We start from the raw sequence: 57,446 nt of genomic DNA on the forward strand, positions 1-57,446 counted from the left end.
GCGAAGCTCACGCACACCACTTCGACGAGGAACGGCCAGGCCGTCCCCGCGGCGAAGAGGAACGCGCCGAGCGGCGGCCCGGCGAACTGGTTCGCGACCAGGTACCCGGCCTGCAGCCGTGCGTTCCCCAGCCCGAGATCGCCCGGCTCCACGAGCATCGGCAGCAGGGTGCTGCCCGCCGTGTCGACGAAGACCTCGGCCGTGCCGTAGAGGAACGCGACCGCGAGGACGATCCAGATGTTCGCGGTGCCGGTGACGAGGAACACGCAGAGGCCGGCGAGCACGACGGCGCGGGCGCCGTTGGCGAACATCACCAGGCGACGGCGATCGAACCGGTCGGCGACGGCGCCCGCGTGCAGACCGAAGAGCAGCCAGGGCAGGAACTGCAGAATGGCGCCGGCGGCCACCAGGATCGGCGACGAGGTCATCGACGCGATCAGCAGGGGCGCGGCCGCGAGCGCGACGCCGTCTCCGACGTTGCTCGTCCAGGAGGAGGCGAGCAGCCAGCGGAAATCACGGCCCATGCGGCGGGGCGCGATGAGTTCGCCGAGGGAGGGCATCCCGAAAGACTACTGAGGGTGGGGGACAATGGACGGATGACCATCACGCTGCTCGGCGCCACCGAGATCCGCCGCCTCGCCGCCGAGCTCGACGTGACCCCGACGAAGAAGCTCGGACAGAACTTCGTCGTCGATGCCAACACGGTGCGCAAGATCGTGCAGGCCGCTCGCGTCCAGCCGGGGGAGCGGGTGGTCGAGGTCGGGCCCGGACTCGGCTCCCTCACCCTCGCGATCCTCGAGACCGGGGCATCCGTGACCGCGGTCGAGATCGATCACCGCCTGGCGGCCCGACTGGCCCAGACGGCCGCCGAGCACGGCGTCGAGCCGGACCGGCTCACGGTGGTCGACGCCGACGCCCTCCGCATCACCGAGCTGCCCGGTGAACCCACCGTGCTCGTCGCCAACCTGCCGTACAACGTCTCTGTGCCGGTGCTCCTGCACTTCCTCGAGCACTTCGACTACCTGAAGCGCGGCGTCGTCATGGTGCAGGCCGAGGTCGCCGAGCGGCTGGCGGCCAAGCCCGGCTCGAAGATCTACGGCTCGCCGAGCGTCAAGGCCGCCTGGTACGGCGACTGGAAGCTCTCCGGGACCGTGTCGCGCCAGGTGTTCTGGCCCGTGCCGAACGTCGACAGCCTGCTCGTGGGATTCGACCGATCCGAGGGCGAGCGCGGCACCGAGGACGAGCGTCGTCGCACCTTCCAGATCGTGGATGCCGCCTTCAACCAGCGCCGCAAGATGCTCCGGCAGGCGCTCTCCGGCGTGCTCGGCAGCTCCGCCGCGGCATCCGAGGTCCTGATCGCCGCCGGCGTCGCGCCGACGGCACGCGGGGAGGACCTCACGGTCGACGACTATCAGCGCATCGCGCAGCACGCGGCGTCGATGAACGAGGCGGCCGTCAGGGACTAATCTGGCACGGTGACCGACTCCCCGCGCTTCCGCCCCGACGTTCCCGAGCTGCACCGTCCGTACACCGCCGACGAGAGCCGCTATCAGCAGTTCGACTACCGTCAGGTCGGCACATCGGGTCTCTACCTCCCGCCGATCTCGCTCGGCCTGTGGTGGAACTTCGGCGACAACATCCCGCTCGACAACCAGCGCGCGCTGCTGCGCCACGCCTTCGACCGCGGCATCACGCACTTCGATCTGGCGAACAACTACGGCCCGCCCTACGGTTCGGCCGAGAAGAACTTCGGCCGCATCTTCGCGGAGGACTTCCGTCCGTACCGCGACGAGCTGATCATCTCGTCCAAGGCCGGCTGGGACATGTGGCCGGGACCGTACGGAGATTTCGCCAGCCGCAAGTACATCCTCGCGAGCGCCGAGCAGTCCCTGACCCGGATGGGCCTGGACCATGTCGACATCTTCTACTCGCACCGGGCCGACCCGGTCACGCCGATCGCCGAGACGATCGGCGCGCTCGACACCCTCGTGCGCCAGGGCAAGGCGCTCTACGTCGGCATCTCGTCCTACAGCGCAGAGCGGACCGCCGAGGCCGTCGCGATCGCGCAGGAGCTCGGTACGCCCCTGGTCATCCACCAGCCCGCGTACTCGATCCTGAACCGCTGGGTCGAGGACGGTCTCACCGAGACCCTGGAGCAGTCCGGACTCGGCGCCATCGCGTTCACGCCGCTGGCCCAGGGTCTGCTCACCGACAAGTACCTCGGCGACGGCACGGCGGATCGTGCGCAGAAGCGCGGATCCCTTCCGGACGGCCCCCTCGGCGACGAGGCCGTGCAGACGCTGAGGGCGCTCAACGAGATCGCGAAGGGCCGCGGCCAGTCGCTCGCGCAGCTGGCCCTGCAGTGGACTCTGCGCAGCCCCGTCGTCGCCTCGGCGCTGATCGGCGCCTCCCGCCCCGAACAGCTCGACGAGAACATCGCCGCGGTCAACGGCCCGGCGCTCACCGCGGAGGAGCTCGCGCGCATCGACGAGCTCGCCGGTTCCATCGACGTGGATCTCTGGGCGACCTCGACGGAGCTGTGACCGGATCATGAGCGTCGCCGCGTCCGCCGGATCCGTGCACGTGCGCGCGCCGGGGAAGATCAACGTCTACCTCGGTGTCGGCGGGCGTCATGACGACGGCTACCACGCCCTCGCGACGGTGTTCCAGGCGGTCTCCCTCTATGAGGACGTGATCGCGCGGCACGCGGACGACTTCTCCCTCACGGTCACCGGCGTCGAGGACGTGGATTCGGTGCCGCTCGACGACAGGAATCTCGCGATGCGAGCGGCCAAGCTGCTCGCGACCGCCACGGAGTACACCGGCGGTGTGGCGCTGGAGATCCGCAAGAGCGTCCCGGTCGCCGGCGGCATGGGCGGCGGCTCGGCGGATGCCGCGGCTGCGCTGGTCGCGTGCGACGCGCTCTGGGGCACCGGACTCTCGCCGGCGCGGATGCACGACCTCGCCGCCCGTCTCGGCGCCGACGTGCCGTTCGCGCTCCACGGCGGCACCGCGGTCGGCACCGGACGCGGCGACCAGCTCAACCCCGCGCTCGCGCGCGGCCGCTTCGACTGGGTCCTGGTCACGAGCGAGCAGGGGCTGTCGACGCCGGTCGTCTACGAGCGGCTCGACATCCTGCGCGACGAGGAGGGAGCCCTGGCGGACGATCCTCCGCTGTCGCTCGACGTCCCGATCCCGGTGCTGCAGGCGCTGCGCTCGGGCGACGCCGCGCAGCTCGCCGAAGGCCTGTTCAACGACCTCCAGGCCGCGGCCGTCTACGAGCGTCCCGACCTCGAGGACGTGATCCGCCAGGGAGTCGAGGCCGGCGCCCTGCAGGGGCTCGTCTCCGGATCGGGCCCCACCGTCGCGCTGCTCTGCCCCGACCCCGAGACCGCGCAGGACGTGCAGACGACGCTGCGTGGTGCGGGCCTCGATCCCCTGCACGTGCACGGGCCCGTGGCGGGTGCACGGATTCTGTGATCGGTAGTCTCGGCGCCTGAATAGTCTCGGATCACGACCTCGGAGAAGGAGTGGATCATGGGACTGTTCAGAGTCACCCGCAAGTCGCAGCAGGAGCGCCAGGAGGAAGGTCTCCAGATGGCCGACGACATCGCCGCCGGCCGGGGGTTCCTCGGCAAGATGACCAAGGCCTTCCTGGGGAGCGAGTTCACCGAGGCGATGCAGCAGGCGACGTCGTCGATCCACCAGGCCGAGCACGTGGCGGCGCTGCGGGCGGCCGGCGTGCCCACGCAGCCGGCGACGGTGCTCGCGATGCAGGACACCGGCCAGACGATCAACGACAACCCGCGGGTCGTGCTCACGCTGCAGCTCGGCGTACAGGCCGTGGCCGTCCACGCGCTCATCTCGCGTCTGGAGATCCCCCGGGTGGGGGAGTCGGTTCTCGTGATGACAGATCCCCAGACCGGGGAGCTGCTCTACGCCGGGCTCGCTCCTCGAGCCTGACGCGGCTCAGCGGGCGCCGGGGGCGAGCAGTCGGAGCTGCACCATCGCCGAGAACCGCGCGTCGGGATCGGCGAGGTCGAGCCCGCTGATCTCCGCGAGCCGGCGCAGCCGATAGCGGAAGGTGTTCGGGTGGGTGTACACCCGGGCGGCGGCGACGGTGACATCGCCGAAGGCGTCCAGCCACGCGGCCAGCGTCTCGACGAGGTGCGTGCCCCGTTCCCGATCGTTCTCGATCAGCAGCGCCACCGGGCCGGTGGGCTGATCGCCCCGAGCGCGGACGAGATCGCCGAGCTCCACCAGCAGGGCTTCCATCTGCACGGCGGAGAACAGGGCGACGGCATCCTTCCCCGACGACTTCTGCAGCACGCGCAGGGCGCGGTCGGCGTTGACGCGCGACAGCGGGATGCTCGATGTGTCCTCCGCGAGCGTGCCGATGCCGACGCGGATGTCGGAGGCGGCGCCGAGTCTGCCGAGGAAGTCGGTGGCGACCGAGGCGGCGCGCAGATCCGTGTCGGCCTGGTCGGGGCGCACACCGACGACCGCGTAGACGACGTTGCCGATGACGGCGACGGCGGAGCGCAGGTAGACGGCACCCAGATGCACGGCGAACGCGTCGGCGATGCGGTGCCGCTCCGCCGTGGTCCTGGCATCCGGCGCCAGAACGTCGCTCTGCTCGTCTGCCGCGGAGAGCGCCATCACGACGCAGCGATGATCGTTCAGGCGCAGCCGGGCGGCGGCGTCGACGGCGCCGACACCGCCCTCCAGGATCGTCGAGAGCAGATCGGCGCGGAGTCGTCGTTCCACGTCGGCACCGGCACGGAGGCGCAGCAGGTGCAGCGCCACGAGACCCGCGGAGTCCTTGAGGGCGCGGACGCGGTCGCTGGTGAGCGGAGCCTGCACGGCGGCCCAGATGGAGCCGAGGATCTCATCGCCGGCGCGCACGGCCAGGGCGACCCGGGGGAACGAGGGTGCCCCGTCCGTCGTGCCGACGGGGTCGACGTCGATCGGGTCCTCACTGCGGTACAGCTCCTGGAAGACGCCGCGCTCCTCGAGCTGACGTGTGAACCGCTCCGGAACCTGGCGCCCCAGCACCGTCTCGATACGCGCAGGGTCGGCCTCGTCCTGCCGACCCGAGAAGGCGACGACCCGGGAGTTCCGGTCCTCGATCGTCACCGGCGCGTTCAGTAGCGTCGCGATCGCGTTGGCGAGCGCGAACAGGTCGCCCGCCGGCATCCCGCCGAGCATCTGCGCCCCCTGATCGCCGACGTCTCCCTCCGCGATCAGGGATCGCAGCATGGCCGTGAGCTGCGCCCAGGACGCCCCTCGGGTGAGCGCGAGGACGGGGATGCCGGTCTCCTCCGAGGCGCGGAGCACACCCTCGTCGGCGCGCACGGGAGCGCGGAGGACCAGTGCCGTCGCCTGCTGCGCCGCGAGCGAGTGCAGGAGCGCGGCGATATCCGCCGGGTCGCTGAGGCCGACACCGAGGACCAGCGCGCGCCGCATGGGCATCGCGTCGTCGAGCACGTCATGGATGACCACGGTCTCGATCTCGGTGTCCTGATCGGCGTTGCCGCTCACCACTTCGAGCAGCGTGGTTCCGAGATCTTCGATCACACGGCCGAGGCTGGCACGGGGCCGTGTCGTCAGTGACATGAGCACGAGGCCCAGGTTAGGCGTCGACGGGGGGAGACGAGGCTGTGGGGCACGACGAAATCGTATCCGGATTTCGTCGTGCCCCACAGATTCTGCGTCCGGATCGGCCTCAGAACGTGATCCACTCGGTCCGGGTCGTGACGGCCTCGAGCGCATCGGCGTGCGGCGTCACACCGATGCCGGGACCGGTCGGCACCGTCAGGGTGCCGTTCTCGACGACGAACGGGTCGGTGATGTCGCTCGTGTAGTAGCGGTTCGAGCCCGAGGTGTCGCCCGGCAGCGTGAATCCGGGGAGCGCGGCGAGGGCGACGTTGGCGGCCCGGCCGATCCCGGTCTCGAGCATCCCGCCGGCCCAGACGGGGATCTCGTTGGCGCGGCAGACGTCGTGGATGCGTCGAGCCTCGAGGTATCCGCCGACGCGTCCCGGCTTGATGTTCACGATCGAGCAGGCGCCGATCGCGATGGCGTCGGCGGCCGCGCGGGCCGAGACGATCGACTCGTCGAGGCAGATCGGCGTCTGCACGAGCGCGGCGAGCTGCGCGTGGCCGAGGAGATCCTCCTCGTCGAGCGGCTGTTCGATCAGGAGCAGGTCGAACGGGTCGAGCTTGGCCAGGTGCCGGGCGTCGCCGCGCCGGTACGCCGTGTTCGCGTCGACCTGGAGCAGGATGTCGTCGCCGAACCTCTCGCGCACCGCACGGACGGGCTCGATGTCCCAGCCGGGCTCGATCTTGAGCTTGATGCGCACGTACCCCTCGTCGAGGTACCCGCCTACCGCGTCGAGCAGTTCGGGGATCGAGTCCATGATGCCGACGGAGACGCCGCAGTCGACCGTGTCGCGGACGGCGCCGAGCTCACGCGAGAGTGGGACGCCGCTGGCGCGCAGCTCCGCGTCGAGGATGGCGAGCTCGAGGCCCGCCTTCGACATCCGGTGTCCCTTGAACTTCGCCAGGGCGGGGGCGATCTTCGAGGCGTCCAGGTCGGGGACCTGGGCCAGGGCCGGGAGCAGGAAGCGCTTGATGACGTCGAGGCTCGCCTCGACGTACTCGGAGGAGTACAGCGGGTCGCTCATCGCCACGCACTCGCCCCAGCCCTCCGCCTCGTCGGTGACGGCCCGCACCAGGATCGCCTCGCGGACGGTCTCGACCCCGAACGAGGTGCGGAACGGGGCCACCAGGGGCATCTCGATGACGCGGAGCTCGATTCCGGTGAGCTTCATGGGTTTTCTCCTCTGTCGATGGTGTACGTGCCCGTGCGGTCGAAGGACACGACCTCGGCGCCCTGCTCGAGCAGGGAGCCGAGGGTGTCGCGCACGGCGAGCCGCCACCGCGTCGCCCGTTCGGGATCGGTCGTGCGGAGCGTCTCGATGTCGCGTGGCAGCGACACCCGCACGAGCCGCGCCGCGGTCTCGTGCCGCGCGGGCCCGAGATCGGCGTCGACCGTGAGCAGATCGGCGCCCGCGGGCGCCTCGACGGCGGATGCTGTGCCACGGCAGGCGTCGGCCACGCGCGGATCGTGCACGTACCAGGTCACGAGCATCCGGTCGGTGTCGTCGCCGCCGTTGAGCGTGTCCGTCATCTGCCCGTAGAAGTTGCTGTGGTACGCCACCGGGGTCGCCGCGAGCTTGACCAGGTTGAAGTAGGCGTTGCGGCTGATGAGGGGGTCGAACGTCCAGGAGATCTCGTCGAGCTCCTGATCGATCGCCCAGGAGCGCTGATGGACCTTCAGGGCGAAGCCGACGCTGCGGCCCCGCATCCGCTCGGAGACGCCGGCGATGTGGCTGTGCAGGGCTCGTCGTCCCGGTGCTGCGAAGAAGCCGAAGCAGGCTCCGACGAGATCATCGCCTTCATAGGCCCCGCCGACGTAGCTGCCGGCTTTGGAGATCGCCCGGAGGGTCTCGACGTTCACGGGCGACTGGCTGCCGTCGGAGGCCCAGATGCTCTGGAACAGCCGGGCGACGTCGGCGAACTCGGCGACGGTGGAGAGGAGACGGATCTCCACTCCCGCGTCGGACGCGGCCGCCCTCGCGGCGTCCGCCGCGTCCTGGGCGGCGCTCTGCGGCACGGTGTGCATGGTGCTCATTCCTGTTCTCCCGCCAGGACGTCGGCGATGAGCGCCGTCAGGAGGGTCGTGCGTTCCGGGATCATCGAGACGACCACGTGCTCGTCGTCGGCGTGCGCCCCGCCGCCCACGGCCCCGAGGCCGTCGAGTGTGGGGATGCCGAGACCGGCGGTGAAGTTGCCGTCGGACGCGCCTCCGACCTCGACGCCGTCGAACGGCGTCAGGCCGGCATCGGCCGCGAGCCGGGTCGCCCGCGCGAACAGGGTGGCGGAGGTACCGGGCTCCATCGGGCGGCGGTTCGCACCGCCCTCGATCCGCACGACGGCGCCGTCGACGCTCGGTCCGATCGCACGGATCGCCTGATCGACCCTGTGCTGCTCCGCGGTCGTGCGCACCCGCACGTCGACGGCGAACGCCGCGTCGGACGGGACGGTGTTGGTCGTGTGCCCCGCATGCAGCAGCGTGGGGGTCACCGTCGTTCCGCGTTCCGCATCGCCGAGTCCGGCGACCGCCAGGATGAGGTGCGCCGCCTCGACCGCGGCGTTCACGCCGCGCTCCGGCTCGAGTCCGGCGTGTGCGGCACGGCCGGTCACCACGACGCGGTAGAGCGAGACGCCCTTGCGTGCGACCTTGAGCGCTCCGCCGTCGGCCGAGGCCTCCAGCACGAACACCGCGTCGCAGTCTCGCGCCTCCTCCTCGATCAGCGTCCGAGAGCTGGGCGAACCCAGCTCCTCGTCGCCGGTGATGAGGATGCTGATCCCGTCGCGGTCCGCAAGCGCCGCGGCGGCGTGCAGCGCCATCACGACCCCGGTCTTCATGTCGAAGCATCCGGGCCCGCGGAGGACCCCGTCCTGCACCTCGAACGGATGCGTCTGCAGCGATCCGAGCGGCCACACCGTGTCGTGATGACCGAGCAGCAGCACCCTCGGTGCGCCGAAGCGCCACCGCAGGTGGGTGCGCCCGTCGAGCACGATCCGCTCCGGCGCGACGCCGAGGATCCGCTCGCCCAGCTCTGCCGTCACGTCCGCGCTGCGGGCCACGGCGTCGAGGTCGGTCGACGGCGACTCGCAGGTCACGAGCGTCTCGATGTCCGCGACGAGCGTGTCGACGAGGAGCGCCTCCTGCGTGATCATCACGACACCTTCGGCGCTGCACGCACGCCGTAGTGCACGTACTTCTCACCCGTAGCGAGCGTATAGAAGACCAGGGCCTGCCACGCCTGCGTGCCCTCGGGGCGGATCACGAACTCGTTCTCGCGCACCGGGATCAGGTCATGCTCTTCGATGGGGTCGGGCAGGAGCGACGCGAGCGGTCCCGTGACGACCGTGCGCAGCCGCAGACCGCTGTCTTCGTCGAAGATCTCCATGCGCACGCCGGCGCGGTCGTAGACGCCGACGATGTCGGAGAAGTCGGCCTCGAACGGCTCGGCCGGCGGCGTCAGGTCGTCGGGCAGGTGCACATCGGCGAGCTCGGAGAAGATCTCGTCGAAGAGCTCGTCGTACAGGTCGCGCGTGTTCCCGCCGTTCGAGAGCAGCGTGACGGCGAGCCCTTCCTCGGGGAGGATGCGCAGGAACGACGACTGCCCGATCGTGTTGCCGTCGTGGCCGATGAGCTTCTTGCCGTCCCAGTCGAACAGGATCCACCCGACGCCCCAGGCGTCGCCGATCGAATACGGGTTGGGAACGGCGACCTGGCGCTCCTGCATCCGGGCGACGCTGTCCTCCGAGAGCACCCGGGTGCCGTCGGCCGACAGGCCACCGGTGAGGTGCAGGCGGGCGAACTCCAGGACGTCTGCCGTCGTGGAGTTGATCAGCCCTGCGGGACCCATCGAGCGCGGCAGCATCCATGCCGGGGCGAGCTCAGGCCGCCCGTCGTCGCCGATCGTGGTGTGCCCGCTGGCCGCGCGGAACATGATCGCCTCCTCCGGGAGGGTCGACGAATGCGTGAGCCCGAGCGGCGTGAACACGAGGTCGCGCATCGCCTGGTCCCAGGTCGTGCCCGTGAGCTTCTCGATGACCCGCCCCGCCAGCACGAAACCGGAGTTGCAGTAAGACATCGTCGCTCCGAGCGGATGGTTCTGCGCGACGCCGTCGAGGATCTCGACGTACTTCTCGAGGGTGTCGTCGCCGCGTCCGGTGTCGGTGAAGACGTCGCCGTCGATGCCGCTCGTGTGGCTGAGCAGGTGGCGCATCGTGACCGTGCGGGTGACCTCGGGGTCGGACGCCCGGAACTCCGGAAGGTACTGCACCACCGGAGCGTCGAGGTCGAGCAGGCCGTCGTCGACGAGCTTCATGGCCGCCGTCGCCGTCCAGACCTTGCCCATCGACCCGATCTGGAAGACGGAGTCGTCGGTCGTCTCGATGCCCGTGCGGACGTTGAGGATGCCGTGGTGCGCGAACACCGGCTCCTCGCCGAGGCGCAGGATGCCGAGCGTGGCGCCGGGGACGTGGTGCGCCTCGGCCAGGGTGCTGAGCCGCTGCTGCCAGCGGGTCGCGTCCAGCCGCGGACGGATGCGCGTTCCGGCAGGCGGGGCGTACTGCTCCACCCAGTCGACGATCCGCTGCGAGAAGTCGGCGCGGTGCGACGGCGGACCCGACAGCGGGAACAGGTGCGCACCACCGGGGTACAGCACGAGACGCGCCGGAACGTCGCGTTCGCGCAGCGCGGCGAACCACTGCTCGGCCTGCCCGACGGGGCAGCGATCGTCGGCGGCGCCGTGCAGGATCAGCGTCGGCGTGGTGACGCGATCGACCTGGGTGAAGGGCGACTGGGCCGCCAGCTTCTCCTGGTCGCGCCACGGAAGGCCGCCGTTCTCCTTGGCCGAGAGGTAGTGACCGACGTCCGACGTGCCGCCGACGCTGGAGAGGTCGCTGACCACGCCACCGGCCACGGCAGCGGCGAAGCGGTCGTCGCGTGACGTCAGGTAGCAGGTCATGAAGCCGCCGTAGCTGTAGCCCGTGACGCCCAGACGCGCCGGGTCGGCGATGCCCTCGGCCACGAGCTGGTCGATCGGCTCCAGGAAGTCGTTCGCGTCGTTGACGCCCCACCCTCCCGAGACGGCGCGGAAGAAGGCGTCGCCGTAGCCGTCGCTGCCTCGAGGGTTGATCGTGAGGATCGCCCATCCGCGGTTCGCGAGCAGCTGGTGGTACGGATGGGTGAGGTCGGCGGCGCCGTTCCAGGCGTTGTGCGGTCCGCCGTGGATGTCGAGCAGCAGGGGCAGAGGTCCCTGGGCATCGGGGTCGCGGCGCAGCCAGCCGGTGACGACGGTGCCGTCGGCGATCGTGAAGCGACGCTCCTCAGCCGGGGCGAGCGGGACGTCGACGGACCCGTACTCGGTGAGCGGGCGCAGGGTTCCGTCCGCGAGGTCGACCAGGCCCACTTCGCCGAAGGAGTCCGGGGTGGCCACGACGACCGCGGCCCGCGAGCCCGACACCGAGAGGCCGGAGACGTTGGTGGTCCCGGCGACGAGAGCCCGCGCCGCCGTCCCGTCGGCGGCGACCGAGTACAGGTGCGAATAGCCGTTGTCGCGCAGGCAGAACACCAGGCGCCCCGCATCGTCCTGCTGGGGCATGCCGCCGGGGTAGCCGGGACCGCCCGGCATCACGTTGCGGTCGAGCGCGGCGGCGAGGTCGACCGGCGCACCGCCATCGACCGGGAAGAGCAGCAGACCGGCGATGCCGATCGCGGTGTCGGTGCGTCCCGCCGCCACGACGTGCGCGCCATCGGCGGTCCACCCCGTGACCGAGGCCTGCGTGTCGGCGGATCCGAGTCGCACGGGTGCGGCGTTGGCATCCGTCGACGACGTGACGAAGACCTGGATCCGCATCGTCAGGTCGGCGTCATCGTCGGGCGCCGAGGAGAACGCGAGACGGGTGCCGTCGGGCGACCAGAAGGGATCGGTCGTGTGCGCGGTGCCGCGCGTGAGCACGGTGACGGCGCCGTCGTCCACGGCGACGACGTGGATCTGCTGGACGAGCGTGCCCAGGTTGCCGGCGCCGTCCGCCTTGTAGCCGAGACGGTCGGCGACCGCCGGCGCCGACCGACGCGCGAGGATCTTCGCCGTGTCGTCGCCGGGCAGCGCCGCGCTGTCGACGGGGGCGGCGAACGCGATGCGGGTGCCGTCGGGGCTCCACTGCGGGGATCCGGCGCCGAGCGGCAGCGACGTGAGTGCGCGCGGCTCACCGCCGTTCGCGGGGAGCAGCCAGAGCTGGGCGCCGCTGTCTCCGGCGCGGAGGAACGCGAGCCGGGTGCCGTCGGGGCTCCACACGGGAGACGAGTCCGCCGTGCCGTGCGTGAGGCGCACCGGAGCGCCACCCGCCGTCGGCACCTGCCAGAGGGAGCGCTGGTCCTTGTCGCCGTCGCGGTCGGTCGTCCGCAGCGCGTACACGATGCGCGAACCGTCGGGGGAGAGGGCCGGCTGCTCCGGCGAGGTGATCGCGAGGAAGTCGTCGATGGTCACGCGGCGGTTCATGGATGCTCCAATCGGATGGTCAGTTCACTGTGTCTGGTGCGAGGGGCAGCAGTGTTGTGTCGTCGGCCGAAAGGATCGCCGCCCTTTGGGAGTTCGGCACAGTGGTGTTCGGTGCAGTGGTGTTCGGTGCAGTGGTGTTCGGCGGCGTCCCGACCGGGAGGTCCGCTCCCGTGCCGGCGAAGTGGCAGGCGGCGCCCGCGCTCCCCGAGGGCTGCAAGGGCTCGGAGATGACGCAGAGCTGTCGATCCGGTCGCGCGGCGGGCCCGATCGGGCACCGCGGGTGGAAGCGGCATCCGCTGGGTGGCGCGTGCGGGTCGGGCGGCTCCACGGCGACGGGCGCGAGCGGATCGATGTCCAGCAGGCTGCCGTGGCGCGTGGGCGCAGAGGCGAGCAGCTCCTTCGTATAGGGATGCTGGGGATCGGCGAGCACCTGATCGGTCGGACCGACCTCGACGATCTTGCCGAGATACATCACCGCGATGTGGTCGCTGAGGTACCGCACCACCGCCAGGTTGTGCGAGATGAAGAGCATGGTCAGGTCGAGCTCGGCGCGCAGCGAGCGGACCAGGTTCAGGACGGAGCCCTGCACCGACACGTCGAGCGCCGAGGTGATCTCGTCGGCGATGATGACCTCGGGGCGCGCGGCGAGGGCGCGGGCCAGGGCGATGCGCTGACGCTGACCGCCGGACAGGGCCCCGGGCAGCGATGCCGCGCGCTCGGGATCGAGGCTCACGAGCTCGAGCAGCCGGGCGACCTCCGCACGTCGGGCTGCGGGCCTGCGGATGTCGCGGGGAAGCGCCTCGGCGATCGACTCGCCGATCGTCATCCTCGGGTCGAGTGAGGAGAACGGGTCCTGGAACACCATCTGGATGGGACGGTTCCGGCGGAAGCGGCGCACATCGACGCCGTCGAGGGTGATGGTGCCCTCGCTGATCGGAGAGAGGCCGATGGCGGCCCTGGCGAGCGTGGACTTGCCGGACCCGGACTCGCCGACCAGACCGACGACCGAGCCGGAGGGAACGACGAGGCTCACGCCGTCCACGGCCGTGAGTCCGGAACGGTGGGTTCCGAACCGCACGCTCACGGTGTCGAAGCGCAGTTCGCTCATCGGACGGCTCCTTCGTGCTGGGCGATCGGCAGGGCCGACGTGACCGCGGGGATCGCGGCGTCTGCGGCGGGGGCATCGCCGTCCACCGGATGCCAGCACGCGACGCGGTGGCCGCCGGCGTCGACGACGAGTTCGGGGTCGCTCTCGCGGCAGAGGTCGGTCGCGAGCGGGCAGCGATCGGCGAAGGCGCAGCCGACGGGGAACGCTCCCGGTGCGGGCGGGCGCCCGGGGATCATCTTGAGCGGCACCGAGCGGTCGGTGTCGAGCTCGGGCACCACGTCGAGCAGCGCGCGGGTGTACGGGTGCCTGGCCTCGGTGTGCAGCTGCGCGGCGGGCAGGTCCTCCACGATGCGTCCCGCGTACATCACGAGCACGCGGTCGCAGGTCTGCGCGATCACGGCGATGTCATGACTGATCAGCAGGATCGCCGCATCGGTGTCGCGTCGCACGCCCGCCAGCAGCTGCAGGACCTGGCGCTGGACCGTCACGTCGAGCGCCGTCGTCGGCTCGTCGGCGATGATCAGCTTCGGGTGGTTCATCAGTCCCATCGCGATCATGGCGCGTTGGCGCATGCCGCCGGAGAACTCGTGCGGGTACTGACGTGCGCGCCGAGCCGCCGCGGGAACGCGAACGGCCTGGAGGCGATCGACGGCGCGGGCCATCGCCTGGCTGCGGGTGACCTCCTGGTGCTCGGAGGCGGCTTCCGCGAGCTGCGACCCGATCCGCCTGGTCGGGTTGAACGAGGTCATCGGGTCCTGGAACACCATGGCCAGAGAGGTGCCGAGCAGGCTGCGCACCGAGCGCTCCGGCGCGTCGAGCAGCGGCGTGCCGCAGAACGCGAGCTGCGCCGCCGTGACCTGACCGGGACGCTCGATGAGCTGCGCTGCGGCGAGTGCGGTCAGGCTCTTGCCCGAGCCGGACTCTCCGACCACGCCGATCGCCTCGCCGCGCGAGACGGTGAAGCTCACTCCGCGCACGGGGGTGAGCCAGCCGTCGGGTCCGGGAAAGGACACGCGCAGGTCGTCGACGAGGAGCACCACGTCGTCGCCGCCGACCTGCGCGTGAACGGGGTCGCCCGTGCGGGCGGTGCGGGGAAGCCTGCGGCGACGGCGGGACGAGCGCCCGCCGATCACGGACGCGGCCGTCTCGCCGAGGAGGTTGAACGCGAGGCCGGCGACGATGACCGCGACGGCGGGTCCGATCGCCGCTGCCGGGTTCAGGTAGATGCGGTTCAGTCCCTCGCCGAGCAGGCGGCCCCAGTCGTAGGCGGGCACCTGCACGCCGAGGCCGAGGAACGACAGGCCGGCGAAGGCGAGCAGAGCCGATCCGGCGCTGACGGTCGCGTTGACGACGAGGGGCTCGCCGATGTTGGGCAGGACGTGCCGGATGAGCACGCGGACGCGGGAGACCCCGGCGACGCGTGCGGCCGAGATGAAGTCGCGGCCGGCGATCGAGGCGGAGAGGGTCTGGGTCAGGCGGGCGAACTGGGGCGCCATGGCGAAGCCGATCGCCAGGACCGCGCCGGTCGTGCCGACGCCGAAGATCACGGCGAGGAACAGGGCGAGCAGCAGGCCGGGGAACGCCACGGCGATGTTCACGGTCCCGGCGATGAAGCGTCCTGCCCAGCGCGGGAGCACCGACGGCGCCGTCCCGAGGAGGGTCCCGGCGGTGACGCCGATGAGGACGGCCAGCACCGCCAGCACGATCGACAGCTGCGTGGCGACCATGACCCTGGCCAGCACGTCGCGACCGAGGGAGTCGGTGCCGAGCAGGTGCGCGGCGCTGGGCCCCTGCATGATGGCCGTCGGATCGACCTGCTCGGCCTGCGGACCCCAGATGAGCGGGGCGAAGACGGCGGTCAGGGCGACGAGGATCACCAGCCCGAGCGCGGTGGCCCCGAGCGGGGAGCGGACGACGTCGAGCCATTTCGACTGCGCGGACATCAGGCCTCCCGGATCGTGGAGCGAGGATCGAGGAGTGCGAGCACCACGTCGATGATGAGGTTCACCAGGAGCACGCCGATGCCGTAGACGAGGACGATGCCCTGCACGACCGAGTAGTCCTTGGTGAGGATGGATTGCACGATCATCGTGCCGAGTCCCGGCCATGCGAAGACGTTCTCGACGAGCACGGTGCCGGCGACCATGCCGGTCAGCAGCAGCCCGGTGAGGGTCAGAGTCGCCGTCATGGCGTTGGGCAGCGCGTGACGCGAGTAGATGCGGCGTGGGGCGAGGCGCTTGGCGCGGGCGGTGCGGATGAAGTCCTGGCCGAGCACCGCGAGCACCTCCACGCGGATGATCCGGGAGAACACCGCGATCGGGCCGATGGCCAGGGCCAGCACGGGGAGGACGAGCGAGAGCGGTGCGGTGTTCCCCGCCACCGGGAACCAGCCGAGCGAGACGGCGAAGATGTACACGAGACCGACCGCGAGCAGGAACTCGGGGATCGCGGCCAGCACCACGCTCGTCGTCGCGAAGCCGAGCTCGAGTCCGCGCCGTCGTCCGCCGCGCGTGGCGACGGCCATCGTGACCCCGAGCGGCACCGCCACGAGGAGGACGAGCAGCACCGCCAGCAGAGCCAGCTGCAGGGTGGCAGGGAGCCGGGTCGCGATGATCTCGCTGACCGGCTGGCTCGTCAGCATCGACGTGCCCATGTCTCCGGTGAAGAGTCCGGTGATGTAGCGCACATACTGCACGGGGAGCGGCTGGTCGAGGCCGAGCGCCGCACGACGGGCCTCGACCAGCTCGGCGGGGGCGTTCATCCCGAGGGCGGCGCGGACCGGATCGCCCGGCACCAGGTGGATCATGAGGAAGGCAGCCGTGACCAGCACCCACACCGCGAGGACGAACTGCCCCCCGCGACGGACCAGGAAGGACAACCAGGGGTTGTCCGACCGTGCGGATCTGATCAATATCGCCTGCGTGGCGGTGGTGCTGGCCATCGGCTGCCTTCCGGTCTCACTCGTACATGCGGATCGACGCGGGGTCGATGCCGTCGTTCTCGATGAAGGTCGCCTTCTGCGCGTACGTCGAACGATCCTGGTTCGCGAACGGGATGACGCTCGTGGTGGCGTAGAGCGCCTGCTCCGCCTTGCCCCAGTCGTCGCATCCCTCGTCGCCGGCCTTGTTCGACGCGGCCGTGACCGCGGCCGTGTAGTCGGCGTTCTCGATCGACGCGAAGTTCGTGCCGTTCGGCGGCGTCGGGCCCGAGTAGAACGGCACGAGCATGCTGGGCAGGGACACCGTGATGGGTGCCGCGGAGACATCCCAGTCGCCGGTGACGAAGAGCGTCTCGCTGAGCGTGGGGGAGTCGGCCGACTTCACGGTGAGATCCACGCCCAGCTCCTTCCAGGTCGCCTGGATGAGCTCGGCACCGGCGTTGCCGGCGTCGCCCTGCAGCGAGGAGTAGATCATCCCCAGCTCGAGCCGCTTCCCGTCCTTCTCGCGGATGCCGTCCGAGCCGGCGATCCAGCCGGCGTCATCGAGCGCCTTCGCCGCCGCCTTCGCGTCGACCTCGGGGAGGAACCCGTCGACGACGTCGGCACGGCACGGGTTCGGCGAGATGGTGACGAGCCCGGTGGGCACCGTCCCGACTCCGCCGGTGAGCACCTGCCGCAGCTGGGGGAGATCCAGCGCCTGCATCAGGGCCTCGCGCACCTCTTGATCGGCGGTGGGGCGTCCCTCCGCCTGGTTGAAGATCATCTGGCCCACGGCGACGGGGAGCGCGGTCTTGAACAACCCGGCATCCTCCAGCCGCTTCGCGTCCGGTCCGATCACCAGGGCGGCGTTGACCTCGCCGGAGAGCAGCAGGTTGGTGGCCGTCGTCTCGTTGGGGACGACGCGGAACACCACCTTCTCGGGGAGCCCTGCCTGTTCCGGGTCCCAGTCGCCGGGGCCCCAGGTGAAGTCCTCGCGGCGGGTGAGGGTGTACTGGCTGTTGGGGATGATCTCGGTCATCGTGAACATGCCGGTCGCGCCCTCGCCCTTGGCGAGCGCGTCCGGGTCGTCGAGCACGGTGCCGCAGACGATCGCGATGCTGCCGATGTTCTGGAGCAGGAACGAGTCGGGACGGCCGCTCGTGACGGTGACGGTCCCGGCGTCGTCGTCGCCCACGGCCGACGTGCCCGGCTGCACCTGAAGGCCGACGAGCGGGGAGCCGTTCGCCGGGTCTCCGATGTGGCTGATGTTCGCCGCCACGTCGGTCGCGGTCAGTGGCGTCCCGTCCTCGCAGGTGACGCCGTCGCGCAGGGTGAACGTCGCCGTCGTGGTGTCCGCCTCCCACTCCGAGGCGAGGCCGGACACCACGCTCCCGTCGTCCTGCACCTCGACGAGGCGCGAGTACAGGAAGCGGTCGATCGACCTGGCCACGGACATGACCGTGATCAGCGGATCGAGGCTGCCCGGATCGGTGGAAATGACGGTGGTGAAGGTCTTCCCCTCCGCGAGGGCGCCCGTGTCACCGCCCCCGCCCGGCGAGGCGCCGGACGCGGCGCACGAGGTGAGAGCGAGCGCGGCAGCGCCCATGAGAGCGACCAGCGAGGTACGAGAACGCATCTGTTGCCTCCAGCAGGGGTGGGTGGTGCTTCGGGTGGGATCGGGTCTTTCAGAGGGTGAGCGAGCGGATGTGCTCGACGGCGACGCACGCGGCTCGGCCGATCGACGCGTCGACGGCAGGCAGGCGCTCGGCGAGCGAGTCGGCGCGGGTGAACACCGCGACCGCGTACTGCCGTCCGTCGGGATAGGTGACGACGCCGGCTTCGTTGCGCCACGCGGGGACCGTTCCGGTCTTCGCCGCGATCTTCACCTCGGAGGGGAAACCGGAGGAGAGCCGATGCGGCCAGATCTGCTGCGCCATGATCTCGCGGGCGGCGGCGGATGCCGCGGCGGGCGCTGCCGTGTCCGTCCACAGGGCGTTCAGCAGCGTCGTCACCTCGCGCGGCGTGGATGCCGACGTGCGTGCGGGCTCCAGGACGCCCAGGCTCCAGATCTGCTCGGGGGTCGCGCCGGCCAGCAGCTCGTCGAGATCGCTCCCCGGCGAGCCGCCGAGGTCGGCGATCACCGAGTCGAACAGCTCCTCGCAGCATCCGACGAGATGCGTGCCCTCGAGCCCGAGGTCGGTGATCACCTGCCGGACGGCCTCGGCGCCGACCCGGTGGTAGATGACGTCGGTCGCCGCGTTGTCGCTCATCGACATCATGTTGAGTGCCAGGTCGCGCCAGCTCGCCTCGACGTCGTCGGCGAACCCGGCGGTGCCGACCCCGCCGATCCGGTAGCGCGACGTCACGGTGGTGCGCCCGACGGGATCGAGCTCTCTCGACTCCACGGCCCGCACGTAGGCGGTGAGCACGAGGATCTTGAACACCGAGGCGAGCACGACCGGCTCATCGGCGCGCACGCTCACCTCCGGCCCGTCCACGACGCCGATCTCGGCGGCGTGGAGGAAGCCGACGGCGCCGGCCTGCGTGAAGATCTCGGCGATGTCCGTGGTCTCGACGGTCGGCGCGCTCATGCGTCGACCCGACGGTCGGCGCGACCCGTGTGCAGGTAGAGCGCGCGGCCGGACCCGTCGTCTCCGACGAAGGCGTGCGGCATGTGCATTCCCCGTTCGGGGACGGCGGGAACGAGGCTGTCGCCGTTCCACCCCACCAGCTCGACGGGCTCAGGCGCCGGGCCGAGCTCGGCGAAGATGCCCTTCATCGTCCGCTCGAGCCAGATCCGGCCTTCCTCGTCCTGTCGCACGACGGAGTCGGAGACCGAGGACGAGTACGTGCCGAGGATGCGCTCCAGGTCGACATCGACCGGCGAATCCGGCGGCACGGGGAGGGCGGGCATCGTGACGCCGGCGATCTCACCGAGGATCTTGGTCATCAGGGTCGCGTAGAGCGAGACGGGCGATCCGCCGTTGGTGAGGATCACGACGGCGACGCCGGTGCCAGGGACGATGCGGAGGAACGCGCTCTGGCCGATCGTGCCGCCGTCGTGCCCGACGACCGGGCCGCCCTCCCAGTCGAAGATCTCCCAGCCCAAGCCCCAGGCGTTGCCCATCAGGCCGAGGTCGGGGAGCTCCACCTGGCGCTCCTGCATGGCCCGGACGCTCTCCGCCGACAGCACCTGCGTGCCGTCGGGGCCCGTGCCGCCGTCGATGTGCATGCGGGCGAAGCCGAGGAGGTCACGTGCCGTCATCGCGAGCATCGATCCCGCCGGGGCGTTGGAGCGCACCAGACTCCAGACCGGAGCCGGCTCCGGCACATCGCTGCCTTCGACCGGGATGTGGCCGAGAGCCGCACGGAACATGATCGCCTGCGAGGCGTCGGTCGCGACGTGGGTGAGCTTCAGCGGTCCGGCCAGGTGCTCGTGGAGCGCACGGTCGAACGGCGTGTCCCTGAGCACCTCGATGATCCGGCCGAGCACCACGAACGCGGCGTTGTTGTAGGAGAAGCGCTCGCCGGGGGCGAAGAGCTGCGGTGCATCGGCGATCGCCGCGAGGTACTTCTCGACGCAGTCGTCGCCGACGCCGGTGTCGATGAAGAGGTCGCCCTCGAAGCCGCTCACGTGGCTGAGCAGCTGACGCGTCGTGATCGCGCTCGCGGCGGCGTCGTCGGCGATCGTGAACGCCGGGACGGTGTCGCGCACGGGTGCGTCGAGGTCGAGGAGTCCCTCGTCGACGAGCTGCATGATCAGGGTCGTGGTCCAGGTCTTGGTGATCGAGCCGATCTGGAAGACCGAGTCGACGTCGGCCTCGACGCCGGTGTTCTTGTTCAGGATTCCCGCGGCGGCGGTGAAGACCTCCCCGCCGGCGAGGATGCCGACGGATGCGGCGGGGACGTTGTCTGCGGCGATGAGCTCCGCGAGGTTCTCCTGCACCCAGGTGCCGATCTCGGACAGCGTGGACATGTGCGCTCCTCTGCAAGGAAGGGATCAGCGGCCGGGAGACCGTCGACGATGGGCCCGAGACTATGCGTCCCTCGGATTCGGGCGTTTGTTCGGGGGGACGAGACTTCGTGGTGTGTTCGTACGCAGCGACCAAAGCCGCGGAGCGTCCCTATTCGTACATCCGGATCGACGCCGGATCGATGCCGTCGTTCTCGACGAAGGTCGCCTTGTAGCCGTAGGTCCCGGTGAGCTGATCGGCGTAGGGCACGACGGTGGTCGAGGAGAGCAGCGCCTTCTCGGCGGTGTTCCAGTCGTCGCAGCCTGCCGCACCCGTCTTGTCGGATGCCGCCGTCACCGCGGCCGTGTACCCGGCGTCCTCGATCGACGCGAAGTTCGTCCCGTTCGGCGGTGTCGGCCCGGAGTAGAACGGGATGAGCATGTTCGGCAGCGAGACCGAGATCGGCACGGCGGAGACATCCCAGTCGCCGGTGGCGAAGAGGGTCTCGCTGATCGCGGGGATATCGCCGCCCTTCATGCTGAGGTCGACGCCGAGCTCCTTCCAGGTCGCCTGGATCAGCTCGGCCGCGGCGCTGCCCGCGTCGCCCTGCAACGAGGAGAACAGCAGGTGCAGCGCGAGCCGCTCGCCGTCCTTCTCGCGGATGCCGTCGGAGCCGACGACCCACCCGGCATCGTCGAGCGCATCGGCCGCAGCATCCGGGTCGGCCTTCGGCAGGAACCCGTCGACCAGATCGGCGCGGCACGGGTTCGGCGAGATGGTGACGAGACTCTTCGACGCGGTCCCCTCCCCGCCGGTGAGGATCTGGCGGAGCTGATCGAGATCGAGAGCCTGAACGAGCGCCTCGCGCACCGCCTGATCGGCCGTGGGGCGTCCCTCTGCCTGGTTGAAGATCACCTGCCCGGCGGCGACGGGAAGGTCGGTGCGGAACATCCCGGCATCGTCGAGGCGCCTCTTGTCCGGGCCCAGGACCACGGCGGCATTGGCTTCCCCGGCGAGGATCAGGTTGGTCGCGGTGGTCTCGTTCGGCACGATGCGGAACACGACCTTCTCCGGGAGTCCTGCCTGCTCCGGGTCCCAGTCGCCGGGTCCCCAGGTGAAGTCCTCGCGTCGGGTGAGCGTGTACTGGCTGTTCGGGATGATCTCGGTCATGGTGAACATCCCGGTCGCGCCCTCGCCCTTCGCGAGGGCGTCCGGATCGTCGAGCACGTCACCACACACGATGGCGATGCTGCCGACGTTCTCGAGCAGGAAGGCATCCGGACGCCCGCTTGAGACCGTGACGGTGCGTGCGTCGTCATCGCCGACGGCGACCGTCCCCGCCTGCACCTGCTGTCCGACCATGGGCGAGCCGTTCGCCTCATCGCCGATGTACGAGATGTTGGCGGCGACGTCGGTCGCGGTGAGCGATGTCCCGTCCTCGCACGTGAGTCCCTCGCGCAGAGTGAAGGTCGCCGATGTGGTGTCGGACTCCCACTTCTCGGCGAGACCGGCGACGATGCTGCCGTCGGTCTGCATCTCGATCAGCCGCGAGTAGAGGAACCGATCGATGTTCCGCGCGTACGACATCACGGTGACCAGCGGATCGAGGCTCCCCGGATCGGTGGGGATGATGCTGACGAACGTCCTGCCCTCGGCGAGCGCGCCCGTGCCGCCCTGATTCGACGCCCGCGGTCCCGCGCAGGAGGTGAGGACGAGAGCGGTGACGCCGGCGACGGCGACCATGACGGCGCGGGAACGCATCCGGGCGATCATGCGTCGACCCTCCGTCCGACCCGGCCGGTATGCAGATAGAGCGCTCGCCCGGTGCCGTCGTCGCCGACGAAGGCGTGGGGCACGTGCATACCGAGTTCGGGGACCCGAGCGATCAGGCTGTCGCCGCGCCAGCCGACGAGCTCGGTCGGCTCGGGCGCCGGGTCGAACTCCGCGAAGACGCCCTTCATGGTCCGTTCGAGCCAGATCCGACCGTCGTCGTCGAGGCGGACGGTCGAATCGGAGACCGAGGAGGAGTAGGTGCCGAGGATGCGGTCGAGATCGACGTCGACCGGAGCCTCGGAAGGCACCGGGAGCGGCGGCACCTCGACGCCTGCGACCGCGCCGAGGATCTTCGTCATGAGGGTCTGGTAGAGCGCGGCGGAGGCGCCGCCGTTGGTGAGGATCGCGACCGCGACCCCGCTGCCCGGGACGATCCGCAGGAACGCCGTCTGGCCGATCGTGCCCCCGTCGTGCCCGATCACCGGCCCGCCCGCCCAGTCGAAGATCTCCCAGCCGAGGCCCCAGGCGTCACCCATCAGGCCCAGCTCGGGAACATCCACCTGGCGCTCCTGCATCGCGCGGACGCTCGCAGCGGAGAGGATGCGGCTGCCGTCGGGCGCGAGCCCTTCATCGAGGTGCAGACGCGCGAAGCCCAGCAGGTCGCGCGGTGTCATCGCGAGCATCGCGCCGGCGGGCGCATTGGAGCGCACCAGGCTCCAGACGGGGGAGGGCACGGGCTCGCCGCCGTCTTCGGCGTCGACGTGACCGAGCGCCGCGCGGAACCGGATCGCCTGCGAGGCGTCGGTGGCGACATGCGTGAGGCCGAGCGGGTCGGCCAGGCGCTCGCGGAGGACGTGGTCGAACGGCTTGCCGCGCAGCACCTCGATGATGCGGCCGAGCACCACGAACGCGTCGTTGTTGTACGAGAAGCGCTCGCCGGGGGCGAACAGCTGCGGGGCATCGACGATCACGGCGAGATACGTCTCGACGCAGTCGTCGCCGACACCGGTGTCGAGGAAGCTGTCGCCCTCGAAGCCGGCGACATGAGACAGCAGCTGCCGGGTGGTGATGGTGCTCGCCGCCGCCTCGTCGGCGATGGCGAACGCGGGGAGGGTCTGGCGGACGGGGGCGTCGAGGTCGAGCAGCCCCTCGTCGACGAGCTGCATGATGAGGGTCGTCGTCCAGGTCTTGGTGATCGAGCCGATCTGGAAGAGGGAGTCGACGTCGGCCTCGACGCCGGTGTTCCTGTTCAGGATGCCGGCCGCCGCGGTGACGATCTCGCCGTCGGCGAGGATTCCCACGGAAGCGGCGGGGACCTGATCGGCGGTGATCAGGTCGGGGAGATTGTCGTGCAGCCAGGTGCCGATCTCGGACAGCGTGGACATGTGCGCTCCTGTTCAACGAGCGCCGTCGGTCGGGTGAGGACGGCGATGGGCCGAGACTATTCGCGACTCACGGCTCCACCCGTTGTGCGGAGGGACCACAGTTCCTCGTCCCGGCGTTGGCTCCGCACAATGCGGATCGGCATCAGCGCCGACGCACCGCGCGCAAGCCCAGGTGCAGCAGTTCGGGTCCGCCTTCCGAGGGATCCAGCGTGCGGCCGACGGCCTGACCGTCGTCGGTGATCAGCGCGCCGTCGGCGCGCACCCGAAGCCGCATCGGGGGACGGGGAGGGATACCGAGCGCAATGATCTGAGGCGAGAACACCATCGCGAAATCGAGCGCGTCGCCGACCCTGGTCACGTCGTAGTGCCACTGGCCGGCGTCGTAGGTGCCGGTCAGCTCGTCGAGCGTGTCGGGCGATCGGAGCTCCGTCCCGGCGGATGTCGTCGAGACGCCCCGCAGATGTTCGAAGCACCAGTCGACGATCCGCGAGCCCAGGGCTTTTCCGCCGCCGCTGTTGGTGAGCACCGTGATGGCGAGGTCATGGTCCGGCGCGAGAAGGAACTCGCTGATCTGGATGTCGGAGATGTTGCCGCCGTGCATGACGACTCGGGCGTCGCCGTGATGGGTGAGCAGCCAGGGGTGGCCGATGGCTTCGACAGGCGGTCCGGCGCTCAGCTGCGGCTGCTGCATACGCAGGCGGGTCTCCTCACCGACCGGTGCGGTGCCCTCGGTCTCGCCGCGCAGGTGAAAACGTGCGTAGCGGAGCTGGTCGCCGACGGAGGACACGATGCCGCCTTCGGCGTTCATGTCGCGGGTGATCCCCCAGAGGGGGAAGGGTGCCATCGTGCCGTCCTCGCCGGGCACGTGCCCGACGGCGTGCGGGCGGGTGATCACCTCCCACGGGAAGAAGAAGGTCTCCGTCATGCCGAGCGGATCGAGGACGATGCGCTGCACCGCCTCCTCGAAGGTCTGGCCGGTCACGACCTCGATGACCCGGCCGAGCAGACGCATCCCTGCGTTGCTGTAGGAGGCGATGGTGCCGGGGGAGAAGAACTGGGGGAGCGACCCGTACGTCGCGATGTTCCGCGCGAGCGCCTCGTCGCCCCACCCCGGCAGCTCGTCCGCATCGCCCAAGAATCCTCCGGAGTGCGTGAGGAGATGCCGGATGCGGAGGCTCTGCGCCGCGGTCTCGTCCGCGAGTCGCAGGTCCGGGAGCACGTCGATCACGTGGGTGTCGAGCTCGAGCAGCCCGTTCTCGATCAGGTGCATCGCAACCGTCCCGGTGAACGTCTTCGAGGTCGACCCGATCTGGAAGAGCGTGCTCTCCGTCACCGGGGCGCCGGTGTCGGCGGCGGCGACCCCGGTCGTCAGCACATGCTCCTGATCGCCGTCGACGATTCCGATCACCGCGCCGGGGACGCCGAGTTCCCGGGCGCTCTCGTCGAGCAGGGCCTGCAGTCCGTCCCCCATCAGGCTTCTCCTCGCACGGCCCGCCCGGGATATGCCGCGGTCAGCATATGACCGTCTTCGATCACGGCGTTCCCGTGCACCAGGAGGTGCCTGATCCCCTGGGATGGGCGCGTCGGGTCGAGATAGGTGGCCCGATCCGTGACGGTGACGGGATCGATCACGACCACGTCGGCGTCGGCGCCGATCCCCAGATGTCCCTTGCGGCGCATCGCGGGCGCCGTCTCATCGAGCACGCGGGCAGGGAGATAGGCGCAGCGGCGGAAGGCCTCGAGCCAGGTCCAGGCGCCGGACTCCCGCACCATGAGCCGGAGCGACTTGCTGAACGTGCCGGCGGTGCGCGGATGCGTCTGGCCGCCGGAAGGCAGGGGCCACTCCCGCTGCTCGCGCGCGGCGGGAACCCCATCCCGCGCGGCCCAGAACACCGGCATCGCGTCGCTGGCCACGATCGAATCGGGGAAGGCGAGCGAACGGTGCAGGTGCGCGCGATCGACGGGGTCCTCTTCATCGAGGAAGGTGACGATGCAGGCGGCTGCGGGGTCGGTCGCGCGGATCTCGCGGAGCTGCCGCTCGTCGGCGATGCGCTCGCCGGTCTCGACGAGCACCAGGGCCGACGGCGTGATCCCGAGGCCAGGAAGCTTCTCGGGCGCGAGGAAGAAGGCGCCGATCGCGGTGCTCCCCGCGCCGTACGGATATGCCTCGACGGTGACGCGCGAGCCCGCGGATCTGGTCGACTCGAATTGCGCCAGCACGCGATCGATGTGCCGCAGTGACGTGCTGTTCACATGGCAGTGGTGCATGGCCGCGCCCGTCTCGCCGGCGGCGCGCAGAAGCTCCTCGGTGCCGTCGATCGGGGTGTCGGGGTCCGCCTCGATCAGCTCGCGGACATGGGTGAAGGTCGGGGCGCCGGCGGACGCCGCGAGGCGGGCGACATCCAGATACTCGTCGGGGTCGGTCCGCGGGGCGTACCCCATGAGGACGCCGATGCCGAGCGCACCGCGCGTCAGCTCGTCCTCGAGCAGGCCCAGCCATCGGCGGCGCTCGGTCGGGCTCGATGTGCGCTGCCACTCCTGGTCGCCGAGGAGCTCCATCGAGGCGTGGATGTCCGGCTCGGGGAGCCGGTCGAGGTGCGCGTACGCACGGGCCTGCGCCCAGGATGCCGAGAAGCCGTAGTTGAGCGGTCGCCCCTCCGCCTCGGCGCGAGCGATCGCGTCGTCGACGGGCATGAGACCCGCCTCCAGGTCGAGCGCGGTGGTCACCCCGTCCATCGCCTGCAGGCGCTGGCCCGCGATCGAGTGCACGTGGCTGTGCAGGTCGACGAAGCCCGGGCCGACGATCAGGCCGCCGACGTCGATCACGACGGCATCCGTCGGAGCGACGAGGTCGAGACCGATCGCCGCCACGCGCCCGTCCGAGATCAGCACGTCCGCGATGCGATCCGTGTCGGTGCCAGGGTCGATGACGCGCCCGCCGCGCAACAGAGTGTCCACACGATCACCGTTCCATGCCGGCGCCGATCCATCCGGTGCGTCCGCACGAAACCCGCCTGCGAATCCGGTGCGATCCGACAACGCACGGAATGCTCCGGCGTCTGCGGACGCCCCCACCGGACCCGCGAAGATGCACTCGACCGGTCGGGGAGACATAATGAAGGGACGATGTGACCGTGCACATGCAAGGAGGCCTGCGATGTCCACCGCCTCCGAGCGTGCCCGGATGCCGAGCATCCGCGACGTCGCGCGTCTGGCGGGTGTCTCGCATCAGACCGTGTCCCGGGTGCTGAACGATCACCCGAGCATCCGCCCGGAGACGAAGGCCAAGGTCCTCGACGCGATCTCCGTGCTCGACTACCGCCCGAACCTCGCGGCGCGCGCCCTCGTGACCAGCAAGTCGAACATGCTGGGGATCCTCTCCGCGACGATCGGCGAGTTCGGTCCGACATCGTCGATCGCGAGCATCGAGGATGCCGCGCGGGAGGAGGGATACTCCGTCTCGACGCTGAACCTCGCCGACACGACGCCCGAGGCGATCGGCACGGCGGTGCGGCAGCTGGCGCGGGAGCAGGTCGACGGCATCGTCGTGCTCGCCCCGCAGGTGCGCGTCTTCCACGTCCTGCGCGGGATGTCGCTGGACATCCCCTTCGTCAACCTGCAGACGGCATCCGGCTCCGACGGCGTGAGTCTCTCCGCGGATCAGGTCGCCGGTGCGCGCGCGGCGACGGAGCACCTGATCGCCCTCGGCCACAGCGACATCCTGCACCTGGCAGGCCCGCAGGACTGGATCGAGGCGGAGTCCCGCATGCGCGGATACCTCGACGGGCTGCGGGAGGCGGATCTGCCCACGTTCCCGCCGATCCGCGGTGACTGGACGGCGGACTTCGGGTACTTCGCGGGGCAGGAGCTGTCGCGCCGCCGCGACTTCACGGCGGTGTTCGCCGCCAACGACCTGATGGCGATCGGTCTGATGCACGGATTCCGCGACGCCGGGGTCCGTGTGCCGCACGACGTGAGCGTGATCGGATTCGACGACATCCCCGTCGCAGCGCACGTCGCGCCCACGCTGAGCACGGTGCATCAGGACTTCCCGGAGCTCGGGCGGAGGGCCGTCCGCATCCTCCTGGCGCAGATCCGCAACGAGCAGGTGCCGGAGTTCGGCCCGCTCAAGACGCTCCTGCGTGCCCGCGAGTCGGCCGCATCACGGTAGCGACACGAATTCTGCACGCGGACTTGACAGCGGTCCCTCGTGCGGGGACGATGTAATCCAATGTGAACGGTCACATCGAAGGTGACCGCACGTCTGCAAGGAAAGATCCGTGAGCACCACAGCAACGTTGCCGACAGTGTCAGGCCCCATCCTCGAGATGCGCAGCATCACGAAGGAGTTCCCGGGGGTCAAGGCACTCGCCGACGTATCCATCACCGTGCGCGCCGCCGAGATCCACGCGATCTGCGGCGAGAACGGCGCCGGGAAGTCCACTCTCATGAAGGTGCTGTCGGGGGTCTACCCCTACGGGACGTACGAGGGCGAGATCCTGCTCTACGGCGAGGAGCAGCGCTTCAAGGACATCGTCGCCAGCGAGCAGGCCGGCATCGCGATCATCCACCAGGAGCTCGCGCTCATCCCCGAGCTCTCCGTCACCGAGAACATCTTCCTCGGCAACGAGATCCGCCGCTTCGGCCGCATCGACTGGCAGGCGCAGAAGCAGCGGGCCGCCGAGCTGCTCGCCCGCGTCGGGCTGAACGAAGACCCCGACGTGCAGATCAAGACGCTCGGCGTCGGCAAGCAGCAGCTCATCGAGATCGCGAAGGCGCTCAACAAGGACGTCAAGCTCCTCATCCTCGACGAGCCGACCGCCGCGCTGAACGAGAACGACTCGCAGCACCTGCTCGACCTGATCCTCGGTCTGAAGGCCAAGGGCATCGCGTCGATCATGATCAGCCACAAGCTCAACGAGATCGAGCAGATCGCCGATGAGATCACGATCATCCGCGATGGGCGCACGGTCGAGACGCTCGACATCTCGCGCGGGGAGATCAACGAGGACCGCATCATCCGCGGCATGGTCGGCCGGTCGCTGGAGAGCCGCTACCCCGACCGCACGCCCGACATCGGAGAGGTGTTCTTCGAGGTGAAGGACTGGTGGGTGCAGCATCCGACCGTCTCCGAGCGCATGGTCGTCAAGGGCTCGAACCTCAACGTCCGCCGCGGCGAGGTCGTCGGCATCGCCGGTCTCATGGGCGCCGGGCGCACCGAGTTCGCGATGAGCATCTTCGGCCGCTCGTACGGCACGTTCCTCTCGGGGACCATGATCAAGGACGGCCAGGAGGTGGTCCTGCCCGACGTCGCCTCCGCGATCAAGCACGGTCTCGCCTACGTGAGCGAGGATCGCAAGTCGCTGGGGCTGAACCTCCTCGACACCATCAAGCGGTCCGTCGTCGCCGCCAAGCTCTCGAAGATCTCCCGCAACGGAGTCGTCGACGCGCGCCAGGAGTTCTCGGTCGCCGACGACTACCGCAAGGCGCTGCGGATCAAGACACCTTCGGTCGAGGAGGGCGTCGGAAAGCTCTCGGGCGGCAATCAGCAGAAGGTCGTCCTGGCCAAGTGGATGTTCACGGATCCTGACCTGCTGATCCTCGACGAGCCCACCCGCGGCATCGACGTCGGAGCGAAGTACGAGATCTACGCGATCATCAACCAGCTCGCGGCGCAGGGCAAGGGCGTCATCGTCATCTCCAGCGAGCTGCCGGAGCTGCTGGGCATCTCCGACCGCATCTACACCGTCTTCGAAGGTCGGGTCACCGACTGCATCCCGGCCGATCAGGCGACACCCGAGGCCCTCATGCGCAGCATGACGTCCGCGACCCAGAAAGCATCCGCATGACCACCGAATCCACCCCCGCGAAGACCGGGTTCCACTTCAAGGACATCACCAAGATGTTCGGCGGCGGCGGAACGTCGACGCTGCGTCAGTTCGGCATCCTCGGCAGCCTGATCGTCATCATCGTGCTGTTCGAGATCCTGACCCTGCTGCGCAACGGTCCGAACGGTGCGACTCTCACCTCGGGCAACCTGATCAACGTCATCAACCAGTACTCGTTCATCCTGATCCTCGCGATCGGCATGGTGATGGTGATCATCATGGGGCACATCGACCTCTCGGTCGGCTCCGTGGCCGCGTTCACCGGCATCATCGTGGCGAAGTCGATGGCGGAGTGGAACCTCCCCTGGCCGCTCGCGATCCTCCTCGGCCTCGCCGTGGGAGCCGCCGTCGGCGCCTGGCAGGGATTCTGGGTCGCCTACGTCGGCGTACCGGCGTTCATCGTGACGCTGGCCGGCATGCTGTTCTTCCGCGGTGCGCAGCAGTGGATCGGCGATGCGCAGACCATCCCGGTCCCGAAGGGCTTCCAGATCATCGGAACGGGCTACCTGCCCGAGATCGGGCTTCCGCTGCCGTTCAACATCCCGACCATGCTGCTCGCGCTCGTCGCCGTCGCCTGGCTCGTGTTCTGGGAGATCCGCACCCGCCGCGTGCAGCGCAAGATGGGATCCGACCGCGCGCCCGTCTGGGTGAGCGTGACCAAGGTCGTGCTGCTCTCGGTCGTCGTCCTCGCCGCCGCCTGGATGTTCGCCACCGGCCGCCCGGGCACGAGCTTCCCGGTTCCGGGTCTCATCCTGCTCGCTCTCGTGATCGTGTACACCTTCATCACGAGCAACACCGTGTTCGGCCGCCACATCTACGCGGTCGGCGGCAACCGGCAGGCCGCCCGCCTGTCGGGTGTGAAGGACCGCTGGGTCGACTTCTTCGTGATGATGAACATGTCGATGCTGGCCGCCCTCGCCGGCATGATCTTCGTCGCCCGCTCGCAGGCGTCCGGTCCGAACGACGGAACCGGCTGGGAGCTCGACGCGATCGCCTCGGTCTTCATCGGCGGCGCGGCCGTCGCCGGCGGCATCGGCACCGTGATCGGCTCGATCATCGGTGGTCTCGTCATGGCGTTCCTCAACAACGGCCTCGCGCTGCTCGGCCAGGGTGCCGACGTCGTCTCGATGATCAAGGGCCTCGTGCTCCTCATCGCGGTCGGCATCGACGTCTGGAACAAGCAGCAGGGCCGCCCCTCGCTCATCGGCTTCATGACCCGCCGGTTCGGTCGCAAGGAAGACCCGGCGCTGCAGACCTTCGAGCCCAACAAGACCTACCAAGCCCCACCCGTCGACAAGACGAGCGGACAGTAGGGGTCGAATCGCGTTCGCACGCGTGAGACGACCTTCACACACCAGAGAAAGAGATCACATGAAGAAGATTCTTCTGTCGGCGACAGCGCTTGTCGTCGCGGGCGCCTTCGCCCTCACCGGCTGCTCCTCGGAGCGCGGCGGGGACACCGGTGGATCGGGGGAGGAGACCGCCAAGGGCTTCGACGCCGGTGCCACGATCGGTGTCGCCCTCCCGGACAAGACCTCGGAGAACTGGGTCCTCGCCGGTCAGCTGTTCACGGACGGTCTCGAGAAGGCCGGCTTCAAGGCAGACGTGCAGTACGCACCGGCCAGCAACACGGTCGCCGAGCAGCAGAACCAGATCCAGGCGATGGTCACCAACGGCGCCAAGGTCATCATCATCGGCGCGAAGGACGGCAAGCAGCTGGCCACGCAGGTGCAGGCGGCCAAGGACGCCGGCGCCACGGTCATCGCCTACGACCGTCTGATCGAGAACACCGAGGCCGTCGACTACTACGTCGCCTTCGACAACTTCAAGGTCGGTCAGCTCCAGGGCCAGGCTCTGCTCGACGGTCTCGCCGAGCGTGCCGGTCACGAGGCTCCGTACAACATCGAGCTGTTCTCCGGCTCGCCGGACGACGCGAACTCCGCGGTCTTCTTCGACGGCGCCATGGAGGTCCTGCAGCCGAAGATCGATGACGGCACGCTGAAGGTCGTCTCCGGCCAGACCGAGATCGCCCAGACGGCGACCGAGGGATGGCTCGCCGAGAACGCCCAGAACCGCATGGACACGCTCCTGACCGGTTCGTACAGCGGTGACACCGTCCTCGACGGCGTCCTCTCGCCGAACGACACGCTGGCTCGCGCCATCATCACCTCGGTGCAGCAGGCCGGCAAGCCGGTCCCGGTCGTCACGGGTCAGGACTCCGAGGTCGAGTCGGTCAAGTCGATCATGGAGGGCATCCAGTACTCCACGATCAACAAGGACACCACGCTCCTCGTCGAGCAGTCGATCAAGATGGTCGGCCAGCTGCAGAAGGGCGAAGAGGTCGACGTCAACGACACCGAGTCGTACGACAACGGCGCCAAGGTCGTCCCGGCGTACCTGCTCGAGCCGCTGATCGTCACGAAGGAGAACGCGGCCGAGGCGTACGCCAACGTCCCGAGCCTCCTCGAGATCGTGAAGTCGTACCAGTAAGACACCCGCCCTCTTCGAGGGCATCGCACGAGCCGTCCGGATCTCCTCCCTCGGGAGCGGTCCGGGCGGCTCGTCGCCGTTCGGGCGGACGGAGATCAGATCGCCGCGCCGTCGATCTCTCGCAGCCGGAGCTGCAGTGCGAGGACCAGACGGAGATCCGCATCGTCGATGTCGATGACCTCGGCGATGCGCCGGAGTCGGTGGCGCAGGGTGTTCGGGTGCAGCATCAGGAGCTCTGCGGCGCGCGCGACGTCGTGGTTCGCGCCGATCCAGCGGCTGAGGCTCTTGACGTAGTCGGTGCCGTTGGCCGCATCGTGCGCCAGGAGCGTCCGGAGCGGCTCGCCCGAGACGAGTTCGCTCTGACCGAGGCTCGAGTGGATCTCCATCAGGAGCAGTCCGGGTCCGAGGCGTTCGTGCAGGCCGATCTCGCCGTGTCCCGGCATGTGCGCGACCGCGCGCCAGGCCTGAGCAGCCTGTGCGGCGGCGGACGGGATGCCGGTGAGCCCGGGGAGCGTCGCGCTCACGCCGGCGCGCCATCCGCTGCCGATGCTCTCGTTCGCCCTCGCGATCACGGTGGCGATGATCGACTGCAGCACGGCCGTGTCGGCGGATGTGCCGGCGACGGCCATCGCGCGGCCGTCGAAGGCGCCGGCTGCCGCGGGGATGCGATACGCGGACAGTCCGGTGCGGAGCAGGTCGCCGACGTACGACGCTGCCGTGTGCATCGAGACACCGCGGCGAGTGGGACGGTGCTCCGCGATCCGGTCGACGACGATCACGGTCGTGGGTGACGACGGCTCGAGCCCGAAGTGCCCGGCGATGCTCGCGGTCGCCCCTGATCCGCGGATCAGCCAGCCGAGTCGCTCGCTGCGCTGACGCCGATCGGCATCCGCGACGAGGTTGAATCGCGCGAGCTGGGCGGCGGCGCGCTGCGCGGCCTCGGCGAGGACCTCCCCGGCGTCGGCCGAGAGCGGCGTCGATCCCTCGAGCACCCAGATGGTGCCGAGCGCCTCGCCGCGGTCGCGCACGGCGATCGCGAGGCGGGGGAGATCCTCCTCCGTCGGCAGGCTGCGCACCGCGGTCATCGAACGCAGCACGGCGGCGTACTCCTCGGCGTTGGACGGATGGTCGGGGACCCGGCGTCCGAGGATCCCGTCGCGGCGCAGTCCGTCGACCTCCTGGCCGGGGATCGTCGAATAGGCGAGCACGCGCATGGCGAGATCTTCGATCGTGACGGCCCCACCCGTACGCAGCGCGATGTCGTTCGCGAGTCGGAAGAGGTCGGTCGAGTGACGGCTGTCGGAATCCGAGACCGGTCCGGACATCGTCTTGATCGCATCGACGAGCGTGTACAGCCGTCCCCAGGTGACATCGGGGGACGATTCGAGCACGGCCACCCCGGTGCGCCTCGCCGCCTCACCCCACGCCGAGGCGTCGATCGCGCCGGTGCGCACCACCAGCGCCGCCGCGCCCGTCTCGGCCGCCCAGTCCATCAGCTCCGCGGACGGTCGCCCGGGAGCGAGCACGATCGCATCGCCGGCGTGCGGGTCGGTCGAGTCCGGATCGAGGATCAGCGGATGCCCCGCGCTCCGGTCGCGTCCCTTCGGCAGCGCCACGGCACGGAGCACGGTGGAGCCGAGGGTGTCGAGAAGGGTGCCCAGCGTCGTGGACGACTCGGCGGCGTGCTCAACGGTCATGATCTCAGGATGCCGTGTCGAGCCCGCGCGGGACGCCGACGAGCGCCGTTCCCTCCGGTTGCCGTACGAATCGCAACCCGTCCACGCCGAAGATCCCGAGTCGCAGATCGTCTCCGTCGCGGCGCACCGACGCCGGACCGACCAGGAACGTTCCATCCGGCCCCGCCTCGACTTCGCCGGCGATGTCGAGGCCGAGGCGGAACCTGCCGTCCGGCTCGATGAGCACGAGCGTGCCGAGCTCCGGGCTGAGATATGTCCCCGCCGGTGGGGGCGTTGACGCGTCGGGGGCGGCGCAGCGTTCGAACGTCAGATCCCGCCCCGGCCGCATGTGGACCCGAAGCACGAGGCGGTCGCCGTCGATCAGCAGCTGCAGTCCCTCATCCCGGTCCTCGCCGTACCAGCATCCGTCTTCGGCGAGTGTGAAGCGCCCGCTCTGGAACCCCGAGAGGGTGAGCGTCCCGTCGAGACGAGCCTCGGTCCGCATGGATTCGTCCGCGCCCGGCATGATCCACCATCCCGCCGCCGCGCGGGCCGACTCAGTGCCGTGGGCCGGTGCCGGGACAGGTGCTTCCGGGACACCGACCGCGAGCCGCGCGACCGCGTTCGCGATGACGGTGGCCCGCACGGCGGAGTGGTTCGCCAGCACGACGACGCCGAGGTCGTGGTCGGGCAGGTAGCAGAGGTGCGAGCGGTAGCCGGCCACGGCGCCCGCGTGACCGATCGTGCTCTCGCCGCCGAGGTCCGCATGGTAGATGCCGTAGGCGTAGGGCCCGGCGCTCCCGTCCGGGAAGACGGGGGTGCTGTCGACCAGCGTGTCGCGGATGTCTTCGCCGAGGACGTCTCCGTCGCGCAGGAAGCGGAGCCAGGGACCGAGCTCGCTCAGGCTGGTCACGAGACCACCGTCCCCGACGGCGCATTCCTCGCTGTCGGCACGGAGCACACGGTCATCGATCGATTCGTAGCCGTAGGCGAACCCGGGGAGGACGGCACGGCTGTCCTCGCGAAAGAGCGTGCGGTGCATGCCGAGAGGCCGGAAGATCCGCTCGGCGGCGAACTCGCCGAGGGTGCGCCCGGTGACGCGGTGCACCAGTGATGCCGCGAGAACGTACCCCGTGTTGGAGTAGCGGAACGCCGCGCCAGGGGGGAAGTCGAGCGTCGAGAGGCCGGAGACGAACTCCAATGTCTGATCCTGGGTGATCCGGGTCAGGCTCCGACCGGCGACGGCGGCGAGGGCCAGCCATTCGCGCAGCCCACCGGTGTGCTGCAGGCATTGCGCGATCGTCACGGGGGTCTCGAGGCGCAGCTCGGGCAGGTGCGCGCGGATGTCGTCGTCGAGGCTGACGAGACCGTCTCGGGCCAGGAGCAGGACCGCGGTGGCCGCGAACTGCTTGCTCATCGAGGCGATGTCGAAGCGGGTGTGCTCGTCGATCGGCACGCCGAACTCGACCGAGGCCAGTCCTGCCGTGAACTGGCTCACCAGCACTCCGCCGCGGTAGACGCCCACCGCCAGTCCCGGGCCGGTGGGCGCTGCGTAGCGGGAGACGAGGCGGGCGACGGCGTCGGTGTCCATGTTCGAATTCTTCCGATGCGCACTCGAGGCCGGCTTGTCCTCGCGGGCAAAGTGTGCGGCCCGGGTTTGGTCTCCGCGACACCGGCTCGTGTGCTCAGAACGGTGCGGGTGCGCCCGCGCTGTCGTCGAATGCCGTGCTCTCGGTGAAGGTGACGGTGTTCTGCGCGGGGGGCTCATCCGTATAGACGCGGCCGGTCGGACTCGTCCACTCGAGAACTCCACCCGCCTTCTGACTTACGTGCCACGGCGAATGGTGCTTCAGCATGTGATGCCGTCGACAGAACGCCGCGAGGTTCTCGTGGGAGGTGGCTCCACCCGCGGCCGCTGCGACGTTGTGATCGACGTCGCATTTTCGCGCGGCCAGACCGCAGGTCGGAAAACGACATCGCTGGTCTCGGGCTCGAAGATGCCGCCGGAGCCGCTCGCTGGGACGATACCGGTCGACCGAGAGCATCGCGCCGCTGGTCGGATGGGTGAAGACGCGATCCCACCCCGCTGCGGTCGCGGCGAAGAAGCGGGCGGTCCAGGAATCGAGCGGCATCGTGCCGTCCAACTCGGCCGGTGGGGAGCACGGCCCCGCCGAGGAGGTCGTTTCGCCGTTCATCAGGGACGATGCGGGCACGGTTACCTCGACCCGCGCGTGGATCGCGCCGAGCAGCCCGTCTTCGGTGTCGTGTGCGGTCGGCGCGCCGGTGAGGACGAGGTCGGCGAGCAGATCGGCACGCAGCTGATCGATCGTGCGTTCGTCGCGGACGCCGTCTGCCTTCTTCGCCGCTCTCGCGTTCTCTTCTTTGAGGGCGTGCGCCATCTGTGAGAGGCGGTCGAACATGCCGTGAACGAGGGTCGCGGGGCCGTGCATGCCCAGCTCGGCCATGCCGTCTTCGCCGTCCTTCATCCAGACCCGCCGCTTCTCGCGGGCGGTGCGATGCCGCTCGGTCACCGTGCGCTTCTGATACTTCTCCGCGAGCCGCCGAGCGATGCGGCGCAAGCGGTTCGGCGACTCGACAGCCGCGGCCGCGAGGGCCTCCGCGGCGTAGGCCGCGCGATCCGCCTCGTCGTCGAGATGCGCACCCGCGTCGACGATCACGCGCGAGTGCGCCGCGTTGATCCGCCCCTCACCCTGCGCCTGCCAGACCGACGGGAAGCGGTCCACCAACCAGGAGGCATCGGACATGCGGCGCTCGACCGTGCGGTCGCTCACGCGCTGCACGGCGCCGATCTCGGCGGCGACGGACCGGATCGTCATGTCACCGCCATCGGGGTGGTCCGCCTGCTGCGCGATGTCGACGGCGAGGCGGCCGGCCAGCGCCAGCAAACCGTCGCGTGCGGCCTGCATGCTGCTCAGCGTCGCCTCAGCGGCAGCCAACGACGCGACCAGATCGGCGAGTGTCGCCATCTGAGAGTCTGTCGCATCGACCATCGCTTCCATGACTTCAGTACATCACCGGCCACCGACATTCGAAGATATGTTCGCCGTCGGCCACCTAGTCCCAGATGGGATCGTCGGGGTCGGGGGAGTCCGTGCCGTCGGCGTCGGTCATGATGCGCGCCTCAGCGATCCATGACGTCAGCCGATCGTCGTGGAGCATGTGCGGTCGCGGCGTGCCGAGAAGATCGGGGTTCGTCACGATGTCCAGTGGCTCATCGCTCGCGAAGACGACGACGTTGCTGAGCGGTCCTTCATCGTCGTCCGGTTCTGCGTCGAGAACGACGGCGACGTGCTCGAATACCGTGCTCAGGGTGGCCGCCTGTCGCCGTGAGTACTCGAAAGGATGCCCATCGAGCAGGTTGACCGCAACGACACCGTCGGTCGCGGAGCGTGCGGCGACCCGGCGGTAGAACTCCTGGCTGGCCACATGGTGTCGGATGACGGCGGCATCCCAGAGATCGACGACGGTGAAGCGCGCATCCACCCAATCGGTGTCGACGGCGGTGGCGCCCGTCGGTGCGGCGCCGAGCGCGGGGGACGGGGATCGCCCCTCGCCGGGGAGCTCCGCGTCTGCGATCGCTCGCGCATCGCCGAAGATGACTCGCAGGTCGGCACCGGCGGGAAGAGGCAGCGCGGCGATCACCGCTGCATAGAGAGCCGGCTCGAACTCGACCACGAGTTGAGGCGACCCGGCACGGGTGGCCTCGACGTAGCGTGCCAGCGTGAGCGCTCCGGCCCCCAGATGCACGGTGAACAACGGCTCGCCCGGGTCGGCCGCGGCATCGATCGCTCTGGCGATGTGCTGGATGTAGGCGTATTCGAGGGCGGTGGGCTCGGTCATCGAGACGACGGACTGCGGAATCCCATCGACGCTGAGCTCGTAGCGACCGGGGCGCCTCTTCGACTGCATCAGCTTCGCCTTGCGATTGTCGAGCGAGAGCGAGAACACCCGGTGTTTCCTTGGCACCCGTCGATCTTAGGCCGGGCGAGACCGGGGACGTTGCGCCCAGCGCACGCGAGTACCCTTGAGAGGACATGGCACATCTTCTCGGGGCCGAAGGCCTCCACCTCGAATATCCGACCAGGGTCGTCTTCGACTCCGTGACCCTCGGCATCGAGGAGGGTGACCGCATCGGCATCGTCGGGCGCAACGGCGACGGCAAGTCGAGCCTCCTCGGCATGCTGGCCGGCACGAAGCAGCCGAGCGCAGGACGCGTCACCGTGCGCGGCGGCATCCGCATCGGCGTCCTCGACCAGGCCGACACGCTCGCCGATGACGTCACGATCAGCCAGGCCGTCGTCGGCGACATGCCGGAGTACGAGTGGGCCGGCGACTCCCGTGTCCGCGACGTCATCGAGGGGCTCCTGAAGGACCTCCCGTGGGATGCCGAGATCGGCTCGCTCAGCGGCGGTCAGCGGCGCCGTGTGTCGCTCGCGAAGCTGCTCGCGGGGGACTGGGACGTCATCGCCCTCGACGAGCCCACCAACCACCTCGATGTCGAGGCGATCACCTGGCTCGCCGGACACCTGAAGAAGCGGTGGACCGCGAACTCCGGCGCCCTCATGGTCGTCACCCACGATCGGTGGTTCCTCGACGAGATCTGCACCGAGACGTGGGAGGTGCACGATCGCATCGTCGAGCCCTTCGAAGGCGGATACGCCGCGTACATCCTGCAGCGCGTCGAGCGCGACCGGATGAACGCCACGATCGAGGCGAAGCGCCAGAACCTCGCACGCAAGGAGCTCGCGTGGCTCCGCCGCGGTGCGCCCGCGCGCACCGCCAAGCCCAAGTTCCGCATCGACGCGGCCAACGAGCTCATCGCCGACGTGCCCGAGATCCGCGACAAGGTCTCCCTGCAGTCGCTCGCCGTCTCCCGGCTCGGCAAAGATGTCGTCGACCTGCTCGACGTCGGGGTGACCTACCCGAAGACGGACGGCGGCACGCGTGAGGTGCTGCGCGATGTCGAATGGCGCATCGCGCCGGGGGAGCGCACCGGCATCCTCGGCGTCAACGGCGCCGGCAAGTCCACGCTCCTGGGCCTCATCGCGGGCACCGTCGAGCCGACCGTCGGCCGCGTCAAGCGCGGCTCGACCGTGATCGTCAAGACGCTCACGCAGCGCCTCGACGAGCTGGAGGACGTGCGCCGCGAGCCGGTCCGCGTCGTGATCTCCCGCCTGCGCACCTCGTACACGCTCGGTTCGGGCTCGAAGGCGCAGGATCTCACGCCCGGTCAGCTGCTCGAGCGGCTCGGGTTCGACTCCGCCCAGCTGTCGACGCCGGTGAAGGATCTCTCCGGCGGGCAGCAGCGCCGGCTGCAGCTCCTCCTGGTGCTCCTCGACCAGCCCAACGTGCTGATCCTCGACGAGCCCACCAACGACCTCGACACCGACATGCTCGCCGCGATCGAGGACCTCCTCGACTCGTGGTCGGGCACTCTCCTCGTCGTGAGCCACGACCGGTACTTCCTGGAGCGCGTCACCGACCAGCAGTACGCGATCCTCGACGGCCACCTCCGTCACCTGCCGGGGGGAGTGGACGAGTACCTGCGGCTGCGACAGCTGCAGGATGCTGCGCCGAGCAAGTCGCAGACGGCGACGAACACGGCGAAGAAGGCATCCGCCTTGGACGGCGCAGCCCTCCGCACGGCTCAGAAGGAGATCTCCGCGCTGGAGCGCCGCATCGAGAAGCTCACGCAGCAGATCAACAAGGCGAAGAACGCGCTGGCCGAGCACGATCAGTCCGACTACGCCGGCATCGCCGACAAGATGAAGGCGATCGGCGAGACGCAGGCCGAGATCGAGGAGCTGGAGCTGCGCTGGTTCGAGCTGTCGGAGGAGCTGGCCTGACCGGAGCTGCCGGGAAGCGGTTCATCGCCGCGCGATCACGGCGACGATCGGCCGGTGATCGCTCCCGGCTGCATCCGTGATCACGGATGCCGTGCGCACCTCCCACGCTTCACCGACCAGCACGTGATCGATGGGCGAGGCGAGCCACGGCGGCGCGGACGCCGGCCACGTGCCGACCGCGGAGGCGCCTGTCTCGAGCGCGGCATCCCGGCAGCCGTCGAGCACGCTGCCGAGGTGGTCGACCGTCGCGTTCAGGTCGCCGGCGATGATGACATCCGGGTCGGTGCAGCGATCGGAGACCCAGTCGAGCCCCGCGTCCCAGTCGTCGAACATGCCGGGCAGCGGCGGCAGCGGATGTGCGGCGACGATGCGGGGACCGGTGCCGTCGACGGGCTCCCACACGGCGCTCGGAAGGTTCGGGGTGGAACCCGCGCCCTCGTCGATCCGATAGTCGCCCAGATCGGCCGAGAGCAGGAGGGAGGTGGGGATGTCCGCATCGCCCTCGGGGCCGCGGGTCGTGTCAGCGGTCATGGGCTTGCCGTCGACGGCCACGAGCCGGGCGATCTCCGCCACCGCCGCCTCGTCGGTCTCGGGCAGGCTCACGATGTCGGCATCCGTCTCGATGACGAGCCGGGCGATCGACTGCGGCGTCGCCGCCCCGCCGAGTGTGTTCCACGCGACGACCGTCAGCTCGCCCGAGCCCGAGCCCGAGCTTGCGGTCGCACCGCCGCCCCTCGCGAGCAGCGCACCGGCGTTGGCCGCCGACGATGCGAGGAGCAGCACCGCCAGCGCCGCGGCGATCGACCAGCGTCGTCGCGCGCGTGCGACGACGGCGAAGACGATCCCTGTGATGAGCAGAGCGATCGCGAGACCCGCGCGGAGGGCGATCAGCTGCGCGATTCCCGGGAGCCGCTCGGCCGCAAGGGCCTGAGGCCACGAGAGCAGCAGGGCGATCGGGGCGCCGAGCAGCGCCGTCAGCACGAAACCGGGTCGCACGCCTCGTCTGCCGGCCGTTCGGTCGGGGAGATCCTGGTCCTGCGCGCTCGCCGTCGTCATCCGTTGCTCCTCGTTCCCGCGGGGTTTCCGGCTCAGTCTCGTCGACGAAGGTCGAGAGAACCTGACCGTCGGCGCGTGATGAGGAATATCCTTCTCCCACAGGTGTTGGGAGGTAGTGATGGAAGGCCTCGAAGTAACCGTCCTACTCGGACTCACGATTCTTGTCGGAACCCTGATCGCACCGCGTGTGCGCCTCGCACTGCCCCTCGTCCTCGTCATCTTCGGGCTGCTGCTCGGCTTCGTGCCGCAGCTGCGCGAGGTGCAGCTGCCGCCGGAGACGGTGCTGCTGCTGTTCCTGCCCGTGATCCTGTTCTGGGAGAGTCTGACGACCTCGCTGCGCTCGATCCGCCGCGACTTCCGGTACATCCTGCCGATGAGCACGGTTCTCGTCGTGGCATCCGCTTTTGCCGTCGCCGGCATCGCCGTGCTGTTCGGCATGCCGTGGGAGATCGCGCTGATCCTCGGTGCGGCCGTCGCGCCGCCGGACGCCACGGCCGTCGCCGCCCTCGGACGGCTGCTGCCGCGACGTTCGTTCATGAAGCTGAAGGCGGAGAGCCTCACCAACGACGGCACGGCTCTCGTGCTCTACGCCATCGCGGTGTCGGTCGCGCTCGGCGGGCAGATCACCCCGCTCTCGGTCACCTGGGACGTGCTGGTCTCGTACATCGGCGGCGTCGCGGCCGGAGCCGCCGTCGCAGCTCTCGGCTATCTGCTGCTGAGCCGTACGACGTCGACCATCGTGATCAACGTCACCCTGCTGCTGATCCCGTTCTCGGCGTTCCTCGTCGCGGAGATCGTGCATGCTTCCGGGGTGCTCGCGGTCGTCGTGGCGGGTCTCATCGTCGCCTACATCTCGCCACGCGTGACGACGGCGTCGTCGCGACGGCAGGCGGATGCCGCGTGGCCGTTCGGCGTCTTCCTCCTCAACGGCGCGCTCTTCGTGCTCATCGGTCTCGAGGTCCAGTACGTCGTCCACGAGATCTCGGCTGCGGCGATCGGACGGCTCGTGCTCATCACGCTCTCCGTGTGGGTCACGCTGCTGGTCGTGCGATACCTGTTCCAGCTGATGAACGTCCCGTTCCAACGTCGCCCGGCGACCCCGCTTCCCCGGGGGATGCGGTCGCGGGCGCGTGCGGTCTCCACGGTCGCGGGGATGCGGGGAGCGGTCTCGCTCGCCATCGCCCTCTCCGTGCCCGCCGGGATCAGCGAAGGCGGCGCGGTCGCGGGGCGCGACGAGATCGTCTTCGTCACCGCGGGCGTCATCCTGCTGAGCCTCCTCGTGCAGGCGCCGCTTCTGCCGATGATCGTGCGCTGGGCGAAGTTTCCCGTCGACCATGCCGAGGACGAGGAGTACGAGCTCGCGGAGCGGGCGATCTCCGGTGCGGCACTCGCCGCTCTCGACGACCTCGCGGCCGAGCATGGAGTGGGTCAGGAGGTCCGCGACCGGGTGCGAGCCGAGGGCTACCAGATGCTGGAGTTCGAGAACGCGCGCTCCCTGGCTCGCGAGCAGGCTCTCGTGGACGCCGAGGCGGAGGCGCTCGACGACCTCCTCGACGAGCCCGATCCGCTGGGCATCGGCGGGACGGATGCCGACGATGCGACGCCGCTCGGCGTCGCGGGGACGGATGCCACCGACGGCACGGTGCTGCAGATGATCGCCACCTCGGCCGACGTCGACCTCGCCCAGCGCTCGCCGCTCATCCGCCATGAGGAGCACACGCGGCTCAAGCTCGCCCTCCTCGACCGCAAGCGCGAGGTGCTGCTGGGGCTCCGCGGTGCCGGCACCGTCGACGACATCGTCGTGCGACGGATCTCGGCGCGGCTCGACCTGGAACAGGTGCGCCTGCAGGGCATCGAAGAGTTCGACTGAGCGGCATCCGCTCACGCTGTGACGTCGTGTGACGGTCGATTCCGCGTGCGCGCACGAGCCTGCCTAACGTATTCGAGTCCCCCCACGAGAGGAACCCTTCCCATGTCACGTCGCACCACCTCCGTCATCGCCGCGCTCGCCGCGGTCCCGCTCTTCGTCGCGCTCGCCGGTTGCGCCACCGCGTCGTCCGACGCCGGCTCCGACGGCGGTGGATCCACCGAGAACGAGGTCGTCAAGGTCGGCATCGTCGGCAAGGGCGACGCGCAGTGGGAGCCCTTCGTCGAGGCCGCCGCCGAAGAGGGCATCACCGTCGAGCTCGTCGACTTCGGCAGCTACGAGCAGCCGAACCCTGCACTCACGGAGGGCGAGGTCGACCTCAACCAGTTCCAGCACATCGTGTACCTCGCCGAGTACAACGAGGCGTCGGGCTCGGATCTCACTCCGATCGGCTCGACCGCGATCTACCCCCTGGGTCTGTACTCCACGAAGTACGACGACGTGAAGGACATCCAGAAGGGCGAGACCGTCGCCGTTCCGGACGACGCCTCCAACCAGGCGCGCTCGCTCAACGTCCTCCAGCAGGCGGGTCTCGTCGAGCTCAAGAGCGGCGGCACGCCGTACTCCGACCTCGCCGACGTCGACACCGAGAAGTCCAAGGTGCAGGTCAAGGCCCTCGAAGCCGCACTCACCCCGACCTCGCTCCCGGACGTCGCCGCAGCGATCATCAACAACGACTTCGTGAAGGATGCCGGTCTGACGTTCGAGGACGCGCTGGCCACCGACGACATCGAAGACCCGAACGCGTTGCCGTACGTGAACATCTTCGCCGCGCGCGCCGAAGACGCCGACAACGAGACGTACCTCAAGCTCGTCGAGATCTTCCAGACCGACGAGGCCGTGCAGAAGGGCCTCGCGGAGTCGTCGGGAGGCACGGCCCTGTCGCTGCAGACGCCGGTCAAGGACCTCGTGGACTCGCTGAAGAAGGTCCAGAAGGAAGCTGCAGAGAACAAGTGAGCACGGGCGGGAGCGATCCCGCCTGATGCGAGAATCGGGTGACGCCGTGTGCGTCACCCGATTCTCATTTCCCGAGAACCAGACCGGAGAAGCACATGCCGATCGTGAGCCTGACCAATGTCTCGAAGGCCTACCCTTCGCGGAACCCCGGAGACGGCGAGATCGTCGCGGTCGACGACGTCACCCTCGAGATCGAGAAGGGCGACGTCTTCGGCATCATCGGATACTCCGGAGCCGGCAAGTCGACGCTCGTGCGCCTGATCAACGCGCTGGAGCCGGCGACCGCCGGCAGCATCCTCGTCGACGGCGTCGACATCACCGCGCTCAAGGAGAGCGAGCTCCGGCGCATCCGCGGCGGCATCGGCATGATCTTCCAGCAGTTCAACCTCTTCTCCTCGCGCAGCGTCAAGGCGAACATCGCCTATCCGCTCACGCTCGCCGGGTGGAAGAAGGCCGACATCGAGGCCCGAGTCACCGAGCTGCTCTCGTTCGTCGGCCTGTCCGACAAGGCCAAGGCCTACCCGGAGCAGCTCTCCGGTGGCCAGAAGCAGCGCGTCGGCATCGCCCGCGCTCTCGCGACGGGTCCTGCGATCCTCCTCGCCGATGAGGCGACCAGCGCGCTCGACCCGCAGACGACCCACGAGGTGCTCGACCTGCTCCAGCGCGTGAACAAGGAGCAGGGCGTGACGATCGTCGTCATCACGCACGAGATGGACGTCATCCAGACCATCGCCACGAAGGTCGCCGTGATGGAGCGCGGCCGGGTCATCGAGCAGGGTGACGTGTTCGACGTGTTCTCGGCCCCGCAGAACCCGGCATCGCAGCGCTTCGTCGGCACCGTCGTCAAGGGCGTGCCGTCGCCGTCGGAACTCGCGGTGCTTCGCGAGCGTCATCAGGGCCGCATCGTCACCTTCTCATTCCGCGACGGGGACTCGTCGCAGGCGCAGGTGTTCCTCGACCTCGCGAACGCGGGCCTGGACTTCGAGCTCGTGTTCGGCGGCATCAACGACATCCGCGGTCGCGCCTTCGGTCATCTCACGCTCGCGATCCGGGGAGAGAGCGCGGCGATCGACGGCGCGCTGGCGTCGATCGGCGACCGTGTCGAAGTCACCGAGATCGCCGGAGAGGAGGCACGCTGATGGATCGTCTGATCGAACTCGGGCCGGAGTTCTGGCAAGCAGCCCTCGAGACCCTGTACATGACGTCGTTCGCGCTCGTGCTGGGTGGCGTGCTGGGCCTCGTGATCGGCATCATCCTCTACGTGACCCGGCCGGGCGGACTCGTGCAGAACGCGTTCGTCTCGACGATCGCGAACCTCGCCGTCAACTTCTTCCGTCCGATCCCGTTCGTGATCTTCATGGCTGTGGCGCAGCCGTTCGCTCGCGCGGTGGTCGGCGTCGGCATCGGCACCACGGCCGGCGCCTTCATCATCGGTCTCGCCGCGGCCTTCGCGATCGGCCGCATCGTCGAGCAGCACCTGGTCTCGGTCTCGCCCGGTGTCATCGAAGCCGCACGATCGATGGGCGCCGGCCCCTGGCGCATCCTCTTCACGGTCGCGATCCCCGAGTCGCTCGGGCCGCTCATCCTCGGCTACACGTTCATCGTCGTGGCGCTCATCGACATGACCGCGATGGCCGGCCTCATCGGCGGCGGCGGTCTCGGCGCCTTCGCCCAGATCTACGGCTTCCGGCAGTTCGAACCGGTCGTGATGTGGGCAGCGATCGTGCTGATCGTCGTGTTCGTGCACTTCGTGCAGCTGCTCGGCACGAAGCTCGCGCGCCGGATCATGCGGCGCTGACGGGCGCCTCGGCCAACGTCCGCCGGGTGGTGAAGACGCGGTCCTCGCCGCTCAGAGGATCGACGAACCGCAGTTCGCGCGCGAGCAGCTGCAGCGGCCGGGCGTAGTCGTCCGGCCCGTCCTCGAGCAGCTCCGGGTAGAACCGGTCGTTCAGGATGCCGAGACCGATGGCCGCGAGATGCACGCGCAGCTGATGCATCTTGCCGCTGTGCGGGCGCAGCAGCGTGTGCACGACGCGGTCGTCGGCGTCGATCACCTCGATGAGAGTCTCGGCATTCGGTTCGCGCTCGTCGTCGACCTCGACGCGCACCTGGGCGCGAAGCTTCTCGATGTGGTTGCGATACACCAACGGGAAGCGGGTCGCGTCCCACCCATCCGGACGCGCCGACACGGCCTCGTAGACCTTCTGCACCTGCCGCTTCTCGAACAGCAGCTGGTAGGCGCCGCGCGTGGCCGGGCGCACCGCGAACATCAGCAGTCCTGCCGTCGCACGGTCCAGGCGGTGGATCGGCGCGAGGTCGGGATTCCCGAGGCGGTTGCGCAGCCGCACCAGGGCGGAGTTCTGGAGGAACTTCCCGCCCGGAGTCGTCGGCAGGAAGTGCGGCTTGTCGACGACCACGAGGTGATCGTCCTGGTGCAGGATCTCCTCGGTGAACGGGATCGTCTGCTCCGCCGGGGGCTCGCGGTAGTACCAGACGAACTCCTCGGAGCCGAGAGGGGCGTCGCGCGCCACCGCCGACCCGTCGCTCGCCACGATGTCGCCCTTGTCGAAGCGCTGCAGCAGCACGTCGGGGTCGAGATGGAAGAAGCGCTCCACCATGTAGGCCGACACGGTCGGCCAGGGTCCGCGCAGCGGCACATGGAGCCGTGTCGCGCCCACGCCGTCGCGCATGGGGAGAGGAGAGGGCATGCCCATCAGTCGGATGCCCTCCCGCGTCGGAGCGCCCTCATGAGTCGAAGCTGAGGCTCAGCTTGCGCAGCAGACCGGCCAGGCGTTCGCGGTCGCTCCGCGAGAGCGCCTGCAGGAGATCGGCCTCGACGTCGACGAGACGCGTGATCGCGGCATCCACTCTCGTGCGGCCGTCTTCGGTGAGAGTGACGAGCACGCTCCGGCCATCACCGGGATCGGCCTCCCGGCGCACCAGTCGACGGGCGACGAGTCGGTCGATGCGGTTCGTCATGGTGCCGCTCGACACCAGCGTCTGCTGCAGGAGCTGCTTGGGGGACAGCTGGAACGGAGCGCCCGCGCGACGCAGAGCCGAGAGCACGTCCCACTCCCACGGCTCGAGGTCGCTGCGGCGGAACACGTCACGGCGGGCGCGGTCGAGGTGCCGAGAAAGGCGGTCCATCCGCGACAGCACTTCGAGAGGGGAGAAGTCGAGGTCGGGGCGCTGCGTGTTCCACGCACCGACGATCCGATCGACCTCATCCTCTTCGCTCATCCGCTCATTATCCCGTGCGAACCTCCGGTGCGGATGCCGTGGGCAGGGCGAGCGTCATGAACGTGCTCAGCGGATCGGGGCGGTAGCGGCCGAACGGCGGGCACTCGACGAAGCCGGCACGCGCGTAGAGCGTGCGGGCCGGGAGGAAGAACTCCATGCTGCCGGTCTCCAGCGAGATCCGGCGGATGCCGCGAGCTGTGGCATCCGCGAGCAGGAAGGCGAGCATGGCCCGCCCGAGGCCCTTGCCGCGCATGTCCGGATCCGTGCGCATCGACTTGAGCTCCTCGTGCCCGTCGTCGAGCGCGGCGAGTGCGCCGGTGGCGACCGGCCGCCCGTCATCGAACGACGCGAAGAGGCGCACGCCGGGGACGAGGAGGCGGTCGAAAGGCAGCGCGTGCCGGCTCTCCGCCGGTGCCGTGTCGGCCATGTCGGCGTGGTGCGATTCGAGGAAGGCGGCGAGAGCCGGGGTCGCGGTCTCGACGCGCGCGATGACGATGCTCATCCCGTCAGCATCCCAAAGGCGTGTTTCGCTCGGATGACGGGGTGCACGTCAGCGGAGGATGAGCCGGGGCATGGCAGACTTGACAGGCGGCGTCCTCGCGGACGGCGCGGTCCGCCGTGGTGTAATGGCAGCACGACAGCCTTTGGAGCTGTGAGGTCTAGGTTCGAGTCCTGGCGGCGGAGCATGACAGGTAACCTCGCGATCATCATCCTCGCCGCAGGCCAGGGCACGCGCATGAAGTCACGCCTCCCCAAGGTGCTGCATCCCATCGGCGGCCGCCCGCTGGTCGGACACGTGCTGACCACGGCGGCGCGGCTCGAGGCGCAGCACATCGAGGTCGTCGTGCGTCATGAGCGCGACCAGGTGGTCGCGGCCCTCACCGCCGACTACCCCGACGCCGTCTTCATCGACCAGGACGACGTCCCCGGCACCGGCCGTGCGGTGCAGGTCGCGATCGACGCCCTGCCCGGCGACTTCGACGGCGACGTGCTCGTGCTCTCCGGCGACGTGCCGCTGCTCGAGGTCGAGACCCTGCGCGGACTCATCGACGGGCACCGTGCCGCCGCCGCGGCAGCCACGCTGCTCAGCGCGCGTCTCGACGACCCCACCGGCTACGGTCGTGTGATCCGCGACGACGCGGGCACCGTGCAGCGCATCGTCGAGCAGAAGGACGCGACGGCCGACGAGGCAGCCGTGACCGAGATCAACGCCGGCGTCTACGTCTTCCGGGCACCCGCGCTGCGCACCTACCTCGCGCAGGTCGGCCAGGACAACGCCCAGGGCGAGATGTACCTCACCACCGTGATCGAGCTGCTCCGCGCCGCCGATCAGCGCGTCGCGGCCGAGATCGCCGCCGATACGGCCTCGACCTTCGGCATCAACGACCGCATCCAGCTCGCCGAAGCGGGCCGCGTGCTCAACGACCGGATCGTGCGCCGCTGGCAGCGCGAAGGCGTCACCGTGATCGACCCGGCGACCACCTGGATCGACGACGACGCGAACCTCTCGTCCGATGTCACGATCCTCCCGAACACCCACATCCTGCGCGCCACCGCCATCGCCCCCGGTGCGATCATCGGCCCGGACACCACGCTCGTCGACTGCGAGGTGGGGGAGAACGCGATCGTCCGCCGCACCGATGCCACGCTCGCCGTGATCGGAGCCGAAGCCACGGTCGGGCCGTTCTCGTTCCTGCGTCCCGGCACGGTGCTCGGCGCCAAGGGAAAGATCGGCGCGTACGTCGAGACCAAGAACGCCGAGATCGGCGAGGGCAGCAAGGTGCCGCACCTCTCCTATGTGGGCGACGCGACGATCGGGCGCGGGGTCAACCTCGGCGCGAGCACGATCACCGCCAACTACGACGACGTGAACAAGCACCGCACCGAGATCGGCGACGAGGTGCACACCGGGTCTCACACCGTGCTCGTCGCGCCCGTTAGGCTGGGAGCAGGTGCGAAGACCGCCGCAGGCGCCGTCGTCCGCAAGGATGTCCCCGCCGGCGCGCTGGCCATGAGCGTCGCCCCTCAGCGCAACATCGAGGGATGGGTCGAGAAGAACAGAGCAGGCACGGGTGCGGCGGATGCTGCATCCCGCGAGAATTCGGCGGAATAGGCGGACATGGCGCGCAAGAAGAAGATCGTCGATCTGGATCGCGACAACGGCGTGGCCCCCGGCCTCGTCGCGAAGACCAAGAAGCGCCTGGTCATCGCCGGCGGGCGTTCGCATCCGGCGCTGACCGCGGCTGTCGCGGAGGCGCTCGGCACCGAGATCGCGCCGACGGAGCACCGCACGTTCGCGTCCGGCGAGATCTACGCCCGCTTCGAGGTGTCGATCCGCGGCTGCGACCTCTTCCTCTTCCAGACGTTCGGCGAGCCGGTCAACGAGTGGCTCATGGAGACGCTCATCATGATCGACGCCGCCAAGCGCGCGTCGGCCAAGCGCATCACGGTCGTCGCGCCCTACTATCCGTATTCGCGCCAGGACAAGAAGGGCCGCGGTCGCGAGCCGATCAGCGCCCGACTCGTCGCCGACCTGCTCAAGACCGCCGGCGCCGACCGCGTGATGAGCGTCGACCTGCACGCCGCGCAGATCCAGGGCTTCTTCGACGGCCCCGTCGACCACCTGTTCGCGAAGCCGGTGCTGCTCGATCACTTCGAGCGCACGCTCAGCCCCGAGGACCGCGAGATCCTCACGGTGGTGTCGCCGGACATGGGCCGCGTGCGCGTGGCCGACACCTGGTCGGACAGCCTCGGCGCCCCGCTGGCCATCATCCACAAGCGCCGCGACCCGAAGGTGGCGAACCAGGTCTCCGTGCACGAGATCGTCGGAACCGTCGACGGACGCACCTGCCTGCTGGTCGACGACATGATCGACACCGGCGGCACGATCGTCAAGGCGGCGCAGGCCCTGAAGGCGGCCGGTGCGCACCGCGTCATCGTCGCGGCCACGCACGCGATCTTCAGCGACCCGGCGCACGAGCGTCTGCAGGATGCCTCGATCGACGAGGTCGTCGTCACCGACACGATCCCGCTCACCGAGTCGCGCCGCTGGGACCGGCTGACGATCCTGCCGATCGCCCCGCTGCTCGCCCGCGCGGTGCACGAGGTCTTCGAGGACGGCTCGGTCACGAGCATGTTCGGCGGCGACGCATAACACATCGGATCGGCACAGCCCGCGCATAGCCGGAGTGCCTACGGTCGATTCAGCGGCATACAGTCGCCAGACACCGAGCCGGGAGGACCAGCATGATCCGCACGACCGTACCGACCTCTGTCCACAAGGGAGCCGCCCTCATCGGCGTCGCAGGACTCCTCGTCCTCGCCGGCTGCTCCAGCACCCCTGAAGCCACCGAACCGTCGAACAGCGCTGACACCGGCACCGACAGCGGGTCGACCGCAGCGCCCAGCGGCGGCGACACCGCAGGCGCCTACACCGACGGCACCTACACCGCCGAGGGCTCGTACCAGACGCCCGAGACGGTCGAGAAGATCTCCGTGACGCTGACGCTCACCGACGGCGTCGTGTCCGACGTCGAGGTGACGGGTGATCCGCAGGCCCCGGAGACCGAGCAGTACCAGGGCCAGTTCATCGACGGCATCGCCGAGGTCGTCGAAGGCAAGTCCATCGACGAGCTGGACGTCAGCCGCGTCGCCGGTTCCTCGCTCACCAGCGGCGGCTTCAACGACGCCGTCGAGTCGATCAAGGAGCAGGCGGCCGCCTAGGCGCCGGCGGCCTCGTCATGGCGACCTGGCGCTTCGACGCGATCGGCACCCGCTGGGAGATCGAGACGGCTGCCGACCTCGACGAGAGCGATCGCGCGGCCGTCACCGACGAGATCGCGCGCTTCGATCGCGAGTGGTCGCGGTTCCGCACCGACTCCGACGTCGCCCGACTCGGTCGGGAGGGCGGCAGGCTCGTGTCGGCCGACGCCGGGGTGATGCTCGACGCGTACCGCGACCTCTCCGCCGCGACCGATGGCGCGGTGAACCCCCTCGTGGCGGACAGCCTCGTCGCCCTCGGGTACGACGCGGAGTACTCGCTCGTCGCGGGGGAGCCGGTACGCGCCCCCGCGACCTGGGACGAGCGCGTGTCGTGGACGGATGCCGCCGCGACGGCATCCGCTCCGTCGCTGATCGACGTGGGCGCGCTCGGCAAGGGGCGACTGGTGGACCTGATCATGGCCGTCCTCGCGGACGCGCCGGGCGACCTCGTGGTCGACGCCGGAGGTGACATGCGCGTGCGGGGCGGCGCCGTCCGCGTCGGGCTCGAGCATCCCTACGACCCGACCAAGGCCATCGGCGTCGTCGAGGTGCGGGACCAGGCGCTGTGCGCATCCGCCGTCAACCGACGAGCCTGGGGCGACGGCCTGCATCACGTGCTCGACGCGCGCACCGGCATCCCCGTCCGCACCTGGGCCGCGACCTGGGCCCTCGCACCCGACGCGATGAGAGCGGATGCTGTCGCGACCGCGCTCTTCTTCGACGGCGGCCCCGCACTCGCCGAACGCTGGGGCGTCGAATGGGTGCGGATGACGACCGACGGCCGGGTCCAGCGGTCGCCGGGATGCCCGGCGGAGATCTTCGTCGCCGGGGGCGGGCACGGAGTGCGCCCCGCACATCAGAACTAGGGAAGAGTGGAACACGTGATCACGTCTCTCGCCGCCGCACGTCAACGAGTCCTCGCCGTCCTCGGCTCGCTGTCGATGTATCGCCTCGTGCTCTTCGCCCTCGTGGCCCTCGCCGCCGTCGCCTTCGTGCTGTCGCTGCTCGGCGTGATCGTGTCGCCGACGCCGTGGGAGCTCCTCGCCTCGTTCCTCGTGCTCGCGGTCGTGATCTCCGTCGTGGATGCCGCGGCGCAGCGCATCCTCCGCCTGCCGTGGCGCATCGAGTCGTCGCTGGTCACCGCGCTGATCCTCCTCTTCGTCCTGCGTCCGGGCCTGGAGCCGGCGTCGCTGATCGGGCTGGCGCTCGCCGGCGCGCTGGCCAGCCTGTCGAAGTACCTGATCGCGTGGCGCGGGCGACACATCCTCAACCCCGCCGCCTTCGGTGCGGCCGTCGTCTCGATCCTGGGCGCCTTCGGCGCGTTCGAGTGGCTCGGCACCTCGTCGTCGTGGTGGATCGGGACGCCGTCGATGGCCCTCCCGGTCGCGGTTCTCGGCCTCGCGGTGCTCTGGCGCACCGAGAAGGTGCGGGTCGTGCTGGTCTTCCTCCTGGTCGCGGTGAGCGTGTCGATCGTGCGGCAGGCCGTGCAGGCGCAGCAGTTCGACATCGGCTTCGACTTCGTGACGGCGCTGCAGTTCGCGGTGCTCCAGTCTCCGTTCCTGTTCCTCGGCGCGTTCATGGTCTCGGAGCCGCTGACACTCCCGCCGCGTCGCCGTCAGCAGTTCGCCGTAGCCGCGGTGGTCGGTGTCCTCGCCGGATGGCCGATCTCCGTCGCCGGGCTCTTCACGCTCGGCCAGGAGCGTGCGCTGCTGATCGGGAACCTGGTGGCCTTCGCCTTCGCGTTGCGCGGTTCCGTCCGACTGGTGCTGGAGCGGCGGGAGTTCGTCACGCCGACCGCGCAGGAGCTGACGTTCCGCGCCAAGGGCAAGGTGAAGTTCCTGCCCGGTCAGTATCTCGAGCTCGATGTGCCGCATCACCGGCCCGATGCCCGTGGAACGCGGCGGGAGTTCAGCATCGTCTCGGCTCCGGCTGATCTGCCGACGCTGCGCATCGCCTACAAGAACGGCGATCAGAAGCATCCGTCCAGCTACAAGCGCGCGCTCGCCGAGGCTGCACCGGGCGCGACGCTGGCCGTCACCGGCACCTGGGGGGACTTCATCCTGCCCCGCGGCGACGCGCCGGTGCTCATGGTGGCCGCCGGCATCGGCGTCACGCCCTTCGTATCACAGCTGCGTCAGCTGCAGGCATCGGGGCAGCATCGCGACGTGGTGCTGGTGTACGTGGCATCCGAGGCGAGCGAACTCGCGTTCCGCGACGAGCTGGCTGCGACGGGGGTGCGCACCGTGGTCTTCACGCGCGACGAGCCCGCCGACCTGCCCGCGCACTGGACGTGGGCGCAGGGTGCCAGACTCGACGCCGACACTCTGGAGCGGGCGGTCCAGGACATCGGGGCCCGTCACGCGTTCATCTCGGGACCTCCTCGGCTCATCGCCGATCTCGCGCCCGCGCTGCAAAAGGCCCACAGCCTCACGACCGACGCCTTCGCCGGGTACTGAGCCCGGCACCCAGGATCCGTCCGTACCGCTGTGCGGCGGTACAGATGTCGGGAGATCTCCCGACGGGTGTGCTGTGCGGATGCCCGGTGATGAGTCAGTCGGACTCGGGGGTCGCCGCCGGCGTGATCGGCAGGCGCACGGTGAAGGTCGTGTCGCCGGGCGTGCTGGCCGCGGTGATCGAGCCGCCGTGGCCGTCGACGATCGCCTTCACGATCGCGAGGCCGAGCCCTGTGCCGCCGGTCTGCCGCGCCCGGGACGTGTCGCCGCGGGCGAAGCGGGCGAACAGCTCCTCGCGGAGCGCGGGGTCGATGCCGGGGCCGTCGTCGTGCACGCTCAGCACGGCATCTCCGCCCTCGCGCCCGACCCGGAGGGTGATCGTGGTGCCCGCTGGCGTGTGCGTCCGCGCGTTCGCGAGCAGGTTCGCCACGACCTGGTGCATCCGGCCGGCGTCGCCGACGATCGTGACGGGCTCGTCGGGCACGTCGATGACCCAATGATGGTCGGCCGCGGTCGCTCGCGCGTCCGAAAGCCCCTCGAGGGCCAGCTGGGTCAGGTCGACCGTGCCGTACACGAGCTCGCGCCCCTCGTCGAGCCGTGCGAGCAACAGCAGGTCCTCGACGAGCCGCGTCATTCGCAGTGACTGCGCCTGGATGCGCTCGAGCGACGAGGTCGTGCTCTCGATCGCATCCGGTCCGTCCGCTCCCGCCGGCGCCTGACGAAGGGCGCGCAGCGACAGCTCGGAGTAGCCGCGGATCGACGCGAGAGGGGTGCGCAGCTCATGGCTGGCGTCGGCGACGAACCGCCGCATCTGCTCCTCGTTCTTCTGGCGAGCCGCGAGCGAGGTGTTGACGTGATCGAGGAGCTTGTTGAGGGCGGCGCCGACGAGCCCCGTCTCGGTGCGCGGATCGGCCTCGGATGCCGGCACGCGCTCGGTGATGATGACCTCGCCCCGGTCCAACTGCTGGTTCGCCACCCTGGTGGCCGTCGACGCCACCGCACGGAGCGGTCGCAGGCTGACGCGGATGGTGATCGCCGTCGTCAGAGCGAGCAGGATGAGGCCGCCGATGGTCGCGAGCGCGATCACGGTGAGCAGCTGCGTGAGCTGGTTCTGGATGTCGTCGCGGGGGAGTCCGGTGACGACGACGACCCCCGTGTTCGCGGTCGTGACGGCGACCCGGTAGGACCCCAGATCGGTGAGGGAGACCGTCGAGAAGGGCCCTCCGCCCAGGCCCGCGTTGATCTCTCCGAGCTGCGCCGTCGTGAGCTCCTTCAGCGTGCCGTTGATCTCGTTCCCCGAGGAGTTCACGGTCACGCCGCTCGCGCCGGTCACCGGGCTCCAGACGGCGAACAGCAGTCCGGGGACGGGAACGGTCTTCCCCGCCAGCACGTTGCCGGCGGTGGCCTGGCTGGGAGGCTCGATCTCGACCCAGCGCGTGATCTGATGCGCATAGCTGGTCAGCTCGTCGTCGAGTTGATCCTCCAGCGTCCTGCCCAGGGTCGCACTGGTGATGATGGCGACGATGACGAGGATCAGCGACACGAATCCGATCACGGCGGTCATCAGCCGTGTCTGGAGGCTCATCGGACGCGGCGTCATCGTCGCACCGCTCACTGCGGGGCCTTGATCATGTAGCCCACGCCGCGGACGGTGTGCAGCAGGGGCGTGCGCCCCGCGTCGATCTTCTTGCGCAGATACGAGATGTACAGCTCGACGACGGATGACTTGCCCCCGAAGTCGTAGCTCCACACGCGGTCGAGGATCTGCGCCTTCGACAGCACGCGTCGCTCGTTGCGCATCAGGTAGCGGAGCAGCTCGAACTCGGTCGCCGTGAGGTCGATCTCGACCCCGTCGCGCGCCACCTCGTGGCTGTCCTCGTTGAGGGTGAGGTCGGCGACGCGCAGGATCGACTGCCCGTCGTCCGCCGTCGCGTGGCCGGTGCGGCGGATGATCGCGCGCAGGCGCGCAATGACCTCCTCCAGACTGAACGGCTTGGTGACGTAGTCGTCGCCCCCGGCGGTGAGACCGGCGACCCTGTCGCCCACGGCGTCCTTGGCGGTGAGGAAGAGCACCGGTACCAGACTGCCGGCCTCGCGGAGTCGGCGGAGCACGGCCATGCCGTCGAGGTCGGGCATCATGATGTCGAGCACGAGGGCATCGGGCTCGAACTCCCGTGCGACCTGGAGGGCCTCCATGCCCGAGGAGGCGGTGCGCACCTCCCACCCCTCCATGCGCAGTGCCATCGCGAGCAGGTCGGTGAGCATCTGCTCGTCGTCGACGGCGAGGATGCGGAGGGGTGAGCCGTCCGGACGGCGGAGGTCGGGCAGGTCGCTGGTCATGATCCCATTCTGCGGAATCTCCTATGTGATTTCTATGGAACTCGTTATGCGTTCCCTGGGAGCGGTGTCGGAGTGCCTGAGTATCGTGTCGGCATGGCTGACAGCATCGATGCTTCCGAACCCCGCGTCCTTCGTCCGTCGTCTGCCGAGGAGGTCGCCGAGATCGTCCTCCTGGCGACGCGAGAGGGCGTCCCGCTCACCGTCGTCGCCGGCGGCCACGGTCCGTGGTCGCATGGTCCGGCCGACGGCATCCGCCTCGAGCTCGGCGCGCTGTCGGGCATCGACGTCGACGGCACGACGGTCCGCATCGGCGGAGGAGCGGTGTGGGGCGACGTCGCGACGACGCTGGGAGCGCACGGTCTCGCCCTCAGCTCCGGCGACACGGCCAGCGTCGGCGTCGGGGGACTGACGCTCGGCGGGGGCATCGGATGGATGGTGCGGGCCTGGGGGCTGGCCGTCGACCAGCTCATCGGTGCACAGGTGGTCACCGCGGCCGGTGAGCTCGTGGAGACCTCGACCGACGTCCATCCCGAGCTGTTCTGGGCGCTGCGCGGGGGCGGGGGCAACTTCGGGGTGGTCACCAGGTTCGATTTCGCCGCGCATCCGCTCCCGGGCATCGTCTTCGCCGAGAACGTCGTCGACGGCGACCCCGCCGTCGTGCTGCGTGCCGCGCGCGACCTGCTCCGCGATGCGCCGCGCGAGTTGACCGTCACCTACATGGACGTGCCGCCGATGGATCCGAGCGCCCCGGCCGGAGCGCGACTCAGCGCGGTGTGGGCGGCGCCGGAGCCGGATCGGCTGCGTGCCGTCCTGGAGCCGATCTCCGCGATCGACGGAGTGCGGACCGAGATCACGTCGCCCGCCTATCGAGAGATCCTGCTCGAGATGCCCCAGCCCGAGGGGGAGGAGCAGGCGGAGCCGCCCGGGTTCATCGGCGGGAACGGCCTCTATGCCGATCTCGATGACGAGCTCATCGAGCGCCTCGTGGCGTTCCGCCGCGCGTATCCGGCATCCGTCGTCTTCCTGCGCTCGCTCGGCGGCGCCTTCGGTGATGTGCGGCAGCAGGACACGGCGTTCCCCGCGCGCTCGGCGACCTGGTTCGTCATGGCGGGAGCGTTCGACATCCCCGGCATGGTCGACGACGCGGTCCGCGACGCGGTCGTCGCGGATTGGGCGGCGCTCGAGACGGGGCGCCTCGCCGAATACGGCAACTTCGCCGACACCGAGCGTCCGCACGCGGTGCCCGGCATGTTCGACGCCGAGGCGCTCGCGCGGCTGCGCCAGGTCAAGGCCGCCTGGGACCCACGGAACCTCTTCCGCCGCAACCACAACATCCTCGTCTGAGGGCCGGTGTGCGGCCGAACCCGCTCACGCCAGGCGGTCGTCCGGGAGCGCGAGGAAGTCGATGCCGGCCTGCAGCGCGAGAGCGTCCGCGCGTGCCCCGTTCGGGCCGTCGAGGTGGCCGTTCGCCCGCACGCTCAGGCGTCTCGGTCCGGTCAGTGCGTGGTAGACCGCGAACTGACCGCGCGGATCGACAGCAGGGTCGAGCACTGCTGCGCTGACAAGCGCCGGGAGCCGGAGGCGTCGCGCCGCGATGGCCGCGTCGTAGTAGTCGAGGACAGGCCGGGCCTCGGGGTGGAGCCGCAGGTGCTGACGGACTGACTCGCCGCTGCCCGTGCATCGCCGCGTGAGACGGACGGCGTGGTCGCCGAAGCTCGGCACGTCGAGCACCGCACGGCGGAAGCGCCGATCCCAGGGGAGAGCCATCGCGCCGATTCCTCCGCCGAAGCTGCCGCCGCTGAAGTCGAGGGCTGGTCCCGCCGCAGGGGCGATGTCGAGCAGGACCGTCGCCGCACGCCAGATGTCGGCCGCCGCGAACCGATGCGAGTACGTGTCGCGATGCGCGATGCCGGCCAGCACGTGCGCGTCCGGGTCTGCCGGGAAGCGGCTCGGGGTCCGGGCGTGCGTCCCGGGAGCGCAGGGGAAGATCGCGGCGGTGTCCGCGGGTACGCGGTCGATGTCCGGCGCCGTGCGCCCCCCGTATCCGTGTCCGCCGACGAGGCCGCGCCGGATCGCCTTCTCGTCGTGCGGCACCATCATGTACGCGGTCGCCTGCTCGTCCGCCGAGGAGCGGAAACGGATCTCCACGACCCGATGCGTCGCAGTGGGCTCGTCCTCCGTGCTGACATCCCAGGCGACCGCACCCGCTCCGAACTCCTCGAAGGTGGACTCCCAGAACCGGTCGAAGTCCGCCGGCTCGGCCGGGGAAGTGCGGGGCGTCAGGAGCGCGCTCAGCGCGTACTCCGTGAGCTCCTCATGAGGGTCCTGATTCACCGCGGGCAGTCCTTTCCGGTGGATGTGCGCTGTCGAGGCTACCGGCGCGGCGCGCGGACGGCGGCCGCCGCGGCAGAGAGCAGCATCATTGACATGATCGCATAGTGATTGCAGTATGTGCATCATGGATTCAATATCTAACGCAGGAGCCGATGACGATTCCCTGCTGTGGAGC

At 69.7% G+C, this 57,446-nt stretch carries 47 protein-coding genes and 1 tRNA gene (2 of these 48 running past the window's edge); 21 read left to right on the plus strand and 27 right to left on the minus strand.

Annotated elements, in window-relative coordinates; genetic code table 11:
• A protein-coding gene (locus MRBLWH11_RS11630) for an MFS transporter (protein ID WP_341944990.1) crosses the window boundary here: on the minus strand, nt 1-560 show its beginning. The gene continues 727 nt to the left of window position 1, outside the view; the window shows 560 of its 1,287 coding nt (coding positions 1-560); the start codon lies at nt 558-560; its stop codon lies off the left edge, out of view.
• Nucleotides 561-596: 36 nt separating this feature from the next.
• On the opposite strand from MRBLWH11_RS11630, the gene rsmA reads away from it, so the two are divergent.
• From rsmA to MRBLWH11_RS11650, 4 genes are read left to right on the plus strand one after another with little or no spacing between them, the layout of a single operon-like run.
• On the plus strand, nt 597-1,466 hold the full coding sequence (gene rsmA / locus MRBLWH11_RS11635; protein WP_341944991.1) for a 16S rRNA (adenine(1518)-N(6)/adenine(1519)-N(6))-dimethyltransferase RsmA: 870 nt from the start codon (nt 597-599) through the stop codon (nt 1,464-1,466).
• A 9-nt stretch (nt 1,467-1,475) separates the two neighbouring features.
• On the plus strand, nt 1,476-2,543 hold the full coding sequence (locus tag MRBLWH11_RS11640) for an aldo/keto reductase (RefSeq protein ID WP_341944992.1): 1,068 nt from the start codon (nt 1,476-1,478) through the stop codon (nt 2,541-2,543).
• A 7-nt stretch (nt 2,544-2,550) separates the two neighbouring features.
• On the plus strand, nt 2,551-3,480 hold the full coding sequence (locus MRBLWH11_RS11645; protein ID WP_341944993.1) for a 4-(cytidine 5'-diphospho)-2-C-methyl-D-erythritol kinase: 930 nt from the start codon (nt 2,551-2,553) through the stop codon (nt 3,478-3,480).
• 57 nt (nt 3,481-3,537) lie between these two features.
• Nucleotides 3,538-3,963 carry a hypothetical protein gene (locus MRBLWH11_RS11650; protein ID WP_116636470.1) on the plus strand — a complete coding sequence of 142 codons (426 nt, stop codon included), beginning with the start codon at nt 3,538-3,540 and terminating at the stop codon, nt 3,961-3,963.
• A gap of 6 nt (nt 3,964-3,969) precedes the next feature.
• Here MRBLWH11_RS11650 and MRBLWH11_RS11655 read toward each other — a convergent pair whose 3' ends face one another.
• The 15 genes from MRBLWH11_RS11655 to MRBLWH11_RS11725 form a co-directional block, all read right to left on the minus strand.
• Nucleotides 3,970-5,577, minus strand: coding sequence for a helix-turn-helix domain-containing protein (locus tag MRBLWH11_RS11655; RefSeq protein ID WP_341944994.1), 1,608 nt, complete (start codon nt 5,575-5,577; stop codon nt 3,970-3,972).
• A 148-nt stretch (nt 5,578-5,725) separates the two neighbouring features.
• Entirely contained in the window at nt 5,726-6,832 is a 1,107-nt protein-coding gene (gene menC / locus MRBLWH11_RS11660; RefSeq protein ID WP_341944995.1) for an o-succinylbenzoate synthase, read from the minus strand.
• A complete protein-coding gene (locus MRBLWH11_RS11665) occupies nt 6,829-7,695 on the minus strand; it encodes a GNAT family N-acetyltransferase (protein WP_341944996.1) in 867 nt (288 codons plus the stop codon). The genes menC and MRBLWH11_RS11665 overlap by 4 nt, the downstream gene beginning before the upstream one ends.
• The gene (locus MRBLWH11_RS11670; protein ID WP_341944997.1) at nt 7,692-8,807 is read right to left on the minus strand and encodes a M20 family metallopeptidase; all 1,116 of its coding nucleotides are present in this window, start codon (nt 8,805-8,807) and stop codon (nt 7,692-7,694) included. Before MRBLWH11_RS11670 ends, MRBLWH11_RS11665 begins: the two co-directional genes overlap by 4 nt.
• Nucleotides 8,807-12,145, minus strand: a complete 3,339-nt coding sequence (locus MRBLWH11_RS11675) for a serine hydrolase (protein WP_341944998.1) — start codon at nt 12,143-12,145, stop codon at nt 8,807-8,809. The genes MRBLWH11_RS11670 and MRBLWH11_RS11675 overlap by 1 nt, the downstream gene beginning before the upstream one ends.
• Nucleotides 12,146-12,164: 19 nt before the next feature.
• Entirely contained in the window at nt 12,165-13,253 is a 1,089-nt protein-coding gene (locus tag MRBLWH11_RS11680; protein ID WP_341944999.1) for an ABC transporter ATP-binding protein, read from the minus strand.
• On the minus strand, nt 13,250-15,196 hold the full coding sequence (locus MRBLWH11_RS11685; RefSeq protein ID WP_341945000.1) for a dipeptide/oligopeptide/nickel ABC transporter permease/ATP-binding protein: 1,947 nt from the start codon (nt 15,194-15,196) through the stop codon (nt 13,250-13,252). Before MRBLWH11_RS11685 ends, MRBLWH11_RS11680 begins: the two co-directional genes overlap by 4 nt.
• Nucleotides 15,196-16,194 (minus strand): ABC transporter permease, encoded by a 999-nt coding sequence (locus MRBLWH11_RS11690; RefSeq protein WP_116636464.1) that lies wholly within the window; start codon nt 16,192-16,194, stop codon nt 15,196-15,198. The genes MRBLWH11_RS11685 and MRBLWH11_RS11690 overlap by 1 nt, the downstream gene beginning before the upstream one ends.
• Before the next feature lie 16 nt (nt 16,195-16,210).
• Complete coding sequence (locus tag MRBLWH11_RS11695; RefSeq protein WP_341945001.1) at nt 16,211-17,806, minus strand: ABC transporter substrate-binding protein; 1,596 nt, start codon at nt 17,804-17,806, stop codon at nt 16,211-16,213.
• A gap of 49 nt (nt 17,807-17,855) precedes the next feature.
• Complete coding sequence (locus tag MRBLWH11_RS11700) at nt 17,856-18,761, minus strand: serine hydrolase (protein ID WP_341945002.1); 906 nt, start codon at nt 18,759-18,761, stop codon at nt 17,856-17,858.
• The gene (locus MRBLWH11_RS11705; RefSeq protein WP_341945003.1) at nt 18,758-20,146 is read right to left on the minus strand and encodes a serine hydrolase domain-containing protein; all 1,389 of its coding nucleotides are present in this window, start codon (nt 20,144-20,146) and stop codon (nt 18,758-18,760) included. The genes MRBLWH11_RS11700 and MRBLWH11_RS11705 overlap by 4 nt, the downstream gene beginning before the upstream one ends.
• Before the next feature lie 148 nt (nt 20,147-20,294).
• A complete protein-coding gene (locus tag MRBLWH11_RS11710; protein WP_341945004.1) occupies nt 20,295-21,896 on the minus strand; it encodes an ABC transporter substrate-binding protein in 1,602 nt (533 codons plus the stop codon).
• Nucleotides 21,893-23,281: a serine hydrolase domain-containing protein gene (locus tag MRBLWH11_RS11715; protein WP_341945005.1), complete on the minus strand. Its 1,389-nt coding sequence runs from the start codon at nt 23,279-23,281 to the stop codon at nt 21,893-21,895. The genes MRBLWH11_RS11710 and MRBLWH11_RS11715 overlap by 4 nt, the downstream gene beginning before the upstream one ends.
• Before the next feature lie 142 nt (nt 23,282-23,423).
• Nucleotides 23,424-24,752 carry a serine hydrolase domain-containing protein gene (locus MRBLWH11_RS11720; protein WP_341945006.1) on the minus strand — a complete coding sequence of 443 codons (1,329 nt, stop codon included), beginning with the start codon at nt 24,750-24,752 and terminating at the stop codon, nt 23,424-23,426.
• A complete protein-coding gene (locus tag MRBLWH11_RS11725; RefSeq protein WP_341945007.1) occupies nt 24,752-26,239 on the minus strand; it encodes an amidohydrolase family protein in 1,488 nt (495 codons plus the stop codon). Before MRBLWH11_RS11725 ends, MRBLWH11_RS11720 begins: the two co-directional genes overlap by 1 nt.
• Before the next feature lie 199 nt (nt 26,240-26,438).
• Between MRBLWH11_RS11725 and MRBLWH11_RS11730 the strand changes: the two genes are divergently transcribed.
• From MRBLWH11_RS11730 to MRBLWH11_RS11745, 4 genes are all read left to right on the plus strand, one after another.
• Nucleotides 26,439-27,452 carry a LacI family DNA-binding transcriptional regulator gene (locus MRBLWH11_RS11730; protein ID WP_116636457.1) on the plus strand — a complete coding sequence of 338 codons (1,014 nt, stop codon included), beginning with the start codon at nt 26,439-26,441 and terminating at the stop codon, nt 27,450-27,452.
• Between the two features lie 157 nt (nt 27,453-27,609).
• A complete protein-coding gene (gene mmsA, locus MRBLWH11_RS11735; protein WP_279303218.1) occupies nt 27,610-29,130 on the plus strand; it encodes a multiple monosaccharide ABC transporter ATP-binding protein in 1,521 nt (506 codons plus the stop codon).
• Nucleotides 29,127-30,482 carry a multiple monosaccharide ABC transporter permease gene (gene mmsB, locus MRBLWH11_RS11740; RefSeq protein WP_116636455.1) on the plus strand — a complete coding sequence of 452 codons (1,356 nt, stop codon included), beginning with the start codon at nt 29,127-29,129 and terminating at the stop codon, nt 30,480-30,482. The genes mmsA and mmsB overlap by 4 nt, the downstream gene beginning before the upstream one ends.
• 58 nt (nt 30,483-30,540) lie before the next feature.
• Nucleotides 30,541-31,659, plus strand: a complete 1,119-nt coding sequence (locus tag MRBLWH11_RS11745; protein ID WP_116636454.1) for a sugar-binding protein — start codon at nt 30,541-30,543, stop codon at nt 31,657-31,659.
• 95 nt (nt 31,660-31,754) lie between these two features.
• On the opposite strand, the gene MRBLWH11_RS11750 is transcribed toward MRBLWH11_RS11745, so the two are convergent.
• The 4 genes from MRBLWH11_RS11750 to MRBLWH11_RS11765 form a co-directional block, all read right to left on the minus strand.
• Nucleotides 31,755-33,356, minus strand: a complete 1,602-nt coding sequence (locus MRBLWH11_RS11750) for a helix-turn-helix domain-containing protein (protein ID WP_341945008.1) — start codon at nt 33,354-33,356, stop codon at nt 31,755-31,757.
• A gap of 4 nt (nt 33,357-33,360) precedes the next feature.
• Nucleotides 33,361-34,926, minus strand: coding sequence for a serine hydrolase domain-containing protein (locus MRBLWH11_RS11755; RefSeq protein WP_341945009.1), 1,566 nt, complete (start codon nt 34,924-34,926; stop codon nt 33,361-33,363).
• Nucleotides 34,927-35,020: 94 nt separating this feature from the next.
• Entirely contained in the window at nt 35,021-36,322 is a 1,302-nt protein-coding gene (locus tag MRBLWH11_RS11760) for a DUF222 domain-containing protein (RefSeq protein ID WP_341945010.1), read from the minus strand.
• Nucleotides 36,323-36,410: 88 nt separating this feature from the next.
• Nucleotides 36,411-37,322 (minus strand): spermine synthase, encoded by a 912-nt coding sequence (locus MRBLWH11_RS11765; protein ID WP_341945011.1) that lies wholly within the window; start codon nt 37,320-37,322, stop codon nt 36,411-36,413.
• Between the two features lie 68 nt (nt 37,323-37,390).
• Between MRBLWH11_RS11765 and MRBLWH11_RS11770 the strand changes: the two genes are divergently transcribed.
• Entirely contained in the window at nt 37,391-39,202 is a 1,812-nt protein-coding gene (locus MRBLWH11_RS11770) for an ABC-F family ATP-binding cassette domain-containing protein (RefSeq protein WP_341945012.1), read from the plus strand.
• A 21-nt stretch (nt 39,203-39,223) separates the two neighbouring features.
• Here the strand turns inward: MRBLWH11_RS11770 and MRBLWH11_RS11775 are convergent, their stop codons facing one another.
• The gene (locus MRBLWH11_RS11775; RefSeq protein WP_341945013.1) at nt 39,224-40,258 is read right to left on the minus strand and encodes an endonuclease/exonuclease/phosphatase family protein; all 1,035 of its coding nucleotides are present in this window, start codon (nt 40,256-40,258) and stop codon (nt 39,224-39,226) included.
• A gap of 118 nt (nt 40,259-40,376) precedes the next feature.
• On the opposite strand from MRBLWH11_RS11775, the gene MRBLWH11_RS11780 reads away from it, so the two are divergent.
• The 4 genes from MRBLWH11_RS11780 (at nt 40,377) to MRBLWH11_RS11795 (ending at nt 44,940) form a co-directional block, all read left to right on the plus strand.
• A complete protein-coding gene (locus tag MRBLWH11_RS11780) occupies nt 40,377-42,128 on the plus strand; it encodes a Na+/H+ antiporter (RefSeq protein ID WP_341945014.1) in 1,752 nt (583 codons plus the stop codon).
• A gap of 102 nt (nt 42,129-42,230) precedes the next feature.
• The gene (locus tag MRBLWH11_RS11785; RefSeq protein ID WP_116636446.1) at nt 42,231-43,142 is read left to right on the plus strand and encodes a MetQ/NlpA family ABC transporter substrate-binding protein; all 912 of its coding nucleotides are present in this window, start codon (nt 42,231-42,233) and stop codon (nt 43,140-43,142) included.
• A 95-nt stretch (nt 43,143-43,237) separates the two neighbouring features.
• Entirely contained in the window at nt 43,238-44,281 is a 1,044-nt protein-coding gene (locus tag MRBLWH11_RS11790; RefSeq protein ID WP_116636445.1) for a methionine ABC transporter ATP-binding protein, read from the plus strand.
• On the plus strand, nt 44,281-44,940 hold the full coding sequence (locus MRBLWH11_RS11795) for an ABC transporter permease subunit (RefSeq protein WP_341945015.1): 660 nt from the start codon (nt 44,281-44,283) through the stop codon (nt 44,938-44,940). Before MRBLWH11_RS11790 ends, MRBLWH11_RS11795 begins: the two co-directional genes overlap by 1 nt.
• Here the strand turns inward: MRBLWH11_RS11795 and MRBLWH11_RS11800 are convergent.
• The 3 genes from MRBLWH11_RS11800 to MRBLWH11_RS11810 are packed head-to-tail and all read right to left on the minus strand — an operon-like array spanning nt 44,927 to nt 46,884.
• Nucleotides 44,927-45,850 (minus strand): pseudouridine synthase, encoded by a 924-nt coding sequence (locus MRBLWH11_RS11800; protein WP_341945016.1) that lies wholly within the window; start codon nt 45,848-45,850, stop codon nt 44,927-44,929. The genes MRBLWH11_RS11795 and MRBLWH11_RS11800 overlap by 14 nt on opposite strands.
• A gap of 37 nt (nt 45,851-45,887) precedes the next feature.
• Complete coding sequence (locus MRBLWH11_RS11805; protein WP_116636441.1) at nt 45,888-46,382, minus strand: MarR family transcriptional regulator; 495 nt, start codon at nt 46,380-46,382, stop codon at nt 45,888-45,890.
• A 7-nt stretch (nt 46,383-46,389) separates the two neighbouring features.
• Nucleotides 46,390-46,884 carry a GNAT family N-acetyltransferase gene (locus MRBLWH11_RS11810; RefSeq protein WP_116636440.1) on the minus strand — a complete coding sequence of 165 codons (495 nt, stop codon included), beginning with the start codon at nt 46,882-46,884 and terminating at the stop codon, nt 46,390-46,392.
• A 110-nt stretch (nt 46,885-46,994) separates the two neighbouring features.
• Between MRBLWH11_RS11810 and MRBLWH11_RS11815 the strand changes: the two genes are divergently transcribed.
• The 6 genes from MRBLWH11_RS11815 (at nt 46,995) to MRBLWH11_RS11840 (ending at nt 52,600) form a co-directional block, all read left to right on the plus strand.
• Nucleotides 46,995-47,066, plus strand: a tRNA-Gln gene (locus MRBLWH11_RS11815).
• 1 nt (nt 47,067) lies between these two features.
• Nucleotides 47,068-48,495 (plus strand): bifunctional UDP-N-acetylglucosamine diphosphorylase/glucosamine-1-phosphate N-acetyltransferase GlmU, encoded by a 1,428-nt coding sequence (gene glmU, locus MRBLWH11_RS11820; protein WP_116636439.1) that lies wholly within the window; start codon nt 47,068-47,070, stop codon nt 48,493-48,495.
• A 6-nt stretch (nt 48,496-48,501) separates the two neighbouring features.
• Entirely contained in the window at nt 48,502-49,536 is a 1,035-nt protein-coding gene (locus MRBLWH11_RS11825; protein WP_116636438.1) for a ribose-phosphate diphosphokinase, read from the plus strand.
• A gap of 92 nt (nt 49,537-49,628) precedes the next feature.
• On the plus strand, nt 49,629-50,105 hold the full coding sequence (locus tag MRBLWH11_RS11830; protein WP_116636437.1) for an FMN-binding protein: 477 nt from the start codon (nt 49,629-49,631) through the stop codon (nt 50,103-50,105).
• Nucleotides 50,106-50,122: 17 nt separating this feature from the next.
• Nucleotides 50,123-51,010, plus strand: coding sequence for an FAD:protein FMN transferase (locus tag MRBLWH11_RS11835; RefSeq protein ID WP_341945017.1), 888 nt, complete (start codon nt 50,123-50,125; stop codon nt 51,008-51,010).
• A 15-nt stretch (nt 51,011-51,025) separates the two neighbouring features.
• Nucleotides 51,026-52,600, plus strand: a complete 1,575-nt coding sequence (locus tag MRBLWH11_RS11840; RefSeq protein ID WP_116636435.1) for an FAD-dependent oxidoreductase — start codon at nt 51,026-51,028, stop codon at nt 52,598-52,600.
• Between the two features lie 94 nt (nt 52,601-52,694).
• Here MRBLWH11_RS11840 and MRBLWH11_RS11845 read toward each other — a convergent pair whose 3' ends face one another.
• Nucleotides 52,695-54,161: an ATP-binding protein gene (locus MRBLWH11_RS11845; RefSeq protein ID WP_341945018.1), complete on the minus strand. Its 1,467-nt coding sequence runs from the start codon at nt 54,159-54,161 to the stop codon at nt 52,695-52,697.
• Nucleotides 54,162-54,208: 47 nt separating this feature from the next.
• A complete protein-coding gene (locus MRBLWH11_RS11850; protein ID WP_116636434.1) occupies nt 54,209-54,937 on the minus strand; it encodes a response regulator transcription factor in 729 nt (242 codons plus the stop codon).
• Nucleotides 54,938-55,030: 93 nt separating this feature from the next.
• Between MRBLWH11_RS11850 and MRBLWH11_RS11855 the strand changes: the two genes are divergently transcribed.
• Nucleotides 55,031-56,281: an FAD-binding oxidoreductase gene (locus MRBLWH11_RS11855; protein ID WP_341945019.1), complete on the plus strand. Its 1,251-nt coding sequence runs from the start codon at nt 55,031-55,033 to the stop codon at nt 56,279-56,281.
• A gap of 24 nt (nt 56,282-56,305) precedes the next feature.
• Here MRBLWH11_RS11855 and MRBLWH11_RS11860 read toward each other — a convergent pair whose 3' ends face one another.
• Nucleotides 56,306-57,271 (minus strand): acetylxylan esterase, encoded by a 966-nt coding sequence (locus MRBLWH11_RS11860; RefSeq protein ID WP_341945020.1) that lies wholly within the window; start codon nt 57,269-57,271, stop codon nt 56,306-56,308.
• A 124-nt stretch (nt 57,272-57,395) separates the two neighbouring features.
• Between MRBLWH11_RS11860 and MRBLWH11_RS11865 the strand changes: the two genes are divergently transcribed.
• A protein-coding gene (locus tag MRBLWH11_RS11865) for a hypothetical protein (RefSeq protein WP_341945021.1) crosses the window boundary here: on the plus strand, nt 57,396-57,446 show its beginning. It continues 3,960 nt past the right edge of the window; the window shows 51 of its 4,011 coding nt (coding positions 1-51); the start codon lies at nt 57,396-57,398; its stop codon lies off the right edge, out of view.

Origin of the sequence: Microbacterium sp. LWH11-1.2 (assembly GCF_038397745.1) — a bacterium.
GTDB lineage: Bacteria > Actinomycetota > Actinomycetes > Actinomycetales > Microbacteriaceae > Microbacterium.

Coding starts and splice junctions, on each gene's coding strand:
- MRBLWH11_RS11730 (WP_116636457.1), top strand. CDS start 26,439: ATGTCCACCGCCTCCGAGCGTGCCCGGATGCCGAGCATCCGCGACGTC.
- MRBLWH11_RS11835 (WP_341945017.1), top strand. CDS start 50,123: ATGGCGACCTGGCGCTTCGACGCGATCGGCACCCGCTGGGAGATCGAG.
- MRBLWH11_RS11790 (WP_116636445.1), top strand. CDS start 43,238: ATGCCGATCGTGAGCCTGACCAATGTCTCGAAGGCCTACCCTTCGCGG.
- MRBLWH11_RS11810 (WP_116636440.1), bottom strand. CDS start 46,884: ATGAGCATCGTCATCGCGCGCGTCGAGACCGCGACCCCGGCTCTCGCC.
- MRBLWH11_RS11715 (WP_341945005.1), bottom strand. CDS start 23,281: ATGTCCACGCTGTCCGAGATCGGCACCTGGCTGCACGACAATCTCCCC.
- MRBLWH11_RS11685 (WP_341945000.1), bottom strand. CDS start 15,196: ATGTCCGCGCAGTCGAAATGGCTCGACGTCGTCCGCTCCCCGCTCGGG.
- MRBLWH11_RS11645 (WP_341944993.1), top strand. CDS start 2,551: ATGAGCGTCGCCGCGTCCGCCGGATCCGTGCACGTGCGCGCGCCGGGG.
- MRBLWH11_RS11770 (WP_341945012.1), top strand. CDS start 37,391: ATGGCACATCTTCTCGGGGCCGAAGGCCTCCACCTCGAATATCCGACC.
- MRBLWH11_RS11750 (WP_341945008.1), bottom strand. CDS start 33,356: ATGACCGTTGAGCACGCCGCCGAGTCGTCCACGACGCTGGGCACCCTT.
- MRBLWH11_RS11745 (WP_116636454.1), top strand. CDS start 30,541: ATGAAGAAGATTCTTCTGTCGGCGACAGCGCTTGTCGTCGCGGGCGCC.
- MRBLWH11_RS11830 (WP_116636437.1), top strand. CDS start 49,629: ATGATCCGCACGACCGTACCGACCTCTGTCCACAAGGGAGCCGCCCTC.
- MRBLWH11_RS11720 (WP_341945006.1), bottom strand. CDS start 24,752: ATGGGGGACGGACTGCAGGCCCTGCTCGACGAGAGCGCCCGGGAACTC.
- MRBLWH11_RS11695 (WP_341945001.1), bottom strand. CDS start 17,806: ATGCGTTCTCGTACCTCGCTGGTCGCTCTCATGGGCGCTGCCGCGCTC.
- MRBLWH11_RS11665 (WP_341944996.1), bottom strand. CDS start 7,695: ATGAGCACCATGCACACCGTGCCGCAGAGCGCCGCCCAGGACGCGGCG.
- glmU (WP_116636439.1), top strand. CDS start 47,068: ATGACAGGTAACCTCGCGATCATCATCCTCGCCGCAGGCCAGGGCACG.
- MRBLWH11_RS11700 (WP_341945002.1), bottom strand. CDS start 18,761: ATGAGCGCGCCGACCGTCGAGACCACGGACATCGCCGAGATCTTCACG.
- MRBLWH11_RS11850 (WP_116636434.1), bottom strand. CDS start 54,937: ATGACCAGCGACCTGCCCGACCTCCGCCGTCCGGACGGCTCACCCCTC.
- MRBLWH11_RS11780 (WP_341945014.1), top strand. CDS start 40,377: ATGGAAGGCCTCGAAGTAACCGTCCTACTCGGACTCACGATTCTTGTC.
- MRBLWH11_RS11675 (WP_341944998.1), bottom strand. CDS start 12,145: ATGAACCGCCGCGTGACCATCGACGACTTCCTCGCGATCACCTCGCCG.
- MRBLWH11_RS11705 (WP_341945003.1), bottom strand. CDS start 20,146: ATGTCCACGCTGTCCGAGATCGGCACCTGGGTGCAGGAGAACCTCGCG.
- mmsB (WP_116636455.1), top strand. CDS start 29,127: ATGACCACCGAATCCACCCCCGCGAAGACCGGGTTCCACTTCAAGGAC.
- MRBLWH11_RS11710 (WP_341945004.1), bottom strand. CDS start 21,896: ATGATCGCCCGGATGCGTTCCCGCGCCGTCATGGTCGCCGTCGCCGGC.
- MRBLWH11_RS11755 (WP_341945009.1), bottom strand. CDS start 34,926: ATGGACACCGACGCCGTCGCCCGCCTCGTCTCCCGCTACGCAGCGCCC.
- mmsA (WP_279303218.1), top strand. CDS start 27,610: ATGCGCAGCATCACGAAGGAGTTCCCGGGGGTCAAGGCACTCGCCGAC.
- MRBLWH11_RS11795 (WP_341945015.1), top strand. CDS start 44,281: ATGGATCGTCTGATCGAACTCGGGCCGGAGTTCTGGCAAGCAGCCCTC.
- MRBLWH11_RS11800 (WP_341945016.1), bottom strand. CDS start 45,850: ATGCCCTCTCCTCTCCCCATGCGCGACGGCGTGGGCGCGACACGGCTC.
- MRBLWH11_RS11760 (WP_341945010.1), bottom strand. CDS start 36,322: ATGGCGACACTCGCCGATCTGGTCGCGTCGTTGGCTGCCGCTGAGGCG.
- MRBLWH11_RS11785 (WP_116636446.1), top strand. CDS start 42,231: ATGTCACGTCGCACCACCTCCGTCATCGCCGCGCTCGCCGCGGTCCCG.
- MRBLWH11_RS11805 (WP_116636441.1), bottom strand. CDS start 46,382: ATGAGCGAAGAGGATGAGGTCGATCGGATCGTCGGTGCGTGGAACACG.
- MRBLWH11_RS11670 (WP_341944997.1), bottom strand. CDS start 8,807: ATGATCACGCAGGAGGCGCTCCTCGTCGACACGCTCGTCGCGGACATC.
- MRBLWH11_RS11690 (WP_116636464.1), bottom strand. CDS start 16,194: ATGGCCAGCACCACCGCCACGCAGGCGATATTGATCAGATCCGCACGG.
- menC (WP_341944995.1), bottom strand. CDS start 6,832: ATGAAGCTCACCGGAATCGAGCTCCGCGTCATCGAGATGCCCCTGGTG.
- MRBLWH11_RS11855 (WP_341945019.1), top strand. CDS start 55,031: ATGGCTGACAGCATCGATGCTTCCGAACCCCGCGTCCTTCGTCCGTCG.
- MRBLWH11_RS11650 (WP_116636470.1), top strand. CDS start 3,538: ATGGGACTGTTCAGAGTCACCCGCAAGTCGCAGCAGGAGCGCCAGGAG.
- MRBLWH11_RS11680 (WP_341944999.1), bottom strand. CDS start 13,253: ATGAGCGAACTGCGCTTCGACACCGTGAGCGTGCGGTTCGGAACCCAC.
- MRBLWH11_RS11775 (WP_341945013.1), bottom strand. CDS start 40,258: ATGACGACGGCGAGCGCGCAGGACCAGGATCTCCCCGACCGAACGGCC.
- MRBLWH11_RS11825 (WP_116636438.1), top strand. CDS start 48,502: ATGGCGCGCAAGAAGAAGATCGTCGATCTGGATCGCGACAACGGCGTG.
- MRBLWH11_RS11845 (WP_341945018.1), bottom strand. CDS start 54,161: ATGACCGCCGTGATCGGATTCGTGTCGCTGATCCTCGTCATCGTCGCC.
- rsmA (WP_341944991.1), top strand. CDS start 597: ATGACCATCACGCTGCTCGGCGCCACCGAGATCCGCCGCCTCGCCGCC.